This is a genomic window from Microbacterium sp. bgisy189 (assembly GCF_057707225.1).
Window position 1 is genome coordinate 1 of sequence record NZ_JBYIPT010000014.1, and the last position, 43,754, is coordinate 43,754.

Here is a 43,754-nt window from a genome sequence, read left to right on the forward strand (position 1 = left end):
CTTCGATTACAGCCCGATCACGGAGCGACCGACGATTTCGTGGCCGAATGGGGCCCGAGTGGCGTTCTATGTCGGGCTGAACATCGAGCACTATCAGATCGACAAGCCCTCCACGAGCATCTTCGGCGGTACCGCGATGCTGCAGCCGGATCCACTCAATTACGGCTGGCGCGATTACGGTCCGCGGGTAGGCCTGTGGCGGATGATCGAGAGCCTCGACCGACATGGAGTGCCCGCAAGTGTGCTTCTCAACTCCGACGTTTGTCGGCACTACCCCCAGATTCTCGAGGCAGGCCGGCAACGCGGCTGGGCGTGGCTCGCGCATGGCCGCGACAATTCCACCTTCCAAGCTGGAATGGGTGCTGACACGGAGCGCGCCTACCTTCAAGACGTGACGGATACAATCGCCTCCGCCACCGGAGTACGGCCGCGGGGCTGGCTTGGCCCGGCGCTCACAGAGACGTTCGAGACGCCGCGGATCCTTCGGGAGCTGGGGTATGACTACGTCCTGGACTGGACGAACGACGATCAGCCGTATCCGCTGAACGTCGACGGGATGTTCAGCGTTCCCTACACGATAGAACTCAACGATGTGACGATGTTCGTGAGTAAGAGCTATACCGGCCCGCAGTTCCTGGAAGCGGTGATCGACCAGTTCGATCAGCTCTATTCAGACTCCGAGCACTCGGGTCGCGTCATGTCGCTGCCGTTGCACCCGTTCATCGTCGGCCAGCCGTTCCGCCACCGCTACCTTGATCGGGCCCTCGAGCACATCACGTCTCACGATGGTGTCTGGGTGACGACGAGCGATGCCATCGCGGCGCACTATCAGTCGACGGGGAACAGGAGAGCCGATTCGTGACGAATACGGAGCTGATCGATGAGTACGCACGGCTGCGCGACGAGTTCAAGGCCAAGGGATTGGGCGGCCGGATCGGCTACGGCGAGAAGCCGGCGCTGCTGATCGTCGACTTGATCACCGGATTCACGGACAGCCGTTCGCCCCTGTCAGGCGAACTGGAGTCACAGCTGGCCGCCACCAATGCCTTACTCGTCCCCGCCCGTGAACTCGAGATCCCCATCTTCTTCTCGACGGTCGCGTACGACACCGAATTGCAGGAGGCGGGGCTCTGGATCAAGAAGATCCCGTCCAACCACCTGTTGGTGGAGGGCAGCGAATGGGTGGAGGTCGACAGCAGGCTGGGCCAGCTGCCCCACGAGATGACCCTGGTGAAGAAGTACGCATCCTGCTTCTTCGGAACTGATCTCGCCGCACGCTTGATCTCACGGGGTGTCGACACCATCATCATCGTCGGCTGCACCACCAGTGGGTGCGTGCGCGCCTCGGCGGTTGACGCCTGCTCCTACGGCTTCCACACCATCGTCGTCGAAGAGGCAGTCGGCGACCGGGCAGCCCTTCCGCACCTGGCCAGCCTCTTTGACATCGACGCGAAGTACGGCGATGTCGTCAGCCTCGACGACGCACGTGCTTACCTGCGGGGGCTTGCGCAACAGAACGATTGACTGCAGTAACGCCGTGGGGCCAACTTCCTCTGTGCGGAATATTGAACCGGCGTGCAGGCCGAGATCCCGCAGATGCTGGCGCAGGGCGGCGGATCCATCATCAACACCGCCTCGTCCCTCGGGCAGGTCGCCATCGCCCACCAGTCCGCCTACGTCACGTCGAAGCACGGCGTCATCGGCCTCACCCGAGCCGCCGCGGTGGAGTACTCCGACAAAGGCATCCGCGTGAACGCAGTGCTGCCCGGGGTGATCCAGACGCCAATGATAGACGCGCTGGAGGAGACCTACCCCGGCTTCAAGGACGCGCTGCTGACGAAGCACCCGATCGGCCGACTCGGCACGCCGCACGACATCGCCGAGATGGTCGCGTGGCTCGGTTCCGACGCGGCCGCCTTCGCGACCGGCGCGCAGTTCGCCGTCGACGGCGGGTACCTCGCGATTTAGACGAGGTGGCCACGACGGACGGGAGGCACGGTGTCAGCTGACACCGTGCCTCACGTCCGTCACCGGTCGCGCCGCGACCCGCGTGTCAGCCGTTCTTCGCGGCCAGTCGGTCCGTCTCGCTGTCGTTCCGCCACCCGGCGGTCGCGCCGCCGTCGACGCTGTAGTTCTGTCCGGTCACCCAAGAGGACTCGTCGGAGGCCAGGTAGAGCGGCATGTACGCGATGTCCTCGCCCGTGCCGGGGCGTTGAATGAGCGCGTTGCCGACCTGCCAGGCCTTGCCCTCCGCATCCACCGCCTTGTCCGTCGCCGGGGTGCTGACGAAGCCAGGCGAGATCGAGTTCGCGCGGACGCCGTAGCGGGCGCCCTCCGCAGCGAGCGACTTCGTCATCGCGATGACGCCGCCCTTCGCGGTGGTGTGCGCGACCTGGCGAGCGGCTCGATCCCGCGACCTTCGCGATCGACGGAAAGCAACTCGAGATCGATCTCGAGTTCGAGGCCTGGGCCAAGAGCGCGCGCCGCATCGGCGCAGCCACCCGGCGTCCGGCGAGGACGTCGCGGGGCGGACGGGCCGATCTCAACACGGTGCGTGAATGGGCCAGTCAGAACGGACACCAGGTCAGCGATCGCGGCAGGGTTCCCGCGTCCATCCTCGAGGCGTACGACGCGGCGCACTGACGCGGTCACTCCTGGGCTGAGCCGCGCGCTGCGCGCCAGTGCTCCGTGACGGGATAACCGGAGCGCACGTGCGCGCGCACGTGGACCTCCCCCGAAGGGGATCCGCTGCCGCCCGGCTCCGGCGGCGGAGGGTTCTGTGTCCAGCCTGAGCCAGGGACCCAGACCGTCCCCGGTTGCACGGGCGCGTCGGCGAGCGCGGGATCGATCAGCTGACGCGCGAGAGCCACGGCCTCACCCAGATCGGTGATCCCGCCGGCTGAGGGCGTGCCGGCCGCGAGCACCCGGTAGGGACCGTCCCAACCGTCCGGGACCGTGAACGTAGTGAACGAGTCGAGCTTTGACAGTGCACGCTTCGCGTCGATGGCCATCTGCAGCTCGCGCAGGTCGACGCGCTGCGTGCGTGCAATGGTGACGATGTCCACCAGGTCTTTCGCGCGGCTGCTGGGGCGGCCGTTGTAGGTGCTCATCGTCGCAGTGACCTTCTCCGCGACCTGATCGGAGATCGGGAACAGCCGGTAGGGGTGCGACGGGACCGGCCGCCCCAGCTGCAGCCGCGTCGACGGCTCGATCGTCTCGACGCGGCCGACCGGGGGAGGGCCGACGACCACGTCGATGGGGATGTCGGAGATCCTCCGGCCGGTGTTCGCGTCCAGACATGTGAACACCAGGCGCCGGGTCGCGACACCCGGCTGGTTCTCTCCTCGCCCGGTCGCACGGGCACGGGTGAGCTGGAACCGCACATGGTCGCCGAGATCACGCGCGGCTGCCTGCTCGAGCGCCTGCTGCGCGGCATCCAGATCGGCGGCGCCGGTCGAGGCCAGATCCAGGTCTTTCGTCGACCGTGACTTCGGCACCCGGGCGAGCATCGCCGTGCCGCCCTTGAGCAGCCACTCGGACTCTTCCCCCTCCGCAAAGACCCGGCTGAGGAAACGATCGTGCTGTGCCTGCACGATCTGCGCATTCACATCCAGCGCGCTCGCGCCGTCACCGGCTGCCTTCGTCGCGGCCGCCTTGATCGCCTGCGCAAGCCCCGTCCAGTCTTTGTAGCCGTCGGGCTCAGGCATCGGCCGGCACCACCGCGTCGACGCCCGCAAGAGCGAGCAGATCAGCCGCGAGCGCGGCACCCGAGGGGTACTTGTTGGGCTTGGCCAGCGGCTCCAGATACTCGGTCAGGCGGGCGGGGGAGAGCAGCTTTCCCGCGTCCGCGGCGTCGGCGAGCGCATCGGCGACGAGGGAGCGGTCGACCCACTGCTCGATCAGGTCGGCGATCGTGCGCTCGACGCTCATGGTCGGCATCCCGTCGACGGAGACCACCTCGGTGGGCGCGAGCTCGCGGGTGCGGAGCCGCACCCCGTCCAGGCGGGTACCGCGGCGGGTGGGAACGACGAACTCGAGTGGCCCGGGGAACCAGTCGCCGATGCCATGCAGCTGCGCGGCCGTCTGGCCTGCGGCGACGACGGGCGGGACGCCGGTGTCTGTGCGGGGACGGTCGGCGCCGCCGAGGGCGAGCCAGGTCGCGAGGATCGCCTCCTGCTCGTGCTCTGGCGCGCCGGCGAGGCGGTAGACGCCGCGCGCGACGCGGATGAGCGCGCCGCTGTTGGCGAGGCGCGTCAGGGTCGGGCGCGCCACGCCAGCCTCGAGCGCCTGGGCGGTGGTCACCAGGCCCCAACGCTGTGACGCGAGCTCGCCCAGACGAGCGAAAGTTGATCCTGCCATGCGCACAGTGTAGCGAGAAACCGCAACAAACGTTGTAGCTCGTTCAGATTGTCGACTTCGAGCCTCTGGGGCCACCCCTTAGCAGTGAGGGGGTTCCAAACCCTCGGGAACGGGTTATATTCGGGAATATAACCATCTGTGAGGAGGAGAAGATGCGGACCCACACCTGCCCGCCGGACCACAAGCACGGGCTGACCTCCACCTGCTACGTCGTCCACCTCTGCGGGTGCCGCGCCTGCATGGACGGCAACGCGCGCCGCCGCCGCGACCGCTACCGTCTCCTGGCCTACGGGCGATACCAGGACGCGCACCAACCCATCGAGCCGATCCGGCAGCACCTGCAGGCACTGGTCGACACCGGGATGATCCCCGAACGGATCGCCATCAGCGCCGGCGTCGGCGGCGCCACGGTCCGTCGCCTGCTCAACAGCGAGACGGCACGGTTCGTCACCGGCGCCACCGCCCGCAAACTCCTCGCAGTCACCCCCGACAGCAGCACTCTCGCCGCGCAGGGCCGAGTCAACGGCCGCGGCACCCGCCGGCGCCTCCAGGCTCTGGCCGCGATCGGATGGAACCACCACGAGATCGCACGCCGACTCGGCTACCCGCGCTGGAAGGTCAACAAGGCACTCGAAGGCGCCTACGTGGACATCCGTGTCCACGACGACATCGCCGCGCTCTACGACGAGCTCTGGGACCAGCAGCCCCCCACCCACACCCGAGCGCAGCGGGTCGGCCGCTCCTACGCACTCACGGTCGCACGCCGGCACGGCTGGCTGCCGCCGCTGGCCTGGGACGACATCGACACCGACCCGGCACCGCCCACAGCCGGGCAGGAACCCCTGCTCGACGAGATCGCGATCGAGCTCGCTCTCGCCGGCCAGAACGTCCGCCTCACCCGAGACGAGCGCCTCGAAGCCACCCGACGCGGGACCGAACGCGGACTCAGCCTCACCCAGCTCAGCGACCTGCTCGGCGTCGACGTCCGCACCATCGACCGCGACCGTGACGACCTCGGACTCCGGCAGGCCGCCTGATGAGCAAGACGCTCGACATCCTCGAAGCCGCCCTGCACGGCACCACCGCCGGCTACCTGGCCGGATGCCGCAGCAAGGGAGGATGCCCGAACCACGGCAACCGCCAGCTGCTCACCTGCACCGAAGCGGCCCGCGCCCGCCGCCACTACTTCTCGCTCGCCTCGCTCGAGGAGACCGAGCCGATCACCCGGCAGATGCTCCGCGACGCCAAGAACAGCCCCTTCGCACCGAAAGAAGCCGCAGATGTCTGACCAGCCGAACACCTTCACCATCGACTCCACCAAAGAGGGAGAGTGGCTGCGGGTCGTCCGCGCGCTCGGCGGCCATCGCTGGGCCCTGTCGCTGCGCTTCAACCCCCTCCCGCTGACTCAGCGAGGCGCCCGGCACACCCGGCCAACGCGGCAGCCCACACCCCACGCGGCAGCAGGCCACGGGCCGAACGCGAGACTGCACCTGCCCAGCTGCGCGATCTCCCCCCAGCTCGGCAACGGCCGCGGCGCCCACCTCAAGCAGATCCCCCACCTGGGCCGAACCGAGGAGCACTGATGACCGACATCGCCGTGCGCCTCCAGGAAGCCATGACCATCCAGACCGGCACACCCGTCACCGTCCGATGGAGCTTCCGCGAGTTCGCGCTCAACTGCACCCGCCGCGACGGCCGCCCCCTCACCCAACGGATGCACAGGCTCTTCCAGACGCTGCTCAACCGTGAAGCGCTCCGCGAGCTCACTCCAGGAGAAGACCCAACGATGGGATCCCGCGCAACCCTCATCGAGATCATCGACGACCTCGCCGTCAGCGCCGACCACCAAGGCGCCCGCGCGGCCGCGCTCGCCGAGGTCCTCCTCAGTGCCGGCATGTTCCACCTCGGCGACCAGCTCCGCCGCCAGAGCCACGCACTCTCAGAGCTCGACGCCGACGACGAAACCCTCGAGGTCATCGACGAGGCACGCACCCAGATCGCCCGAACCATACTGCTGCTCGACCAAGCCGACACCGCACAGGCAAAGGAGCGCAGATGAACCGACGCACCCGCCGCGCCAGCACAGCCCTCGCCGCGGTCGCAGCTCTCGCGCTCGGCTTCGGCGCCCACCAGCTGGGCATCACCTCCTGGATCGACACATGGACGCGCCCGCAGGCACCCGCCCCGGACCCGACCTACGACTACACCGCGCTCGCCGCAGTCGCGCAGGAGCTGCCGCTGATCGATCCCACCGAGGAGATTCCCGAGTATCGCCGCGCCACGTTCGGCGAGCGCTGGATCGACATCGAGGGAAACGGCTGCGATCAGCGAGACGATCTCCTCGCCGTCCAGCTGCAGGACGTCGTCCGTGACGGTTGCACGGTGCTCTCCGGCGTGCTCGACCCCGATCCGTACACGGGCACACGCATTGAGTTCGAGCACGACCGGATCGCCGCCCCTGGAGCCCCGGGAAGCTCCGGCGTCCAGATCGACCACATCGTCAGCCTTTCGGCGGCGCACGCCGGGGGCGCGTGGGCGTGGACCGAGCAGCAGCGCATTCAGTTCGCCAACTCGTTCGACAACATCGTCGCCGTCGATGGCAACACGAATGCGGCCAAGAACGACCACGGGCCAGCCCTGTGGCTGCCATCGAACGCCGACTACGTGTGCACCTACGTCGCCCGCTACACGGAGATCGTCGACACCTGGCACCTCGCGGTCGACGAAGCCGACCGCGGTGCGCTCGTGGACACGCTCTCAACCTGCGCTGCCCAGCAAGCCAGCGACGAGAGCGGGAGCATGTCGTGAAGCCGCTACGAACCCGCGTGGGATCTCGCCGCGCGCGCCTGACGCTTGGCCGCGCGAGCGCGGTCTACGACCTCGTTCGCATCCGTCGTGTCGACACCGAGGGTGCGCCTGATCACCTCGAGCTCGGCGTCGGTCCAGCGGGTGCGCCCTCGCATCCGCTCACCGAACGTGACGACGTTCAAGCCGAGCAGGTCGATCAGAGCCGCCTGCGTGGGAACCTCGGGCGCCCCCGCCCCGTCCGCGATCGCCGCCCGCAACCGCTCCGCGAAAGCCGCATCGCGCGCCAGTCCCGGCATCAGTCGCGGCCGGCGGCCGCGCTGCGAGGGCGCCCTGCGCGCGCGCTCCTGCGCGAATGCGTCGATCGCGGCCTCGTCGTAGAGCGGGGAGTTGCCTTCTATGGCAACCGGCTCGGGGAGCAGAGGACCCTCCTGGCCGGCTCTGCGCAGCTTGTTGCTGATGGAGCGCATCTTGTAGACCGCGACGACGGACACGCCGAGCTTCTCGGCGACGTCCGCCGTGGTGAGGTGCCGTCCGGTCATCAGCGCTCCTCTCAGCTGGATGAATATAACCACTTTCGCGGTTACGGCGCGCCGCGGCAACCAGACCCAACTTGGTTGGGGATGCTGGGGCGCATGGCTAACAAGGACGCGGACGCCATCCGTGAGGAGCTCCGTCGCATCGGCCAGCAGCTCGCGCAAGCGGACGAGCTGCGCGAACGCCGCGGCAAAGTCGTCGACGAGGCGCGCGCGGCCGAGCTGACCCAGCGAGAGATCGCCCTCCTGCTGGGGATGACCGAGGAAGGGCTGCGGAAGGCGCAGAAGTCCTACCACGGACGCGGGCGCTCTTACGGCGGCCGCCTCGCGTCCTAGCGACCCCGCCAGACCTTCATGGAGCGCCCGTCGACTGCGAAATCTGATTGCAATTTTCAAGCACTCTTGACTAATATAACCTGACGAATGAGGGGGTGAGATGGACGAGCTGAACTACCGACCCAAGCCGTGGACGCCGAAGGACGTGCCCACGATCTGGGTCGACCAGACCACCGGGCAAGGCGTCACCGACGCCGGCACGCCCGTTCGCCCCGTCATCGGCGAGCGCCGCAAGAACCCCAACCTGACGGACCTGCTCGACACGGCTGCCTCGTACGGCGCTAACCGCATCATGCTGACCGGGAAGCGCCCCGAGCCTGCGCCTGGCGTGCGGCACTGGCTGTACGTCCAGACCCCGAACTGGAAGCCCGGAGCCCACTGGGTCAACAACGGCCCGCCCACCGGTCGGTTCGAGCACGCGGTCACCGGCTTCAAGATCGAAGTCCGCACCGCGGAGGAGTGGTTCGGCGACGGGCCGCTGACCCCTGCCCAGGCTCGTCTGGCCTGGAACGTCACCGCGTCGATCATTCGCCACGCCGACGAGAACGCGCGCCTGTTCAACAGCCCTGCCGCCACCGGAACGAACCTGTGGGCGCTGTCGCTGCCGAAGAACATCAACCCCGTGCCGGTCGAAGACGACATCGCCCAGGAGATCCACTTCACCTCGGGCCTGCACCACTACGACCACCTGGTCGCGGGGGAGTCGTTCGCCAAGCACGAGGACTGCGTCCCGCTGATCGACCCGGCCAAGACGAAGAAGATCAGCGAGTTCGCCTACGTCGACGGCCGGTTCATGTTCGCCGGCGTCGGGCGCGAGCTCGGTATCGGCCCCGCGATCCGGCTGAACCAGGCCGCCGCGTACGAGCTGCTCGAGCAAGACCCCTACGCGCGCGCCCGCTTCCACGTGCGGTTCCGCGTCCCTCAGGGCTGGAACCACGTTGGCCTGCTCGGTGTGAAGCACCTGGACGTTCGCGAAGGCTGGTTCTATCCGAACCGGCCCGGAGCGGTGCACGACACCTGGGCCGACGGCAGCGAGATCCACGTCGCCCTCAAGCACGGGTGGGAGATCCGCCCTCACGAGGCCGTGGTGTTCCGCAAGGCCAAGCCTCTAGACACCTTCACCGAGCGCATGACGCGCGCCCGCGAGCGAGTCCAGCTGCAGGACGAGATGCACCCGGACCTGCGCCGCGCTGTGCTCGCCGCGCTGCGGAACATCATGCTGCACTCGATCGGTGCATTCGCCGCCGCGGGCCGCGACGAGACCCGCGTCGCCGCGTCGCCCGATGACGTCCCGCCCGAGTACAGGGCCAAGATGCTGCGACAGGGCAACCTCTGGATCTATCGCATCCCGTCGCGCCCGAACGACCGCACCCGAAGCTTCTACCACCCGGAGCTCGCCGCCCAGGTCTGGGGTCGCGCACGCGCTCGCGTCCTCCACGGCCCCAGCTCCCTCGGCGGCTACACCTCCGGTGCTCTCACGGTCGACCCCTCGACGCTCATCGGCATCCAGGGTGATGCGATCTACACGACCAAGCTGCCGGCGTGGTCCCTGCCGGACCGGTTCATCGGCGGCGGCGACGACGGCAAGACCGGGCGCCTGCGCCTGCAGGGCTACCTCAACGGATCCTTCATCACGCCGGAGACGCTGCGGCAGCGTGACGCGCTGAAAGCACGTGCCGAGCGGGCCGGCATCGCCAAGGCGCTCGAGCAGGCAGAGGAGAAGGGCTGATGGCTGACCAGCAGCGCACCGCCCAAGACCTCATCCGCGATCTGCGGCGCAAGGGCATCAGCACGGCCGAGATCGCCGAGGAGCTGCACCGCTCGCCTCGAATGGTCCGCAAGATCCTCAACGGCGAAACCAGCGGCGCCCTCTACCGCCAGGCGCTCCAGGAGCTCGCTGACACCGGACGCCTCACCCACGTCCCGCCGCGGCGCCGGCGCAAGGACGGCTCGATCGCCCCCGTGCGAGGCAAGGCCGGCGCCAAGCCCGTCATCCCCGAAGACCTCAGCGGCACCTACGTTGAGGGTCGCCAGGGTGGTCGGCTGCGCGTCGACGTGGCATACGCCACCGGGGGCGACCGGTACATCGAGATGCGCATCCCCAAGGGCCGCACCGCGAAGGGCCGCGAGCAGGCGAACGCCGAACTGATCAAGCAGGTCCGCAACGCCGCCAAGGGCCAGTCCCACGACAAGCAGAAGCAGATCACCGCCCACCTGACCTTCTCCAACGGCCGCGTGATGGAGGTCAACTCGTACAACGCCTCGACGATGCTCAAGCGCATCCACGAGAACGGCGGCGACGCCCTCGGCTGGTTCCGCGAAGAGTCGAAGAACCGATACGTGAACCTCGACACCAGCCGCGACACCATCACCGGCGTCACCCTCAACGTCGTCAGCACGGCCAAGACGACCGAGTACCAGAGGCAGGCCGAGCGCGGCCGCACTCACCGCCCCCGCTCGCTGTCGCCGGCGGAGCTCATCAGCATGGAAGAGAAGCGGCGCATCGAGGAGCGCCGCGCTCGCCGCCGTGGAAACCGAGGAGGTGGTCAGTGACCATGGCCGCCCCGAAGAAGCCCACAGCTGCAGCGAAGCCCCGCGCACGCAAGGCCGCGCCCCCCGCTGAGGAAGTCACCAGCGACGTCGACCAGGCAGCGACGTCCGAAGCACCCGCACGCGCACCTCGCGCAAGCCAGAAGCCGGCAGCGGCGAGCGCGACGCCTCCTGAGTCGGCCGAGGCGGAGACGCCACCGCCGGCGAAGAAGAAGCGGGGGCCCTACAACGTCGTCTACGTCCAGAAGAAGCCCGTCTCGATCCGTCTCCCCGACGACGCGCTTGAACTGATGGACTGGGCCAAGCAGGATGCAGCCAGCCGCGGCGACCGCCTCACCAAGGACGAGATCGTCACCGTTGCGCTTCGCGCCTACTGGGGCCGCAAACGGCGCCGCGGGTAATGACCGTCTCCTGAGCTGCTGGCAGGGAAGTCGAGATGAGTGAAACTAACGGGCCGGCCGAGTTGCCGGTCTACTCGATCGCCGAGGCATTCGTGAAGCGATCCGGAATGTATATCGGGCAGCCCGTCACGTTCGAGCGAGTGCACACGTTCCTGCTCGGTTTCGAAACGGCGATGTTGTACGTTCGCGACGAGCTCGCGCGCGATCGCAATGCGTTTCAGCCCGTGGGCGTGCTCGGTCAGTTCCGGGAGCAGCTGCGATCCGAGGGGCGGCTCAGGTGGGACTCCTGGTCCCTGACGATCGTGGCGGAAGCGATCGGCTGGACTGGCGACGAGCCTCCGGCGATCGACGATCTGACCGAAGAGCAGCACCTCGAGGCAGTCCGGGACCTTCTCCCGTTGCTCGAGAAGGTCTTTGCCCTCCCCGCGGAGCTTGTCACCTCGCTCCGTGACTCCGCCTGAGAAGGGTAGGCACCCCACCGCTGTCGGTGTGTCGTCCCGCCCATCGAGTTCGAGAACGCGTTCTATGCTGTGCGGCGATGATCAACCTGACCGCCACCGTCCCGCTTGGACCGCTGACAGAACTTGTCGGACGATCCCTCTCGGCGACTGGGAGATGGGTCAACTCATCCGGTAGCGCCTACCTGTCATATCCATCACTCAGAGGATCCTGACCCGGACGAACGATCGCAGTCGCTCGAGGGCAAAGGACCCGTGCGGATGTCGCGCGTCACACCTCGACCTCGAACGGCAACTTTCGCAGTGTCGTCGCGGAAATCCCGGTGCTCTTGTACATCCGGGCGTGGGCGTACTGGATCTCCGGCAGCAGATCGATGCGGCCGATCGCCTCCAGCATGATCTCGTCGGCCTGACCGGTGAGATGACGCAGTTCGGGGATCGCGTACCCGCCCACGTACTTCCCGGAGTTGAGATCCCAGGAGCGCACGGCCGGCAGCGCCTCCTCGATCCTCTCGCCGAGCTCCACCAGAGCATCGAACGTGTCCTGCCCGTAAGCGTGCGGGGAGAATGGGATCTGCGACATCGTGCCCTTGGTGACGTTGAAGCAGTCGCCCGTGAACGTCCACCACAGGAACGCCAGCCGCGACGCCGCGATCGCGCTGGCCGCGAGCTGGTCCTTCCGGTTCTGAACGAACAGCTTCCCCTCGTTGAGGGGCACCGTGGCGTGCGTGGTCTTGTCGTAGGTGACCGGCGGCACCGTGTACGTGCTCAGGAAGTACGTGGCGGTCTTCTTGAAACCGACGGAGTAGTCGCTCACACGGACAAGCGGCGTCGAGGAGATCGTGCCCTTCGCAAGCAGCGTGTCGATCAGCTCGAACATCGCGTCGCTGCTGGCGCGCATCCAGTTCGGGGTCCGCGAGCCGGCGGGCCGAAGCGAATACCGCAGTGTCGCCATCAGATGCGGACGGAACGCCTCGATCCAGCTGTGGGTGAGCGTCGTGTGCAGCTCGGAGACGCTGCCATACCCGGCGGCGGTGATGATCGTGCTGCGCACCTTCACCTGGAACAGGGCAGCCGGGCGTTCCTGGAAGGTGCTCACCCAGATCGCATCGAACCGCCGCTCGTAGAACTTCCGCAGTGACTCGTCGCGATCGGCGAACTGGCTGCGGATGGGAACGATCAGGCTGAGCCGGCCATCCGGGCGCGTGATCTGCGCCGAGCGCTCGCAGCAGGAGGCGTAGATGTCGTCGACGTTGTCTGTCTCGAAGCCGGTGATGCGGTAGCTGAGCTCGCGCCGGTTGACGTAGGGTGGGTTGCCGATGACGACGTCGAAGCCGCCCTGATTGGGGTGTGACACGTCGCCCCGCACCGGCAAGAAGCGCGGCCCGTACAATGTCCAGCGCATCGAAAAACACCCCGCGACCTTCCGACTACCTCCGGACGTCTTCGAGTACATCAACCAGGCACGCGACGAAGCCGCGGCCCGTGGTGATCGCCTCACCAAAGACGAAGCGATCACCATGGCAGTCCGCGCGTTCTGGGGCGGCAAGCGCCAGCGCCGCCGCTGATCACCACACCGACATAACCGACGAAAAGAACTCTGGAGGCATCTGATGAGCCGTCGATCTATGCTCGAGCAGGAAACCGATCCGCTACACCCCGCGCGGATGCTACCGCGCACCTGAGACGAACGCGCGGTCCTTCACCGAGGATGGCTACATCTCGACATGATCAACCGAGGCAGCGAGAAGATTTCGTGCGAAGAGGTGGAGGACCTCGTCTACCGCTATGACAGCTTCGATCTAGCGGCCGCCGTCGCGATGCTCGACCCCGTGTTCAGCGAGCGGGTATGCGTCTACGTGAGTCTCAAGGAGGGCGGCCCGCTCGGGCTCGAACGGATCCGCGCCGCCATGGAGTCCGCCGGGGTGGCTAAGCATAAGCACCCCGAGCGGCTGATCGCCGTCGACGACATGCCCCTCACCAAGGTAGGCAAGATTGACAAGAGGGAGCGGAGAGGGCTTTGCCCGCCGCGACAGCGCCTAATGGGGCAGACGCTCAGCGCCCGCGCCGCCACGCGAGCCAGTGGCGGATGCTCTCCTCGAGCGCGTGCAATAGAGGCAACATCACCCAGATGACGCACGCGACGGTCAGTGGCGTCGTACATAGGATCTGGAGGTACGGCGGCAGGCCGGTCAGGAGCGGAGCGATGAAGTAGGCGTTGAACATGGCAGGCGGTACCAGCGCGATCCACACTAAAATCGCCGTCCACCACCGCGGGCGCGCGGGACCGGCCGTCGGGATTGCACCGGTGAGGGCGTCCGGAGTCAGTGGACGGGCCTGCCCGATCGTGAGCGGCACGGCCTGTTGCAGGTGCGCCTGCCGCTCCTTACTGTCCTCCCACCGGATGAGGTCATGGGGGGAAGCGAACGTGATCTCGACGACAACCTGGCGCCGGTGCCGTTCCGAGACTCGGACCTTCGACTCCCGGTAGCCGGGGAACGACTGGGCCCGGCCGGTGAAACCATGCGCCCACTCGGTGAGATCGTCCAGCCGCCCGGGGACGGCTGTGCGCGCCACCCGAGCCGTGACCGTGAGGTTATCTGGTTGCATGGTGTCCTCCCGGGGCAGAGGAAGCCCCGTCTCCCAGCGTATTGCGCCGATGACGCGGCACTGAACAGCTTCCGACCATCGGGGTCCGGATCAATAGCGCGAAATAGTGCTCTTCCGAGCAGTGGAGTGTCACCGCCACTGCCGCCTCACGCAGGATGGAAAGTTGAAAGACCTGGATCGACGGGGAGGTCATTTGCACGAGGCGTTTCGCTTGCTGCGGGAAGAAAGGCTCAAACGAGGCCGATACCATCGCCGAGCGACGGTGTATCACCCGGACGTAGAAGAGGTCGACCAGCTCTACGGTGTCCGGCTTCAGCTGGAGTCCTTAGGCGCGCGCCGGACGGTGGACGGATGCTGCGCTCCGAGATCGGCGCTTCGCGCGAGTACGGGACGCTAATGGATGCGGCGCTGGCAGTCGGTGACATGGACGCCTGGCTGGTGGCGCACCACGCGTTCCTCCGCTGCTGCGTCGCGCGTGCAGACATCCCGTTGGGGCGGGTAGTGGACTCCTACCCGGAACGCTGCTTACACATCTATCAGTTGTGGCACCCGCAGTCGTTCGCCATCGCTCATCGCGAGTACGAGGCCGTCCTCGAGTCGATCGTCAGGCGTCCGACGCCCAGGGGATCGATCTGTCGCCGCTGGCGACCCACGAGTTCGCCTTCGACGATGCCGCCGCCGCCTTCGAGCAGTCCCGCGACGCGTCCAGCAGCCTGAAGGTCCTGCTCCGACCGTAGAGCGCCTGGGCCGTCGGGGCCGTCACAGGGAGCCACGCGGGCGGCGTGGGGTGGCACGGGCTGCAGTGGCACCGCGGAGACGATCCTCCCGCCTGTCGGGTCGGCATCGGAGCGCGCGGTGCAGGAGGAGCGCGCCCACGTTGCAAGTAAGCTTTCTGCCGTGCAGAATCGACAGCTCGGGTCGCCGGGCGATCCACCCCAGTATCCGATCGAGTCGGTCGACAACGCGCTGAAGCTGATCCTGCTGCTGGGTGAGGAGCACGAGCTGCGGCTCACGGACGCCGGTGCCCTCCTCGGGGTGGCGACCTCGACCGCGCACCGACTTCTCGCGATGCTGGCATGGCGCGGCTTCGTGCGGCAGAACCCGGTGACCAAGGCTTACGGCCCTGGCCCGGCGCTGACGACGGTGGCCTTCTCGGTGCTGCGCAGGATGGATGTCCCGAGACTGGCGCAGCCGATCCTCGAGGACCTCAGCGCCGCCCTCGGTGAGACCTGCCACCTGGGCACGCTCGAGGGCAACCATGTCCGATTCCTCGCCGTTGCCGAGCCCGATGTGGCCGTGCGCGTGGTTTCGAGACTGGGCAAGACCCTGCCGGCGCATTGCACCTCGACCGGCAAGGCGCTGCTTGCCGAGCTGAGCGACGAGCAGCTCTTCCGGCTGTACCCGGACGAGCAGCTCGAGATCGTCACACCGAACTCCATACGTTCCCGAGACGAACTCGTCGCCGAACTGGTTCGGACACGACTGGACGGTTATGCCGTGAATCGGCAGGAAAGCGAGGACGGCGTGGCGAGCGTCGCGGTCCCGGTCCACGTCTCGTCGGGACTGCGACTGGCGATCAACGCCTCCGCGCCCGTGCAGCGGTTACCGCCGGGCAAGGTCAAGTCCCTAGCGCGGTCACTGCGGGACGCCGCGATCCGCCTCGCCGAACTGTTGGGGTGAACCGGCCCGGGTCGTCGTAGCGCCCATGGATGCGCTGCGCACGCGAACACGCCGCTGATGAGCGTGGCTGCGGGAGCGACCGACCCGCCGCCGTGGGCCTCAGTGCCCGTTGGCCGGATCGTCCGGGTCGCGGGCGGCTTCTTCGCCTTGATCCAGCCCACTCAGCGTCGCCATATCCTCCGAGCTGAGCGTGAAATCGAAGACGTCGATGTTCTGCGCGAGATGCTTCTCATCGCCGGCGCGCGGGACGGGAACGATCCCTTCCTCGATGTGCCAGCGCAGTAGGACCTGTGCGGGCGACTTGTCATACTTCGACGCGATCGCGGTCACCGCGGGATCGGACAGCAGGGCTCCTCCGCGTCCGAGCGGGCTCCACGCCTCGGTCAGGATGCCGTGAGCGCGCTGGAAGCTGCGCTGTTCGACACGGGCGATGTCGACGCTGAGCTGGATCTGATCGACGTCGGGGACGACACCGGTCGCGTCGACGACGCGCTGAAGGTGGTGAGACTTGAAGTTGGAGACGCCGATCGCCTTCACTCGTCCCTCTTCGAGCAGTCTCACCAGACCCTTCCACGCTTCGACGTATCGGTCGAGGGCCGGAACCGGCCAATGGATCAGGAACAGATCGAGGTAGTCGACGCGAAGGGTCTTCAGCGATCGGTCGTACGCGCGCTGCACTCCCTCGACGCTGTGGTCCTCCTTGTTGAACTTGCTCGTGATGAAGACCTCGTCACGAGGGATGCCCGATGCACGCAGACCGGCACCGACGGCCTCCTCATTCGCGTACTTGTACGCCGTATCGAACAGGCGGTAACCGTAGCCGACCGCCTTCTCGACCATCGTTGCGCACTCGTCTCCCGTGAGTGGCCACGTGCCCACCCCGATTCGCGGGATGCGGTGACCGTGCAGGAGGGGGAGGGTGGTGTCGTCAGCTCTCATCGGGCGGCCGCCTTCGCCGGAGCCGTGCTCGAGGGCTCGAGGAGGGCGCGCAGCCGATGTATCAGCTCGTCCGCCTTCGCTCGCGAGGCGACCGAGCGGCGGGCGTCGACGAGGGCACGCGGCCAGTTCACGATGACGGCACCTTCGGCCTGCCCTTGGCTCTCGCCGTACACGACGGCGAAGCGGTCCTGCGCAGGGTCGCCCACCATCGTCCAGTGATCAGATCCGGTATGCCCGACGATCTGGATCTTCCAGTCGTACTGGTCGCTCCAGACATACTCGGTCGTGTCGTAGTCCTCGCAATCATCAGGGTGGACGATGTTGTGTGCGACGACGCGAGCCTGATCAACGGCATTGGTCCAATGTTCGAGGCGCAGCGAGACGTTGCGCGACGCACTCGCCCAACGTGCGATATCGCCGACGGCAAAGATCTCAGGATGCCCGATGGCCCGCAGCCCAGAGTCGCAGGTCACCCCGTTGTCGAGTTCGATGCCGGAACCCTCGAGCCACTCTGTGTTGACCACAGCTCCGATACCGACGAGAGCTGCATCGGCCTCGATGATCTCGCCGCCATCGAGCACCACGCGCACCCCGTCTGCCGTCTGTTCGACGCCTTCGACTGTCCTTCCGAAGTACTCCTCGACGCCCTCCTGGGCATACTTGCGGCTGAAGATCTGGCCGACTTCGGCATTGAGCACCCGCGACATCGGCGCCGGGAACGGGTCAACCATGCTGACCCGTACGCCCGCCGTGATCGCCGTTGCGGCAGCCTCCCCCCCGATGAAGCCTGCGCCGATGACCACAAGGTGCCGCGCTGTGGCCAGCTCATCCCGCAAGCGCTCGGCATCGCCGCTGGTACGCAGCAAGTGAATATGCTCACCTTCACCCCACGGAGAGCGACGGGCGCGTGACCCGGTGGCGATCACGAGTGTGTCGTATGAGACGGCTGTACCGTCCTCGAGCGTCACAACCTGGCCTTCGAGGTTGAGGGATGCCGCGGGCGTGCCGAAGATTGAGATGGCTCCGATCCCCCGCGTCTCGTGCTCGGAGAGAAGCTCGATCTCGTGTCGCGCCGTCTCACCGGTGAGGTACTTCTTCGAGAGCGGAGGTTTGTCGTAGGTGGGATGGCGTTCCTGGTCAATCAGGACGATCTCGCCCTCGAATCCCTCGCTTCGAAGGGCTTGGGCGGTCTTGAGCCCACCAACAGAGGCGCCGACGATGACGACCCGCGACACGTCAGTCCTCCACAACCAAGGCGGAGACGGGGCAGCTGCGCGCCGCCTCCTCTACTCGCTTGCGGTCACTGTCGGGCAGGTCCTCGCGCAGAACGATCACTAGGGCGTCGTCATCTAGGTCGAAGTAGTCGCCCGCGGCGACAACGCAATTGGCGTAGCCCTGGCAGGCGCTGCGGTCGGCGATGATCCGTGCCATCGGTCTCTCCTTTTCTACTGCGGTCGCATTTCGGGAAACATCGGCTGGTCAGGCCGCGCGATCATCTCGGAGAACGTCTGCGTGGTCTGCCAGGTCAGGGCCTCGAGTTCCATGGGGTCGATCGCGATCCACTGGCCAGTTTTCGGGGCGTCGATCAGTAGCCTCGTGCCGTTGTGAGTTTCCACGCGGCGCACTTCGATCTCCGAAAACTCGTTGGCGATGACGAGCGGCTCTCCGACGGTGCGGGCAATAAGACGCTCGCGCTCCGCCGCCGCAGCCGCCGCGGCATCACGATCGACGTCGGCACCCTCCCAGTCGAGGCCGCTCACAGGAAGATCGCCAGGTTCTGGGTGCGGAGCACCGACTCGTCCACCATGATCACCCGACGTGCCAACTGCAGGTCGTCACCGACGCGACGCAATACGTCCTCGCGGTGAGCGGAGATGATTGACGGCTCGTTGACGTCTCCCCGGCTGCGGAACAGCAGGACGGCGGAGTCGACGATGAGCTCGTCCTCGACCGAGGACAGGAACACGCGCACGTTCGTCACGTAGTGACGCAGGCGTGAGGGAGGGTCCTCCGTCCAAGCGTGTTCAGTCAGGAATCGCGCGACCCGGCGGCTGAGCGAGTACTTATTCTCGTCCCAGTGCGACATCCCCCTCGCCGTCGTGAAGGAAGACCCGAGAGCCGTCGTCTGACGCACCGGCATGATGTAGTGAATATCCTCTGTAAGCGTCTCAAGCCAGTGCTCGTACCGTTGCTCGTCGAGGGTGTAAGCCTCTTCAATCAACCAACGATGCGCCTCGAGATGCAGTTCGTCGGAGAACAGTAGGGACCGCCCGACTCGATCGGCGCGCGTGGCGTGGGCGCCGAGAGGCGATTGCTCGGATATCTGGACACCGGTCTCGGTGTTCATCATGCGGGTGCCTCCCCGTTGTTGGTGATGCCTGTACCGATGCTCGCGACCTGCACCTCGACTTCGTCATCGGTGTCGAGGTAGTCGGCCCAGCGATCGAGCAGATGACGCTGGTTGTACTCGCCGTAACCAACGTGCGCGACGCCTGGACCGGCGAACTGTTCAGGCGTCAGCGCAGCGACGACCGGAGTGTCGTCTTTGAGAGTCCCCATCCGACTGTTGAGCAGGAGCCGTCGAGCCATCGAACCCTTGGCAGTCGTGGTCAGCGAGACCCAGTTCTCGACATCGTCCTGCTCGAACATTCCCGTGCTACCGAAGCACATAAGGTAGGCCTTGTACGAGAGCTCCTTGAACTCCTCCGGCGCCTCGGCATCGACCGCGAACCAGGAGTAGACCTCCGTCTCGTTCTCGCTAATGGGCTGCCACGAACGGATCGAGATGAAGGGCAGCACGTCGTCCCCGTCCTCCACCTTCGGCCAGTTGTGCACGAAACTCATGTTCGGGAAGAGCGATGCCGCTGAGATCATAAACCCGTCACGGCCAATCACATCGAGCTGCTCAGGCGACCATTGCTCCTTCATCCGCTCGATCATCGCGTCGGGATATCCGACGTAGCGCAGCCGCTCCTCGAGGCTGCCCGGCGGGAGCTTGTAGGTCGTGCCGCCGCCGTTGCCGGCCCAGTACGTGTTGCCGTCCTTGCGCTTCTCCGCCTTCGGCTCACGGAACAACCCGATCTCGACGACCGAGGTGTGGGTCTGGGGCGTGTGATACATGTCGCCGGCGAAGTTCTCGGCGCCGATCTTCCAGTTCGCGTTGACGCGCCACCGCTGCGGGCCACGCAGCTCGATGCCCTTGGCGCTCTGCCCGGTGTAGTAGTCGAGGTAGAACGCGAAGTCGCCGATGTATTCCCGCAGGGTCGGCGCGTTCGGGTCCATGCTGATGAAGATCAGACCGTTGTATGTGTCCAGGTTCGGCGCCGGGAGCAGTCGTGCACCCTTCTTGTTGAACCCTGCCTCACCCCCGTAGGCCTCCTCGTGGAACGGGAGGCCCATAATCCGGCCGTCGTTGCGGTATGACCACCCGTGGTAGGGGCAACGGAAGTGGGAGGCGTTGCCGACCTCGGCGCGGCACACCTGCATCCCGCGGTGCAGGCACATGTTGAAGTGCGCCCGAATCTCACCACTCTCATCGCGCACGACGATAAACGAGTCGTCGAGCACATGCCGCACCACGTAGTCACCGGGCTGAGGGATCTCGGATTCATGTCCGACGAAAATCCACGCGCGGCTGAAGAGCTTGCTCTTCTCCTGCTCGAAGATCTCCTCGTCGTTATAGATGTGCGCCGGGATCATGCCGCGCCGCACGTCCTCGAAGATCGTCGTCTTGCTCGCCATTGGGTCGCTGCTTCCTGATGTCAGAGTCCTATTCCGCGCCTTGAAGATGATGTCGGTCGAGACCGGTTTTCTTTAAGACAGAATCTGATTCTGCTAGATTTTCCAGGAATTCGCAATCGGAGATCACGCCTCGAAGGAGAAGTGGATGATGAACGACTACGTCGACGAACGCATGCTCGTCGCCAATGCTTGCCGCGTGCTCGCGGTCCGGGGGCTCGTGGACGACATCCTCGGGCACGTCAGCCTGCGGGTCGACGACGACACCGTCCTCATCCGAGCCCGCGGACCGCAGGAGCGGGGGCTGCGGTTCACCACCGCCGACGACATCCTCGCCGTGCCCCTTGAGGGATCGTTCGAGCTCGCCGGCGGGTACCGGGCGCCGAACGAGCTGTCTCTGCATCTTGAGCTGCTGCGCCGCAATCCTGCGGCTCGATCCGTCGTCCACGCGCATCCGCCGGCTGTCGTCGCGTTCTCGCTGACCGGACGGACGTTGCTACCGATTGTCGGTGCCTTCAACATCCCCGCTATGCGGATGGCGCGCGGCGGCATCCCCGCGCACCCCTCGTCTGCGCTGATCCGCAACCACGCACGCGCGACGGCCATGGCGGACGATTTCGGCACGCGGCCGGTCGGCATCCTGCGCGGTCACGGCCTCACGGCCGTCGGCGAGAGCGTCCCGCAGGCCGTCATCCGCGCGATCAATGTCGACAGCCTGGCTCGCGTGCACCTCGCCGTTCTGCAGGCAGGGGCCGAGCCTATGCCGATCGATGACGACGATCTCGCCGACCTGCCCGACCTGGGTGACGCATTCAACGACGGGCATCTCTGGCGATTCCTGCTGCAGGAACTTGCTGAGCAACGGCTCCTGCTGTAGTCGGGCCATCACAGATGTCCGGAGCCCGGGTCGCGATCAACTGCACCATCCTCACCGCCGCAGGCGCACATTTGGACCGAGCCACTCCGTCACCAGGGTGAGTACCGCATCGCTGTTCGACTCCTGCATCAGCATGTGGCCGTTGCCAGCCACGTTCGCTGCCGTCAACGCGACGAACCTGACATCGCCGCCTCGCTCGGCGAGCCAGTCAGCAGTCGCGCGGTCCGACTCGATCGGATGATCGGTGTCGTGGGTACCGACCATCACGAGGGTCGGTAGGCCGTCCAACTCCCTGTCGCCGATATGGACCTGCGCACCGCGGACGTTCTGCCGCTCGAGGAGGAGCCCGGCTGGGATTGGCACCAGCTGCGAACGGAGCTCGTCCAGGTGACCGGGTGGGAACTGCTCGCTTGCACCGACCAGCTTCGCCTCGATGAACTCTGGTCCGGGATGCCACCAGCCGCGACGGGGAAGCCTCCAGGTGAGCGGGCGTCCCTGGACGACGATGTGATCGGCGTCCTCTTCCAGCACGGCGGGCTCGGGCTGGATGTCCCCGGGGGGAGCGGGTGCCAGCGCGACTAGGGCGATCAGTGAATCCCGATGGTGGAAAGCGACCCGATAGCCGAAAGCGGCGGACATGGAGTGGACCACGAGGACGACCGGGCCGCCGAGCGCAGCGATTAGCTCGACGATCGCGCCGGCGACCGCCGCCCCATCCAGCCGCGTGTCGGGGTCCCATGCGCCGCCAGCCGACAACCCAGGCCACGTCATCACGACCGCGCGGTATCCGGCTTCGGCGAGACGGGGTGCCCACCCGGGTCGCCCGCCGATCGCTCGACTCCAGCCACCGGGGCCCACCCCCCCGCCGTGAACGAGCAGCACCGTCGCACGGGCGGGGCCGCCGGGCAGCCATTCGGCGTAAGCGACGGTCCCAGCGGAAGTCGCGAAAGAGCGAAACGTCGTCACGACATAACGGAGACGATGGCTGCTGCCAGCTCCACCGGGCGCGTCAACATGGCCTGATGGCTCCCCGGCGAGCTCGCGGTCGTCGGGTTCGTGAGCCGGTCTGCTGATGCGCGGTACAACTCCTGCGGCACAGCCCGATCCTCTTGCAGGAAGATGTAGCCGCTCGGCACGTCACCGGTGCCGGCCGTCCGAAGACGGATCGGCTCGTCGAGCCAACCGCCAGGCGACGGCACCAGACGAGGCTCGACCTGCGCGTGAAGCTCCTCCGATCCGTCCTGCAAGAAAGCCGTCATGAATAGCTGCGGCGGGATCGGCACGCTCTGGTCGGGCGAGGACGCGGCTGTGCCACGGGCGAAATTCGCCAACTCGGCGGGGAGGATCGCATTGATCGACTCGCCGTCGGCGAGTACCCACGCGTCGATGAAGATCGCCTGCTCCACCTGCTCCGGCATCGCCTCAGCTACGAGTTGGATGAGCGGGCCGCCGCCACTGTGGCCGACTACGACGAACCGGTCCCACCCCTTGTCGGCGATCCGGCCGATGAGATTGTCCGCCATGGTCGAGAGCGTGACACCTGCACGGTCGTCGTTGTCACCGTGACCCTGCAAGGTTGGGGCCCATACCTCGTGGCCTGCCTTCGTGAGCTCAGCGACAACGCCGTCCCACGCCCAACCACCCTGCCAACCTCCATGAACCAAGACGATGCGCATTCTGGAACTCCTTTGTTCACCGACGGCGGGTTCCGTCGGATGGAATCCCACTCTACCTAGCAGAATCTGTGCAGAACAACAGTCCTGTTCAATCCCTTCAGAAAGGGTCATTCGTACTCGTCGAGCTTCCGGAGGACGGTCTATCTGAGCGGCGTCTCACGGAGGTCCTGCAGCATGATCGCCCGGTTCAGGGGCGAGATGCATTGCGGGACCTCTCTGGCCAGCGTGACCGCCACTGCGCCGAGCGGGGTGCCGGATCCATGTGAGTCGCGTCGACACGAATCCGGAGATTGTGCCGGCGCCCAGCACGATGAGGGAGTTGACGATCATCCTGACGATGATCTGAACTCCGCCGAGAACGAATCCCTGAGCGGTCGTGTTTCCCTGCCCGTGATCTATGAACTGCGGGATGATCGCGAGTTACATGACAGCGGCCTTGGGGTTGAGCAGGTTGGTGACGAGCCCCATCCGGAACAGCTTCGACCGGGAGTCGCGCGCGTGGGATTGTGTCTCGAATAGCCCGTTGCCGCCGGGGCGCAGGGTTGCGGACGCCAGCCACGCGAGATAGAGCACTCCAGCGGCTGTCCCGGTCCAGCTCACCTTGACAGGGCTCTCAGGGGTGAGTGCTCGACCGGACGATCCCCCGCGGACTCGCCATGGAGCCACGGCCAAGGAATGCGGAGATCGAGGACGCCGGTCGCGCTGAGCAACACCGGGATGAGGAGAAGAGTGAGCCGCCCCGTCGGCGATCGCCCTCGCCTCTGAACGGCGCGGCTGCTCACTCGTTAACACACTCTAGGTCGATCTGCCTGCCGCAAGCGGGCATCTGAGTTGAGTCGGACCAACTGTAGGAAAATGCCATTTCGCGTGGAATCCTGGCCCTGAAACCGTTGCCAACTACCGTGGAATCGCGAGGGGTTCATGCCATCTCGAGCGGGAACCTACAATGCCGCTTTCCTCGAGGAGGATGCGACCGTGAGGATCCTCGCGGTCGGTACAGACGACTATGAGGTGTTCCCCTCGGCGCTGGCGCACGAGATCGCCCGAGGTCTCTGACGCGCTAGAGGAGCGCGGTGTCCACGCGGCAGCACTTCTGCTGCGCGTAGGGACGGTCACTCAACGGGATCCAGCCCTCTTCTCCTCGGCGGAGGAGGCGCGGGTGTCCGGGCTCGGTCTCAGCAGTCATGTGTGGGCCAGCGTTGGTCCAGCAGTTCTGTGCGCGCGTCTCGCACCACAGCGCGAGTCGCGCTTCGCGGGGGAGACATGCCCGGTGCGTCCACCAGGCGCGCTTCTCCCCGTAGGGGCCGAATTGGTGCCCTTCACTGTGGGCGATTGCGTCGTGGACAGCGCGGAACACGTCGTTGGCGAGCATCGGCGCGCGCTCTCCCGAGGGGAGGGTGACGGTCACGGTGCGTGCCATCGGGTGGTCCGGCGGTAGAGCGCCTTCGGTGTGCTGCGAGACCTCGGTGCGGAAGTAGAACAGATGCTTGTTCTGTCGCAGATCGTCGAGCATCGCGGCGGAGTCGGCATAGGGCTGCTCGGCCTCTCCGTGCCAGGGCTCGAAGGTGTAGCCGGCTTCCGTGAGCATGTCCCACTGCGCGCCGATGTGCTGGCGCAGGCTTCGGTAAGACCGGGCGACCTGTGGGTGGGTGGGTTCGTGCGCTGCGGCCGCGTAGGCTCGCGCTGCAGCGATGTCGTCGAGCTCGGTCAGCCGGGGGATGGGTTTGCGTTGCGGGAACCCGTGCGCGTCGGCGTATCGCTCTCTGAGCGATTGGATCTCCTTGATGGGCTGGTGGCGCTGGTAGCTGTCGGTGCCTGGCACGAACGCGACGTGCGCTCGAGCGAAGGTGGGCGACGTGCCGAGACGTGCGGCGATCGCGTTCACGGCGGATGCCGGCAGCGGGTACTCGGCGGGTTCGGCGATCTCGAGCTTGCCGTCGTAGAGCCTGCCACCTGGTGCGCCGGCGGCGCGGAGGATGTCGAGAGTCTCCTGGACTTGCAGCTGCGAGCCGGTGTCGGCGGCGAAGCTGTAAACCCGGTCAGGTCCGTCCGGGTCGAAGTACCCGGCCATGATGCTGTCCTGCTCATACCGTCCTGCGAGCTCTCCCGCCCAGTCGGTGACCTGCTCGAAGCTGTCCGCACGGACGATGTAGGCGCCGGCTGGTTCAGATGCGCCTTCCCAGAGCCCGTCTGCGTGCTGCAGTTCCGAGATCTCGATGCCGTGGCGTTCCGCGGCGGCGCGGAGGGTGTCTTCGTACTCGATCCACTCGTCGGTGTCGTAGTAGCTGGGGCGGGAGCTCATTCGCATCAGCTCGCCAGAGACCGGCCGGAACGGGGTTGCCCCGATGAAGGCCTCGAGCTGCTTCTCGGCGTTCTGCTCACGCTTCTCTGCACGCCGACGCCGCTGCCCTGCGGCTGTCGACGACGGGCACCGTCGCCCTCCGTGGTCGATGTCGTCGCACATGGCCTCTCCCGTTCGTCTGCTGGGTATAGGCCGGTGTTGGGGGTGTTCGCGGACAGAAATCGGGCCCCGCCGGTGAGCGGGGCCCCGAGGAGTGCGGTCGAGGTCTGGGTCAGCCGTTGAGCTCCTCCCAGACCTGGTACGCGCGGTGGAACTCGGGGCTGTCATCGTTCCCCTCATTGATGAGCTGGTCGAGGTACTCGTCGAGCTCGGCCTGCGAGAGCTGGCGTGGATCCTTCATGACACGGACCCATCCGCTACCGGCGGGCAGCTGCATCGGGCGCGTGGCTGCTGGCCTTTCCAATTGCCGGTGTAGAACAGCGCGCACGGCCACTCATGCTCGCCGCGGCGCCGCGGCCTCGGGACGGCGACCGTGAGCTCACTGCCCAGGTTCAGCGCGTCCATGATGTCGTCGGCGATGAAACCTGCCTCTTCGTCAGGCTCGTCGGTGTGCTGCTGGATTATTCGCACGATCGTCGCGCGCACATCCAGAGTGACGGACGACGGCGCAGCCCCGGTCATCGGGTGTACTCGCTCGGTGAGGGGATCGGCAGGTCGGGGTCGCGCAGCTCGTACTGCCGGTCCTCCACGTAGGCGGCGTACTCGTCGGCGAACTCACGCGCCTCGGCCTCGTTGTGTCCGTCCTGGCGGGCGTGATCGAACGCCGCCCGCCACTGCTCCCCCACTGCGCGATCGCGCAGCGCCGCGCTGACACCATCCATCAGCTGACCGGCCCGCACGGACGCGAACCGCAGATCCCCTTCGGCGAGGGCGAACAGGATCTTCTCGATGCCTTCGATGGCGGGTGCGGGGATGGTCAGGGTGATGTCGTCGCCGGCGTCGTGCTGGCCGGTGCGGAGGCGCCAGAGTGCGTCGGAGAGGGTGAGTGCGCGTTGGCGCTGGATGGGGGTAAGGAGGGAGCTGTCGGTGCCGGTCGTGGTGGGGGCGGGGTTAGGCATGCTCGGCCTCCTCTGTGGGCGGATTCATGATGATGAACCCTGTGCCGGTGGGCGGCTGGTCCTGGCGCAGTCCGATGATCTCGGTGTCGTTCGCGTCGGTGTCGTTGAGGGTCTGCGTGAGCAGGTCGGCGTACTCGTCCGGGGTGAGTGCCTGGACGGCCGCGGCGTCGGTGACGTCGACGGGCTTGCCGTTGACGTGGAAGATGCGGGTCATGGTGCTCCCTGGTAGTGCGTCGGTGGTGTCCATCTTCGTCGCGGGTCAGTGGAGGTCGAGTTCGACGCTGTCGGCTTCGAGGTCGGGGATGGTCTGGTCAGGGTGGCTGAACGTGGCGGCGGGGGCGTGGACGGTGACGCGGTCCCCGCGGTGCGTTGTCAGTCGGAGCAGCTCGGCGAGGGCGCCGTTGGCGTGGACGTTGTAGGGGCCGGCGTCGGTGTCGACGCGGAACCCTACTCGTGCTCGGCGGTCGGGGAGGCGGCGGACGAGGGTGAGCGGGGTGCGGATGGTTCCTGTGATGGTGACCGCGGTGCCCGTGGGGGCGGCGGTCTGGGTGATGGTCATGGCGTTTCTCCTCAATCGAACAGTGAATGTGACATTCACTGACTATACGCCTGCATGCCCGGTGGGGGAACCCCCGTGCATGGTGTTGCTGCAGGCCCTTCTTGCTGGGTATAGGCCGATGTTGGGGGTGTTCGCGGACATCCGGGTTGTGGAGGTCGGTGCGGTCAGTCGTCGGGGCCGCTGTCGGGTTCGTCGCACGCGCCGCTGTTGATGGCGTCGACGCCGACTTTCGTGAGCACCCAGCCGGGTTCGACCCACGAGTAGCGTTCGATCAGTCCTCGCCTGCGGAGGGACTGGATGGTGCCGCCGGGGATCCCCAGGCCTGTCGTGTCGAGGTAGCTGGCGCCGCCGGAGAGTGATCGGCCATCGGCGATCATCCGCATGGTGACTCGTTGGGACCAGTTCAGCGGCCGGGCGTTCTGGCGGCGCTTGAGCTCGGTGGTGGCGCATCGCGTGGCGTCGGCCTCGGTGGTGTGATGGTGGGCGCAGCGCCACACTCGTTCGCCGGACTGGTGGGTGTCTTTGTCGGCGACGTCGTCGATGACGCCGCGCAGCGCGCCTCCTGGGCGTCCGGGAGTCCATGATGACCAGCTGGCGGTCAGCATGCGATCGCCGCGGTCAGCTCGGGGGTGAGGATGCCGGCTTGCTGGTCTGCACGCACGGCTGCGCCGCAGTCTTTGCAGGTCACGTCGGCGATCGTGGTGGCTGCCGATGACGTCTTGCGTCCGCAGTAGCCGCGTTGCCCTGTGGCGGTGGCAAGGCAGGTTCGGGCGGTGCTTTCCTGTGTCATTGGTGGGGCCTGTCCTCGCAGCTCGAGCAGAGGTCGGGGGTGCCGTCGTCGTTGACCCACCAGCAGCCGCCGAAGCATGCTCGCTCGTCGGTGCAGCCGCAGACGTGACAGGTGCGCACGAGCTCGAGGAGCACCTGGTCGATTCCGCCTTGGGCGCCGAGCTCCGCGCCGAGCGCGGTGACTCGTGAGATCACGTCCTCGGGTGCGGTGCTGGGCACTTGGATCGTGATGGTGGTGGTAGGTGTGGTGCGGTCGTTCATGGTGGCCTTCCTGATGTTGGTGTCAGGCGGAGCGGGCGAACTTCGTGGCTGCGGTAGTCGGCTGCAGGGCGAGCAGTCGTCGTGCTTTCTCTGCTTCGATCTCGCGGGGCAGCTCTCCTTTGCGGGTGCCTGAGCGGCCGTAGAGGAGGATCTTCACGCCGGTCTTGGACACCTGTGCCTGGTCGGCGATCTCGAGGACGGTCATGCCGGATGCCATGAGCTGGCGGACGTGCTGTCGGATCGGCTCGGCGGGCACGCGCGGGGCCTGCGGGGCGATGCCGGCCTCCCGGCGTCGGCGCCGTTCCTCAGCCAGTGACGCATCGGCGCACGAGATCTCCGCGGGGCAGTGGTCGCGGTCCTTGCAGCCGAGCTGGTAGCCGTAGGCGGTCCCGTGGTGCTCGAGCGGGATGCTCTGCGCCTTCCGGTTCGCCATCCACTGCCGGTGATACTCGCGGCCGGCTTCGATGCACTCGGGGCGGTCGCAGCCGCGCGCTCGGCATGCGTTGGTGCCGTGCGGCTGCAGCTGCCTCGGCTGCGAGGTTCGGGCAGCACGCGCGGTCCGAAGTCGCGGTGTGCGTGGCCTGGCCGGTGGGGAAGGGCGATCGTGGTCTGCGAGGGCGTCGACGGCGGACTGGTGCCGCAGGGTTGCCTCCTGCAGCGCTCTCTCGATCACCCCTCCGACGGAGAGGCCGGTGCCGGCGGCGATGGTGGCCGTCTTGAGGGTCTCGGCCGCGGCGCGCAGCTGGCCGCGCAGCTCTCGGTGGTCTTTGCGCCACTGCTCGAGCTCGTCGACGTGACGATCGAGGTCCGCTTCGTAGCCGTCGAGTGCCTCTGAGAACGCGCTGGCGAGCTCTGCGGGGAGCTTCTCGGCGTCGCTGCGTGCCTTGTCGAGCCACTGGTAGCCGGGATGGGTGCGCGGCCGCGGCGTCGACGGGCGAGGCCGTGCGGTCGGCGCCGGCGCCGGCGCCTCCTTCGGCATGCGCGGGGGTTTGGGTGTGTTGGCGCGCGCCGGCTTCGGTTTGGGGGTCGGCTTGGGTCGACGGGGGCGTGTGGCTTCGACGGCGGCACGGCGCTCTTCTCGAGCGGCGATCTTGTCCCGTTGCCGCGACTCGGCACGCGCGGCCTCGTCGCGCTCGAGGATCTCGGCGAGCGGTGTGCCGGCGTCGATGAGCTTCGCGAAGGAGTAGTCGCCCACGTAGCGGGTGTGGACGGTGCGGCAGGGGATCAGCGCGGGGCACGCGGCAGTGCGGCATCCGTGGCGGTACCCGTCCGGGGTACCGTGCGGGAAGCGGTCGTCGAGGAGATCGAGGGTGGACATGACGGTCGACCTCAGTAGCGGAGGAGCTTCGCGGTGACCAGGGTCAACAGTGCTGCCCGCTGCGGGGCGTTGAGCCGTGAGAAGTGCGCACCAACGGTGTCTAGCGCCGTGGTGAACTCCTCGGGCAGACCGTCGAGATCCCGCTTGATGCGCCGCTCATTCGCATCCCGCTGCGCCTCCGCTTGATCGGCCACGCGCCACTCGTCGGTGGCGGCTGTGTCGGCGTATCTGCCGGTGATCCGTGGCGTGTACTGTCCGCCCGTGTAGAGCACGGTCGGCTCGCCGGCGGGGCGGGTGATCGTGATGATCGCGCCCACCGGAGCCGACGTGTACGGCTTGTACGAGCCGAGCTCCTTGCTGGTGAGCTCACCGTCGTCGAGCGTCCGATACCAGTGCGCGAGCTTTCCATTACTCGCGGCCTTGCGGCCGACGTAGACGACTTCCTCGGTGACGGTCGCTGCCTCTTCGCTCATTGGGGAGCACTCCTCGGATCAGTAAGAAAGTAGTGAATGTGACATTCACTGATACTAGAGAGGTTGCAGGGTCTTCGCAACCGTCGTCGTCGTCACGTCGACGGGCCGCTCTCGACGCTCGTTGACGGGAATCATCCGCACGGGCTCGTCGCGGGGAGCTTCGATCTCGAAGCCGCACGCGCCGCAGCTGTGCAGCCCGATCCCGTCGACGTCGTCGGAGGGGATGTACATGGTGGTCGGCTCTTCGCACATAAGGCAGCGCATGGTGATCTCCGTTCGCGTGGTCAGGCGCTTGTTGCCGGGGTGATCGGTTGGACGGTGGCGGAGTAGCCGCGGTGGGAACCCCAGGCGGCGGCGATGCGGTCGGCGACGTCGCGGTCCTCTCCGAGGTACGGGCGGTATCGCTTGCCGCGGGGGTCTGTGATGACGACCTGGACGACGCCGGATGGCTCGCGCACGGTGACTCTGGCTGCGGGGATCGGATACGCCTGGACGTGGCCGGCGATGATGAAGATCGGGTACAGGTCGCGTGCGAGCTCGGGGGTGCGGAACACGTCGTGAACCCATGCCGTGATGGCGAGCGCGCCGGCGGGGCTGAATCCGATGAGTCGTGCGGGGAGCTGCTCGAGCCCGGCGCGCACGAAGTAGTGCTCGTCGACGAGGATCGGCGTCGGTGGGAGCAGAGACTTCTCGTCGTGGGCGGGGTAGATGGTCAGGCTGGTGCGGCTGTTCATGAGGCGCTCGTTCATGCGGTGCGGCGGATGCCGGCGGCGATGATGTGTGCCTTGGTGGGCCGGGAGTAGAAGCCGAAGCTGTCGTCGTCGTCGGAAGCGGAGACGGTGGCGGTGAACGCGACGACGTCGCCGCGGGCGGCGGTGGAGATCTCGGAGGGCTTGGTGCCCCATACGCGCCAGCCCTCGCCCTGGACGAGGATCTTGACGGTGATTCCCCACTGAGTGTCGGTGGTCTTGGTCGCGAGGATCTCGCCCTGGATGAGGGTGCGCCCGGTGGGGACCGGGCGGCGCGCGGCCAGCTCGAGCTCGTACTGCTCGAGCAGCTCGTGGGCGGTGCGGACCTCGTCGTCGTCGAGGGTGCCGGTGTAGTCCTCGAGGGAGTCGAGGATGTAGCCGATCTTCTCGCGCAGCGGGTTTCCGTCTCGCATGCTCAGGTGTGCCTCGGTGAGCTGGTCGCGGAGGCCGGGGTGCTCGGCCTCGAAGGCGGCGCGGCGGGCGGTGATCGCCCGTGTTGTGTCGACGTGCTCGGCGTGTGCCTTCGCGTGGGCTCGTGCGGTGGCGCGGGCGCTGCTGACGAGGCGGCTGCGGGTGCCGGTGCCGCGGCAGTCGAAGCAGATCGGGCGCCCCTGGCCATCGGTGAAATGTGTCGGCGCGGTGTACAGGCCGGTGCCGATGCACTTGCCGCAGGTGTCGGTGATCCGCTCGGAGCCCTTGCGGCCGGGGAAGGGGTCGACGTAGAAGTCGTGCCAATCGGCCGGTGCGGTGGTGTCGATGCTGTCCATGGGATCCTCCGGTTCGTCTGTGGGTATAGGCCGCGGATCGTTCTCTTCGCGGACATGAAGGGGAAGGGGCGGGGGCGGCTGTGTCACGGAGCCGCCCCCGCGGCGGCGACCTGGTTGGGAGGACGGCGGGTCGCCGGGAGGGACATGGCGGCGAGCGCGGCGAGCGCTCGTCAGGCTGCGGTGTGGCGCCTGTCCCTGGGAGGGGAACGGCGTTGCGCGGTTCCCCTGGTTGTGGGTCTGTGGGTTCTCCCTCTACTCAGTTAGTAGTGAATGTGACATTTACTAGGGTAGGTGTTTCCTGCCCGGAGGTCAAGTGGCGATCTGGCCTGCATCTGCTGGATCAGCTCGCGGGTGCGCGGTCCTCGTCGGCGGGGCCGAGCCCTTCCCAAAGGTCGGGGCGGTTCTCGTGGATCCAGGCGCAGATGGTGGCCCAGTCCGCGACGCCGGACGGGTGCTGGTTGATGGTTGCCATGGTGTCCTCCCGGATCGTCGGCTAGTGAATGTGACATTCACAGCTTAGGGAGGGGGTCGGACATCGCTGGGGGACATCGCGAGTGCGTCACTGAGGGCGGCGGAGTTGCCGCCGCCCTCAGCTCGGTCTATTGCATCTGTCTGGCGATGCCGGCTGCGGCGCTGACGACTCGACGGGGGATGCCGAAGATTTCGGGAGGGCCGGACGCGACGCCGTTGCTCCACACCTTTCCGACGCGCCATCCGATGGGGAACCGGATGGTGGTCGTGGTGTAGGTGGCCCCGGATTCGAGGGGGCCGGCGATCACACCGAGGGGGCTGACCTCGACGTACCACCGGCCAACGGTCTTGGAGCCGCCTTCGTGGCCGGTCATGCGCCGGCGTTCTCGAGCGGCTGCGCGACGTGTGCCGGCAGGGCGCGTAGCGCGGCGCGGGTCACCCACTCGTCGGCGGTCTCGTCGAACTGGCCGAGCTCGATGATCGGCCCCTGGTCGTCGTGGTGGATGAACAGCGATCCGTACTCGCGGCCGTCGACGTACAGGTAGATGTTCCCGGCGTAGGCGCCGATCTCGCCGTTGTCGAAGAGTCCGTCGCGGGCGTCGGGTTCGCCCAGGTCGATCTCTTCCTGGCGGTGCCCGAAGTTGAGGGTGAGTTTCATGGTGTCCTCCGTAGTAGGTGGTGAATGTGACATTCATAGGCTACGGTGGGGGTCCGACATTGCGCCGGCGAGCGAGCGATGCACTCTGTGTCCGCGAAGCAGCCGGGATGCGGCCTATACCCCTCAGACGGGCACAAGCCCGCGACGAGAGGAGGAGCGATGCCGAGTCGCGAAGAGGTAGACGACGTCCTGCAGCGCGTGGGGCTGGCGGCGATCTCGTACTACCCAGAGATTCACATCGACGAGCCGGACTACACCGTCGACACCGACGTTGATTGGTGCCTCGAGCCGGTGACCGACCTGACCGATGAGCAACGCGCCCCGCTGCGAGAGGCGGTCGGCCTGGCGATCACCAACCCGACAGCTCACCGGTACGCCCTGTTCCAGACGTTGCTCGAGCTGGCGCCCGCGGAGTCGTAATGTCCGCCGGCGTCGACGACTCGTCGGCGCGACCGGTTGGCGGACCAACCGACCCTCATGCGGCATGGCTGCGAGCGGGTCGGGCACGCCAGCAGGCGAAGCGCGCCGAGCAGGAGCAGTCGGCTGCGGCGAGCGCTGCGGCCGATCCGAAGCGGGACTACGCGAAGCGGTATCGCGAGGAGCATCGCGAGGAGATCCGCGCGTACCGGGCGAAGTATCACGCGGAGAACCGTGACGAAGTGAACCGGAAGAACCGGGAGTACATGCGGGAGCGGTCGCGGAAGATGCGAGCGCAGAAGGAGCGGCGCGAGAAGGACCGCGAGCGGGTGCGGCGGTGGACCGAGGCTAACCGTGAGCGCAAGCGCGAGACGATCAGGCGGTGGCATGCGGAGCACCCAGAGAAGACGGCGGAGTACTCGCGGCGCTACTACGAGCGCAACCGTGACGCGGTGCTGGCCAGGGCGAGACAGCGTCGAGATCAGAGCCCGGAGAAGGTGAAGGCGTCGGCGCGGGACTGGCAGCAGCGCAACCGGGAACACCTGACCGAGTGGCAGCGGCAGTATCGGGCTGAGAACCCGGATGTGTATGAGCGGGCGCTGCAGTCCAACCGTGAGTCGAAGCGGTTGGCTCGCCGCCTCAAGTCGTTGGGGTTGCCGGCAAAGCGCGTGCGTCGGTCCCCGGCAGCAGAGCGGCGAGCGCATGAGGCGGAGTCGCGGGAGTTCTTCGAGCGGGAACGGGCGGTGAGCGCGCGGAAGCGGGTCATGGCGGAGTACACACCGCTGGATCAGGCGGCGCTCGAGGCGTGGCGGGCGAGGTCGCCATTGGCGCGTCGACGGGATGCGCAGCTGTCGCGGTTCCGGCGGCAGCTGCGCACGGGCGCGGGCAGGATATCGGAGATCCGTGAAGAGGTTCGGATGGATGCCGTTGCACGGCGACTGCGGGGAGACAGCCTCGACGCGCCCGCGGAGCTGCGTCAGCGGGTCTTCGACGCCGCGGGAGGCCAGGAGTACCTCGCGGCGGGTGGCGATCGCCATACGGCGGCGCTGATGCTCGAGGAGTCCCTAGATGGGCTGGTCAAGCCTGTCGCGCTCCCGGATGGGCGGGGGATGGTGTGGGTGCCGGAGCACACGCGCGCAGGACGGGAGATCGCCGGTCACTGGCGCCGGCGCCCCGGCGCGTGAGCAGCTGCGCGGTGAGGACTGCGGGGCGTCCCTGTGTGGGGCGCCCCGCACTCGCTCAGCTGGCTGCGGCGAGCGCGTAGCTGCGTGCCCGCCAGCGGGGGATGCGCACGCGCACGCCGTGGTGGTCGATCACGCGGAGCACGTCGCGCCCTTCGACCTCGAAGACGGTCTCCGTGGTGGTCTGCAGCCCTCCTCCGAAGGTGAACGGCTCTGCGAAGCGGATGTGGTCGCCGCGGCGGACGCGGGGCTTGGCTTCCTCGAGCTCGAGGTTCGCCCAGCAGGCGGCGCGCCACTGGTTGGCGTACTCGTGGTCGGTCGGGGTGAGGGCCTCGAGCACCCGGCGGGGTGCGTGGACTGCGCCGGGGCCGACCGTCTCGTCCATGTCCTTGTACGTGAAGTTGTAGTAGCTGGACGGGGCGACGGAGTAGAGCACGACGAACGCGAAGACCTCCCCGGCGTGGGGGTGGCCGTCGTTGTAGCGCACCGCGGCGTAGAACTCGTAGGGCCAGTCGTAGCTCCCGCCGATGTAGTCGGGGTCGCGGCGGGTGCCGCTGGCGATGATCGTGGCGTTGGTGAAGTAGTCCGCGAAGTAGTCGCTGACGCTGACGCCGGCCGTCTTGTGAGTGGATGTGGCACCCATGGTGTCCTCCTCGGTTGCTAGTGAATGTGACATTCACAGGCTAAGGGAGGCCTCCGACATCGCCGACGTGACAGCAACAACGACGGCGGCGGGATGGCGAGCGCGAGCGCGGGGCCGAGCTCGGGGGAGAGCGAAGGGGCTACCAGGCCTCGGGGTCAAGAAGTTCGTCAGCGACATCGACGAAGTAGTCGTCGTCTTCACTCCATGCGTAGAGGCCCTCGAAGACCACGCCGATTGCAAACGTCATCACGACGAGTCCGCCCCAACGGCCGATGAACTCCGAGTAGGAGTCGAAAGCTCTGTGCTCTCTGGCTCGCTCGAAGATCTCGTACATGATCTTGCTTGACTCCTCGTCCCAGCGTTCGGTGAAGGATGGGCGCGCGATTGCCCCGGTGAGAACCTCGTCCTCGAACCAGGAATCCAGGAGGCTGAGCGTCGTCCCGATGATCTGCGCGGGGGTTGGTTCTTCGTCGGGGGTCATCCCGGTGAGGAAGTCGGAGAAGTCTTCGTAGTCGGCCTCCCACAAGTACTCTGCAGCGAGCCGTATCGCGCGGAACGCCTCTTTTCGAGCCTCACCTGTAGGCACCGCCATGATGAAGTTGTGACGTTGGATCGCCACCTGTAGGCCATCGTTGATCTCGTCGATTGTGTAGGCCTTGCCGCTGTCGAGGTCGATGTCACTTTCGAGAAGCAGCGGCTTGAGCTGCTTGAAGAGTTCAGCTGCCAGCCCTGTCTCTACACGCCGCCCGAAACTGTCGCGGCCGCTGCTGTCTACGTTGGGCATGAACGAGTCTCCTCATCAGGCGTCTGTAGCTCAGACCATAGCCGAGGGGTCTGTTGCCCGGAGCCGGGACATCGCCTGTGGTGCCGTGAGACGATGCGTCGATGAAGACGACCCATCGCGACGGCGAGGCGGGTGGGCTGCGGATGCCGGCCGTGTGGGATCGGGCCTCGCTCGAGGCGGTCGGGTTCGTGGGGTTCGTTCGATTCGCGGATCTTGCGGCCGCGAGGGTGCCGACTGAGGCGGGGATCTACGTGGTGCTGCGTCCGGCGGCGACGTCGCCGGAGCTGCTCGAGCTGACGCGAGCGCGGGCGGGATCCGCCTACCCTTTGGATGACCTCGCGGCTCGGTGGGTGTCGGGGACGCCGGTGCTGTACATCGGCAAGGCAGAGGCGAAAGTGGGCGGGCTGCGCAAGCGGCTGGGGCAGTTCGCGCGGAAGGGTGCCAGCCACCAGGGCGGGCGTTCGATCTGGCAGCTGGCCGATCAAGACGAGCTGCTCGTTGCGTGGGTGACGACGCCGGAGGAGTCCGCGGAGGACGTGGAGGTTCGCTACCGCGCCGCGTTCGCTGACGTGTTCGGTCGCTGGCCGTTCGCGAACCGGAAGCGATGAGGGCAGGCGGTTGATGAGAGGGGTTTCGCCGGGGATCTAGGTTGCTACCGCGGGCCTGTGTACGCTCTCGGCCATGAGGGCAGACAGGTTTGAGGACGTGGAACTTGGCGCGTTTGAGCGCTTCTATGACGAGCGACCCTTCGAGGGGCGCAGCTATCCCGGCCCATACTTCGAGACCGAGATCGCGTCGGGCATGAAGCGCGGGTTAGCGGTGTCCGTGGAGGGGCCTACGGTCGATGACGCGCGGGCGCTCATGGATCAGGTGAGGGCCATTATCGCCCGCCCGCTGCCCACCCACGAGATGTACTCTGCGCTGCTCGAGACATTCCCCAAGGCGTTCCCCTGGAATACCCCAAGACAGATGAGCTATGCCGTCACGCCGAGTGCCATTTGCGTCGGAAGGGAGGGAGACTACTCGGTCCACTTCGACGTCGACTCGGAAGACGACACTCAAGTCGACTATTGGCCTGTCGTGTGGCTTGACCGTGAAGGCAACATCCTGAGCGCTCACGCCGATGGCGGACGTGGCGAATATCCCGGAGGTCGGGACTACACCCTCCCGGAGGCGACCGAGGCGTTGGTTCGCTCATGGCCGTCGAAGAACATTTGGGCAGAGGACGTCGCGACCCGTCTGGACAAACTGGATGGGCTGGGCTGAGCCCCACGTTCGTCGACGGGGCCCAGCGTTGGGGTGTCAGCCTCGTGCGGCTGCCAGCTCGGCGTCGATCCGGCGCCGCTCGCCGCCGGGGTGGGTGCTGCCCAGCAGCACGACGCGGCGGTCCCATGCGACCTCACCCGTGAGCGAGTCGACCCAGTCGGTGACGTCGGCGCGCTGCGCCTCGGTCAGCTGGTCGACGGCGAGGCCGGGCAGGATCGCGTCGGGCAGGGTGAGGGTCTTGCGCAGGTACTCGAAGTCGACCTCGTTGCGCCAGGCGCGCTCCGACTCGATGAACCGGTCGATCTGCGCGGTGTCGGGGTGCCACTGGCACCCGCCGATGCAGGCCTCCTCGGGGTCGACGGACTGAAACCAGACAGCGTGTACGGTGCGGTTGGTGGTCATGGCATCCTCCCGGATTGCTAGTGAATGCGACATTCATAGGCTACGGGTGGCCTCCGACATTGGCTGCGGCGAGCGCCGCGAGGGGCGGGGCGGGCGGTGTGCCCACCCCGCCTGGTTGGGCTACTCGCGCTCCCAGTCGGTGACTTCCGCGTCGATCGAGTCGGCGACGTAGTTGTCGGATCGGAGCGACTCGATCACGTCTTCGACGGTGTACGCCTCGGTCGCGAGGTCTTCCGCTTCGTCCGACGTGCGGGCGGTGACCGAGACGGTGACGCGCTGGGTCAGCGTGACGGAGAGGGTCACGCGGAAGTCGCGCTCGCGCGGGGTGCCGCCGATCGCTTCCACGAGCCGGTCGTACTCGGAGCAGAAGCCCTCATCGTTGGCGATCTGCTCGCCCTTCTCCCAGATCGCCGCGAGCCGGTCGTCGGCGGCGTCGGTGATCGGCAGTCGCAGCCGGTCGATCTCGCGCTGCTGCCGTTCGACGGTCAGCGCGAGATCCGCGGCCTGCGCTTGGGCGGCGACGAGGTCGGCCTGCGTGCGGGCCATCTCTCCGACGTAGGCGCCGCGCCGCTCGGTGACCGGGGCGGGCATGTCGAGCTGGCCCTGAGCGAACTCGATGTTGGTGGTGGTTGCCATGGTGTCCTCCTTGGAACGTAGGCGGTGAATGTGACATTCACAGGCTACGGGAGGCCTCCGACATTGCTGCGGCGAGCGCGGCAGTGCCCCGCCGTGAGGGGCGGCGGGGCACTGGGGGAGGTTCAGCTGGCGGGTGGTGTGAGTGCCGCGAGGAGTGCTCTGAGGGCGTCCACAGCCCCGTCACGGGCATCGAAGACGGCATCCATGGTGTCGGCCTCGGTGGAGCGCTCGGCCTCCTCGATCGCCTCTTGCGCGGCGCCGGTCAGCTCGCGCAGTCGGTCGGTGTCTGCGGCGAGCGCGAGGGGTGCCCCGTGCTCGGTGATGTGCAGCGTCCAGCCGTCGCCGGTCGGGGTTGCCCACACGGTGGCGATCGCCTGTCCTTCGGGGTTGTCGAAGTCGACTTTGCCGAAGTCGTCGCCGTGGTGGGCGAGGATGCGGGCTCGGTCGTCGACGGGCATCGAGTACAGGTGGGAGTTGCTCGGCGTCCAGGTAGCCGGCTCGGCGCGCTGGCCGGTGTCGTAGGGGGTGAGTGCGGTGGTCATGGCTGGGCCTTTCGTCAGAGCGCCGGGGGCGGGCGCGGTGCCCGCCCCCGGTGTGTGTCAGTGGGTGAGCAGCCCGGCGATGATCTTGTCGACGGACTCGGCGGAGACCGTCACGGCGCAGGGGATGCAGACCTCTGTGCGGGTGTGGCGGATGTCCTCGTGGTCCAGGATCGTGACGACGTAGTTGTGGGCGTCCTGGACGCCGCACTCGGCGCAGGAGTACCCGACCGGCGGGGCGTCGGTCTCAGTGTCGTCGTCGATGCCCTGGCGGGCCAGTTCGACGGCCTGGCCGACCCAGTAGGCGACGGCCTGGTCGTCGACGACGAACGCGCCGTCGTCGATTGCCTCGATGAGCGAGCCGCCGTGGTTGCTGGTCATCCGCTCGAGGATCGTCCGCGAGATCTCGTCGACGGTGAGTGGTGTGGGTGCCATGGTGTCCTCCTTGGAACGTAGGCGGTGAATGTGACATTCACAGGCTACGGGAGGCCTCCGACATTGCTGCGGCGAGCGCGGCAGCGCCCCGCCGGTAGATCCCGGCGGGGCGCTGGTGGGGGTCAGTCTTCGCCGGGGAGGGCGATGATGATGCAGGCCTGGCCGGTGAGGTTGTACCCCTCGATGCTCACGCGGAGTCGCTGGCGGCTGGCGGTGGTGGCGGTGCTCGGGTTGCCGGAGCGGGTGGCGTTCGGCACGCGCAGCACGTAGGTCTCGCGCGGGACGAGATCGCCGGCGACCTGGCGGGCGGTGGGGCGGATGACGTTGAGCACGTCCCAGAATCGGGCGTCCTCGCTCTGCCAGTCGCCCTCGCGGGTCCACTGCACCGCGGCCTCGTAGGCGGCGCGGGTGAGCAGTACCGTGAGCCGGTATCCGGCCTCGAGGGCGGTGGCGGGGTTGAAGTGCAGCAGCAGCCCGTCTGCGACGGCCTCCTCTGCGGTGTAGACGGCGATGATTTCTGCGCCCTTGAACGGGTTCTCGCTCTGCTCGGTCATGGTGTCCTCCCGGATCGCTTGCTAGTGAATGTGACGCTTACACTCTAAGTGAGGGGTCAGACATTGGGGCCGGCGGGTGAGCGCAGGACGATGGGGAGACGGCGGCGTGCATGACTGAGACGTGGATCTACGAGCGCACGGCGGACAACTCTGCGCGCTTCGTGCTGGGGACGGTGGGCGTAAACCCTCTCGTGTGCGTCGGTGTGAACCCCAGCACCGCGGCGCCGGGAGACCCGGATCGCACCGTCAGCAAGGTCATGGGGTTCGCGGCCCGAAACGGGTTCGACAGCTGGGTGATGCTGAACCTCTACCCGCAGAGAGCCACCGACCCCAAGGGCATGCACCTGGTGCACGACCCCCAGCTGCAAGCCGATAACGAGCGACACATCGCCGATCTCATCGGCGGACGCCAGCTCACGATCGTCGCCGCGTGGGGCGAGCTGATCCGATCCCGCCCTTACCTCCCGCAGATGCTTGAGGGCATCGCCTCGGTGACGGATGCCTCCGGCTGTGACTGGGTGTCGATCGGCGATCTGCTCAAGAGCGGGCACCCCCGGCATCCGTCACGCGCCCGCTACGCCTGGCCGTTGCAGAGCTTCGACGTGGCGAGCTATCTGGCCTAGACGTGACGGTGCCCCGCCGATTGATCCCGGCGGGGCACCGTGCGGCTATTCCTCGTCCTCCGACCATTCCAGGCGGGGGTCGAAGTGGAACCGCTCGCGGGCCTCGTTGTGGGCGAGGTCGTCGCTGCGGGCCACGTACTCGTCCTCGCTGAGCCGGGAGCCGTGGCCGTTCGCCCAGGGGAGCGGGTCGCGGTCACCGTCGCTCTCGGCCAGCCAGGTCTCGCGGATGATGTGGTCGGCTGTGCCGGTGTGACCCAACTCGTCGAACAGGTCGGCGAGGATGCGAGCCTCGGTCATGTTGATCGCCGCGAAGACATCATCGTGCCACCCGCCGATCATGTCGGCCGCGGCCGCGACGACGGCGAGGTCGGGGATCGTGCCGCTGCTCATCGCTGCACCTTCCCCAGTCCCCAGTCGGCTCGTTCCTGGTCGACCATCCACACGGCCCGGTCGAGCGCGGTGTGGATGTCGACGCTACGGGCGTCGGCCAGGTGCACGAGATCGGTGAGCACGTCGCGGATCGCCTGATCCGGCTCGCTCGGCTCGTCGTCGTACCAGGCCGCGATGAGCGTGTGCATGCGGAACTGCGCTCGCCGCAGAGTGTCGGTCTCGGTGCGGTTGTCCAGCTCGCGGCTCATCTCGAGCTCGAGCTGCGTGGTGGGGTTTGCCATGGTGTCCTCCCGGATCGTTGGCTAGTGAATGTGACATTTACAGCCTAGGGGGAGGGTCAGACATTGGCTGCGGCGAGCGCGACGGTGCCCCGCCGGGATGATCTCGGCGGGGCACCATTCGGGGGTTCAGCTGCGGATGCCGCGCGCCCAGTACAGCGCCCGCGGTAGGTCGAAGCGTGCCGCGATGCCGTCGTGGGCGATGTGCAGCGCGCTCGCCGCGTACCGGCGCGTCGGCAGGGGAGCGACGGTCTGCGGGTGCAGGTCGCGAGGGGGAGCCTGATGCGGGGTGCTGCCGGTCAGGATGCGGCGTGCCGTGCCCTGGTAGGCGCGGTCGGCGTGGCGGGTGATGATCTGGAAGGCCACGAAGCCCGGCCCTCCCCACGGGGCGGCGTACTGCGTGTCGAACAGTCGCCACGTCTCGGTGATCGTCCGCGCTGCCGGGTCGAAGCTGCGCGTGTGGATGACCGCTTCCGGGTCGTCCGGCCGCTCGCCCTCGATCGCTTCCAGCGCTGTGCGCAGCCGGTCGAGCGCCCGGCGAGCGCGGGCGATCTGATCGCGGGTGCTGATCGCGTCATGGTCGCCGCGGTCGATCGAGTGCACCCACTCGTCGCAGGCCCACGCGGTGAGGGGGAACGTCTCAAGGCAGGCCCAGTCGCGGAACGCCTCGATGATCGGGTTGCGCCGGGTCGCGCTCGCCGCGGTCACGGGGTCACCACCCGCAGGGAGCGCAGCCAGTCGGCCTCTTGGGCATCGAGTACGTGCCCGGCGGTGATCCAGTCGGCGGCATCGTCGGTGCCGTCGAGATCGCGGAGTGTGTACACCTGGCCGGGTGCGTCGTCCTGCTCGGGGTTGCCGTCGTAGATCGTGCCGTCGTTGAGGAACACGCGGACGTGGCTGGTGCCCTCGGTGGTGTCGATCTGCGCGACGGCTGCGCCGTCGATGAGGGACACGTAGCCGTGGACGTCGATGCCCGCGGCCTCTCCGGCGTGGTCGGCGACGGCTCGCTCTGCGGCACCTTCGGCGAGCGCGCGGATCGCGTCGGCGTCCACGTCGCCCTGGCCGAGTGCTTGGGTGAGTCCGTCGATGTCCTCGTAGTTGAGCGCGATCGTCTCGGCGACGATCTCGCTGATCGGTTTGGTTGCCATGGTGTCCTCCCGGATCGTTGGCTAGTGAATGTGACATTTACAGCCTAGGGGGAGGGTCAGACATTGCGGCGAGCGCGCGACAGCGCCCCGCCGGATCGTTCTCGACGGGGCGCTGTCGGTGGGTGTTGCGCGCCTACTGGGGGGAGAGTGCGCTGGTGACCTGAGTCTTGATCTCTTCTGCTGCGAGGATCATCGCGCCGTCCCTGTGCGATTCGCCGTAGGCCGCGATCACTCCCGCGATAGCGCCCCATGCGTCGGCGGGCAGGCTCACTGGGATCGCTTTCGACCCTGTGCTCGATCCGCTCTGGTTGGTCATGGATATCTCCCGAGTTGCTAGGTAGTGAATGTGATATTCACAGTTTAGAGAGGGTGTCAGACGTTGGGGTGAGCGCGCGACAGCGCCCCGCCGGATCGTTCTCGGCGGGGCGCTGTCGGTGGGTCAGTAGCCCTCGTCGGTGCGGGCGAGGGTGTCGACGATGCGCAGACCGTCGTGGGTGGGGATGGTGACGGTGGACAGGAGCGCGTAGCCCTGTGTGCCGTAGGCGTTCAGGTCTTCCTCGCGCTGCTGGCGAGCGCGGTTGCTGGCGATCTCTCCCGCTGCCTCGGTGTACTGGCGGGTGTCGATCGTGATGAATCGAGTGCGGTTTGCCATGGTGTCCTCCCGGATCGTTAGCTAGTGAATGTGACATTCACAGCCTACGAGTGGCCTCCGACATTGGAGTTGCCCACGGGTATAGGCCTCGGTTTCGGTGGTTCGCGGACATGGCAGGGCGGTGCCCCGCGACCGTCGCCGCGTGGCACCGCCCCAGGGGCCGGCTATCCGCCGGGGCACTCCGTGTCGATGTCGTCTTGGTCGAGCGGCAACAGGCCGCACGCCTGGCAGGTCGTCGTGCCGGTGAAGCGGCCGCTCTGCCACTGATGGGCGAGGGGCGCGGCGGGTTCGTCGTCGGTGTCCATGGTGGCGGTCGCCCCGCAGTCCAGGCATCGGGCGGCGGTGTCTCCGTTGAGGGTGACGACGACGCCGGGGGTGCCGGAGAGCCATTCGACGTTGGTGTGGGTGCACTCGCTGGTGGTCATGGTGTCCTCCGTGATCTGGTGAATGTGACATTCACAGGCTACGGATGGCCTCCGACATCGCTCGCGGCGAGCGCGACGGTGCCCCGCCGGTCGTCCGGCAGGGCACCGCTGGCGGTCAGGCCGCGTCGATCGGCGTCCAGTCCCGTTCGTGGGCGGGGATGTAGTCGATGAGCGCGGCGAGCCGGTCACGCGCGGCCTGTAGTACCTCGATCTCGTCGTCGTTGCTGTCGCCCTCGGCGGCGGCGAAGGTGGCTTCGATCAGACCGGCGATCTCCTTCTGCGCGGCCTCGTCGATGAGGGTGAGGCGGGCGATCTCCCCGTCCGGGTATCGGGCATCCAGCGCGGCGGCGTCCTGGTAGTCGAAGGCCCATTGCTCACCGAGGATCGCGAACGCCGCGGCGAGGTCGCGCTCGCGGTTGCCGGTGCTGACGGCGACGTAGCCGCGGTTCAGCTGCGTGCCGACGTGCGGGTGCAGGTTGGCGTGGTCGGGGCCGAAGGTGATGTAGGTGGTCATGGTGTCCTCCCGGACGGTTGCTAGTGAATGTGACATTCACAGCCTAGCGAGAGGGTGAGACATTGCCGACGATGGCGGCTGTAGGGATTTTTTTGAAATGTCTCTTTCGCAGATGAAATGTCCACGCGATGTCCAAATGGACATTTCGGGCGTCGACGGACGGCTTGGGCGGCCGTCCAAGCGGGTCTCGTCGCCAGCGCATCGTGATGCGTTTGACGCACCCAGCTGCGAATTCAAACCGGGCAGGTGCTACGGGTGTCGACGGCGCTCGAAAACTGGACAGTTGCGGCGCGGTGGTTTCCAGTGACCATCGCAACGAGGACCATCCGGAAGGGGTTCTCGTATGTCGTCTCGTCGTTTTCGGAAGGGGCCGGGTCGTAGGCCGAAGTCGTTGGCTCGGAAGCGGTTCATGGAGCTTCTCGCTGAGGGCTGGTCCA

Annotated in this window: 69 protein-coding genes; 22 read left to right on the forward strand and 47 right to left on the reverse strand. The window is 67.1% G+C overall.

Annotated features, from left to right (window positions below; genetic code table 11):
* The 3 genes from AC3ENX_RS13730 to AC3ENX_RS13740 form a co-directional block, all read left to right on the forward strand.
* On the forward strand, window positions 1–862 hold an 862-nt coding region (locus tag AC3ENX_RS13730), incomplete at its 5' end, for a polysaccharide deacetylase family protein (RefSeq protein WP_236969048.1).
* The gene (locus tag AC3ENX_RS13735) at window positions 859–1,524 is read left to right on the forward strand and encodes an N-carbamoylsarcosine amidohydrolase (RefSeq protein ID WP_005050795.1); all 666 of its coding nucleotides are present in this window, start codon (window positions 859–861) and stop codon (window positions 1,522–1,524) included. The genes AC3ENX_RS13730 and AC3ENX_RS13735, both read left to right, overlap by 4 nt.
* A 51-nt stretch (window positions 1,525–1,575) precedes the next feature.
* Window positions 1,576–1,968: an SDR family oxidoreductase gene (locus AC3ENX_RS13740; protein WP_005050794.1), complete on the forward strand. Its 393-nt coding sequence runs from the start codon at window positions 1,576–1,578 to the stop codon at window positions 1,966–1,968.
* A gap of 85 nt (window positions 1,969–2,053) precedes the next feature.
* Here AC3ENX_RS13740 and AC3ENX_RS13745 read toward each other — a convergent pair whose 3' ends face one another.
* Window positions 2,054–2,497, reverse strand: coding sequence for an SDR family NAD(P)-dependent oxidoreductase (locus tag AC3ENX_RS13745; RefSeq protein WP_082157159.1), 444 nt, complete (start codon window positions 2,495–2,497; stop codon window positions 2,054–2,056).
* On the opposite strand from AC3ENX_RS13745, the gene AC3ENX_RS13750 reads away from it, so the two are divergent.
* Window positions 2,488–2,643, forward strand: a complete 156-nt coding sequence (locus AC3ENX_RS13750) for an Lsr2 family DNA-binding protein (protein ID WP_425488716.1) — start codon at window positions 2,488–2,490, stop codon at window positions 2,641–2,643. The genes AC3ENX_RS13745 and AC3ENX_RS13750 overlap by 10 nt on opposite strands.
* 5 nt (window positions 2,644–2,648) lie before the next feature.
* Here the strand turns inward: AC3ENX_RS13750 and AC3ENX_RS13755 are convergent, their stop codons facing one another.
* Together AC3ENX_RS13755 and AC3ENX_RS13760 are read right to left on the reverse strand one after the other, a co-directional pair.
* Window positions 2,649–3,707, reverse strand: a complete 1,059-nt coding sequence (locus AC3ENX_RS13755) for a nucleotidyl transferase AbiEii/AbiGii toxin family protein (RefSeq protein ID WP_005050776.1) — start codon at window positions 3,705–3,707, stop codon at window positions 2,649–2,651.
* Complete coding sequence (locus tag AC3ENX_RS13760) at window positions 3,700–4,359, reverse strand: type IV toxin-antitoxin system AbiEi family antitoxin domain-containing protein (protein WP_005050774.1); 660 nt, start codon at window positions 4,357–4,359, stop codon at window positions 3,700–3,702. Before AC3ENX_RS13760 ends, AC3ENX_RS13755 begins: the two co-directional genes overlap by 8 nt.
* Before the next feature lie 152 nt (window positions 4,360–4,511).
* Here AC3ENX_RS13760 and AC3ENX_RS13765 point away from each other — a divergent pair, with 152 nt between their 5' ends.
* The 5 genes from AC3ENX_RS13765 to AC3ENX_RS13785 are packed head-to-tail and all read left to right on the forward strand — an operon-like array spanning window position 4,512 to window position 7,167.
* Window positions 4,512–5,396 (forward strand): hypothetical protein, encoded by an 885-nt coding sequence (locus AC3ENX_RS13765; RefSeq protein WP_005050771.1) that lies wholly within the window; start codon window positions 4,512–4,514, stop codon window positions 5,394–5,396.
* Complete coding sequence (locus AC3ENX_RS13770) at window positions 5,396–5,647, forward strand: hypothetical protein (RefSeq protein WP_005050769.1); 252 nt, start codon at window positions 5,396–5,398, stop codon at window positions 5,645–5,647. Before AC3ENX_RS13765 ends, AC3ENX_RS13770 begins: the two co-directional genes overlap by 1 nt.
* Window positions 5,640–5,942, forward strand: coding sequence for a hypothetical protein (locus tag AC3ENX_RS13775; protein WP_005050767.1), 303 nt, complete (start codon window positions 5,640–5,642; stop codon window positions 5,940–5,942). Before AC3ENX_RS13770 ends, AC3ENX_RS13775 begins: the two co-directional genes overlap by 8 nt.
* A complete protein-coding gene (locus AC3ENX_RS13780) occupies window positions 5,942–6,418 on the forward strand; it encodes a hypothetical protein (protein ID WP_005050765.1) in 477 nt (158 codons plus the stop codon). Before AC3ENX_RS13775 ends, AC3ENX_RS13780 begins: the two co-directional genes overlap by 1 nt.
* A complete protein-coding gene (locus tag AC3ENX_RS13785) occupies window positions 6,415–7,167 on the forward strand; it encodes an HNH endonuclease family protein (RefSeq protein ID WP_005050763.1) in 753 nt (250 codons plus the stop codon). Before AC3ENX_RS13780 ends, AC3ENX_RS13785 begins: the two co-directional genes overlap by 4 nt.
* A 5-nt stretch (window positions 7,168–7,172) precedes the next feature.
* Here the strand turns inward: AC3ENX_RS13785 and AC3ENX_RS13790 are convergent, their stop codons facing one another.
* Window positions 7,173–7,706, reverse strand: coding sequence for a helix-turn-helix transcriptional regulator (locus AC3ENX_RS13790; protein WP_005050761.1), 534 nt, complete (start codon window positions 7,704–7,706; stop codon window positions 7,173–7,175).
* A 93-nt stretch (window positions 7,707–7,799) separates the two neighbouring features.
* Between AC3ENX_RS13790 and AC3ENX_RS13795 the strand changes: the two genes are divergently transcribed.
* The 5 genes from AC3ENX_RS13795 to AC3ENX_RS13815 all read left to right on the forward strand — a co-directional run bounded on the left by AC3ENX_RS13795 (window position 7,800) and on the right by AC3ENX_RS13815 (window position 11,448).
* Window positions 7,800–8,036, forward strand: coding sequence for a hypothetical protein (locus AC3ENX_RS13795; protein ID WP_043340519.1), 237 nt, complete (start codon window positions 7,800–7,802; stop codon window positions 8,034–8,036).
* Window positions 8,037–8,136: 100 nt separating this feature from the next.
* Window positions 8,137–9,765 carry a hypothetical protein gene (locus tag AC3ENX_RS13800; RefSeq protein WP_005050756.1) on the forward strand — a complete coding sequence of 543 codons (1,629 nt, stop codon included), beginning with the start codon at window positions 8,137–8,139 and terminating at the stop codon, window positions 9,763–9,765.
* Complete coding sequence (locus tag AC3ENX_RS13805; RefSeq protein ID WP_005050753.1) at window positions 9,765–10,589, forward strand: hypothetical protein; 825 nt, start codon at window positions 9,765–9,767, stop codon at window positions 10,587–10,589. Before AC3ENX_RS13800 ends, AC3ENX_RS13805 begins: the two co-directional genes overlap by 1 nt.
* The gene (locus AC3ENX_RS13810; RefSeq protein ID WP_005050751.1) at window positions 10,586–10,987 is read left to right on the forward strand and encodes a hypothetical protein; all 402 of its coding nucleotides are present in this window, start codon (window positions 10,586–10,588) and stop codon (window positions 10,985–10,987) included. The genes AC3ENX_RS13805 and AC3ENX_RS13810 overlap by 4 nt, the downstream gene beginning before the upstream one ends.
* Before the next feature lie 62 nt (window positions 10,988–11,049).
* A complete protein-coding gene (locus AC3ENX_RS13815; RefSeq protein WP_043340515.1) occupies window positions 11,050–11,448 on the forward strand; it encodes a hypothetical protein in 399 nt (132 codons plus the stop codon).
* Between the two features lie 268 nt (window positions 11,449–11,716).
* Here AC3ENX_RS13815 and AC3ENX_RS13820 read toward each other — a convergent pair whose 3' ends face one another.
* Window positions 11,717–12,967, reverse strand: coding sequence for an Eco57I restriction-modification methylase domain-containing protein (locus AC3ENX_RS13820; RefSeq protein WP_082157161.1), 1,251 nt, complete (start codon window positions 12,965–12,967; stop codon window positions 11,717–11,719).
* A 205-nt stretch (window positions 12,968–13,172) separates the two neighbouring features.
* Here AC3ENX_RS13820 and AC3ENX_RS13825 point away from each other — a divergent pair, with 205 nt between their 5' ends.
* On the forward strand, window positions 13,173–13,580 hold the full coding sequence (locus AC3ENX_RS13825) for an AMP-binding enzyme (protein ID WP_005050745.1): 408 nt from the start codon (window positions 13,173–13,175) through the stop codon (window positions 13,578–13,580).
* On the opposite strand, the gene AC3ENX_RS13830 is transcribed toward AC3ENX_RS13825, so the two are convergent.
* Window positions 13,501–14,055: a putative antibiotic biosynthesis monooxygenase gene (locus AC3ENX_RS13830; RefSeq protein ID WP_005050743.1), complete on the reverse strand. Its 555-nt coding sequence runs from the start codon at window positions 14,053–14,055 to the stop codon at window positions 13,501–13,503. The genes AC3ENX_RS13825 and AC3ENX_RS13830 overlap by 80 nt on opposite strands.
* A gap of 855 nt (window positions 14,056–14,910) precedes the next feature.
* On the opposite strand from AC3ENX_RS13830, the gene AC3ENX_RS13835 reads away from it, so the two are divergent.
* Window positions 14,911–15,735, forward strand: a complete 825-nt coding sequence (locus AC3ENX_RS13835; protein WP_434812367.1) for an IclR family transcriptional regulator — start codon at window positions 14,911–14,913, stop codon at window positions 15,733–15,735.
* Window positions 15,736–15,834: 99 nt separating this feature from the next.
* Here AC3ENX_RS13835 and AC3ENX_RS13840 read toward each other — a convergent pair whose 3' ends face one another.
* From AC3ENX_RS13840 to AC3ENX_RS13865, 6 genes are read right to left on the reverse strand one after another with little or no spacing between them, the layout of a single operon-like run.
* Window positions 15,835–16,674 carry an aldo/keto reductase gene (locus AC3ENX_RS13840; RefSeq protein ID WP_005050739.1) on the reverse strand — a complete coding sequence of 280 codons (840 nt, stop codon included), beginning with the start codon at window positions 16,672–16,674 and terminating at the stop codon, window positions 15,835–15,837.
* Window positions 16,671–17,909, reverse strand: coding sequence for an NAD(P)/FAD-dependent oxidoreductase (locus AC3ENX_RS13845; RefSeq protein ID WP_005050737.1), 1,239 nt, complete (start codon window positions 17,907–17,909; stop codon window positions 16,671–16,673). The genes AC3ENX_RS13840 and AC3ENX_RS13845 overlap by 4 nt, the downstream gene beginning before the upstream one ends.
* Before the next feature lies 1 nt (window position 17,910).
* Window positions 17,911–18,105 (reverse strand): ferredoxin, encoded by a 195-nt coding sequence (locus AC3ENX_RS13850; protein WP_005050734.1) that lies wholly within the window; start codon window positions 18,103–18,105, stop codon window positions 17,911–17,913.
* A 14-nt stretch (window positions 18,106–18,119) separates the two neighbouring features.
* Window positions 18,120–18,434 (reverse strand): hypothetical protein, encoded by a 315-nt coding sequence (locus AC3ENX_RS13855; RefSeq protein WP_005050731.1) that lies wholly within the window; start codon window positions 18,432–18,434, stop codon window positions 18,120–18,122.
* A complete protein-coding gene (locus AC3ENX_RS13860; RefSeq protein WP_005050730.1) occupies window positions 18,431–19,024 on the reverse strand; it encodes a 3-phenylpropionate/cinnamic acid dioxygenase subunit beta in 594 nt (197 codons plus the stop codon). Before AC3ENX_RS13860 ends, AC3ENX_RS13855 begins: the two co-directional genes overlap by 4 nt.
* Window positions 19,021–20,415, reverse strand: a complete 1,395-nt coding sequence (locus tag AC3ENX_RS13865) for an aromatic-ring-hydroxylating dioxygenase subunit alpha (RefSeq protein WP_005050729.1) — start codon at window positions 20,413–20,415, stop codon at window positions 19,021–19,023. The genes AC3ENX_RS13860 and AC3ENX_RS13865 overlap by 4 nt, the downstream gene beginning before the upstream one ends.
* 145 nt (window positions 20,416–20,560) lie before the next feature.
* Here AC3ENX_RS13865 and phtC point away from each other — a divergent pair, with 145 nt between their 5' ends.
* Window positions 20,561–21,289, forward strand: coding sequence for a 3,4-dihydroxyphthalate decarboxylase (gene phtC / locus AC3ENX_RS13870; RefSeq protein WP_005050727.1), 729 nt, complete (start codon window positions 20,561–20,563; stop codon window positions 21,287–21,289).
* Between the two features lie 51 nt (window positions 21,290–21,340).
* Here the strand turns inward: phtC and AC3ENX_RS13875 are convergent, their stop codons facing one another.
* The 20 genes from AC3ENX_RS13875 to AC3ENX_RS13970 form a co-directional block, all read right to left on the reverse strand.
* Window positions 21,341–22,255, reverse strand: a complete 915-nt coding sequence (locus AC3ENX_RS13875; protein ID WP_005050725.1) for an alpha/beta hydrolase — start codon at window positions 22,253–22,255, stop codon at window positions 21,341–21,343.
* Window positions 22,252–22,965: an alpha/beta fold hydrolase gene (locus AC3ENX_RS13880; RefSeq protein ID WP_005050723.1), complete on the reverse strand. Its 714-nt coding sequence runs from the start codon at window positions 22,963–22,965 to the stop codon at window positions 22,252–22,254. Before AC3ENX_RS13880 ends, AC3ENX_RS13875 begins: the two co-directional genes overlap by 4 nt.
* Window positions 22,966–23,385: 420 nt before the next feature.
* Window positions 23,386–23,565 (reverse strand): LysE family transporter, encoded by a 180-nt coding sequence (locus AC3ENX_RS13885; RefSeq protein ID WP_005050722.1) that lies wholly within the window; start codon window positions 23,563–23,565, stop codon window positions 23,386–23,388.
* Window positions 23,566–24,025: 460 nt separating this feature from the next.
* Window positions 24,026–25,429, reverse strand: coding sequence for a hypothetical protein (locus AC3ENX_RS13890; protein ID WP_005050720.1), 1,404 nt, complete (start codon window positions 25,427–25,429; stop codon window positions 24,026–24,028).
* Between the two features lie 109 nt (window positions 25,430–25,538).
* Window positions 25,539–25,667, reverse strand: coding sequence for a hypothetical protein (locus tag AC3ENX_RS13895; RefSeq protein WP_264674921.1), 129 nt, complete (start codon window positions 25,665–25,667; stop codon window positions 25,539–25,541).
* Window positions 25,664–25,948, reverse strand: coding sequence for a hypothetical protein (locus AC3ENX_RS13900; RefSeq protein ID WP_005050718.1), 285 nt, complete (start codon window positions 25,946–25,948; stop codon window positions 25,664–25,666). The genes AC3ENX_RS13895 and AC3ENX_RS13900 overlap by 4 nt, the downstream gene beginning before the upstream one ends.
* Complete coding sequence (locus AC3ENX_RS13905; protein ID WP_005050717.1) at window positions 25,945–26,385, reverse strand: hypothetical protein; 441 nt, start codon at window positions 26,383–26,385, stop codon at window positions 25,945–25,947. The genes AC3ENX_RS13900 and AC3ENX_RS13905 overlap by 4 nt, the downstream gene beginning before the upstream one ends.
* A complete protein-coding gene (locus AC3ENX_RS13910; protein WP_005050716.1) occupies window positions 26,378–26,599 on the reverse strand; it encodes a hypothetical protein in 222 nt (73 codons plus the stop codon). Before AC3ENX_RS13910 ends, AC3ENX_RS13905 begins: the two co-directional genes overlap by 8 nt.
* A 45-nt stretch (window positions 26,600–26,644) precedes the next feature.
* Window positions 26,645–26,944 carry a hypothetical protein gene (locus AC3ENX_RS13915; RefSeq protein ID WP_005050714.1) on the reverse strand — a complete coding sequence of 100 codons (300 nt, stop codon included), beginning with the start codon at window positions 26,942–26,944 and terminating at the stop codon, window positions 26,645–26,647.
* Window positions 26,945–27,108: 164 nt separating this feature from the next.
* Entirely contained in the window at window positions 27,109–27,549 is a 441-nt protein-coding gene (locus AC3ENX_RS13920; protein WP_005050713.1) for a hypothetical protein, read from the reverse strand.
* A complete protein-coding gene (locus tag AC3ENX_RS13925; protein WP_005050712.1) occupies window positions 27,543–27,734 on the reverse strand; it encodes a hypothetical protein in 192 nt (63 codons plus the stop codon). The genes AC3ENX_RS13920 and AC3ENX_RS13925 overlap by 7 nt, the downstream gene beginning before the upstream one ends.
* On the reverse strand, window positions 27,731–27,994 hold the full coding sequence (locus AC3ENX_RS13930) for a hypothetical protein (protein WP_005050711.1): 264 nt from the start codon (window positions 27,992–27,994) through the stop codon (window positions 27,731–27,733). The genes AC3ENX_RS13925 and AC3ENX_RS13930 overlap by 4 nt, the downstream gene beginning before the upstream one ends.
* Before the next feature lie 22 nt (window positions 27,995–28,016).
* Window positions 28,017–29,312 carry a hypothetical protein gene (locus AC3ENX_RS13935; RefSeq protein ID WP_193599313.1) on the reverse strand — a complete coding sequence of 432 codons (1,296 nt, stop codon included), beginning with the start codon at window positions 29,310–29,312 and terminating at the stop codon, window positions 28,017–28,019.
* An 11-nt stretch (window positions 29,313–29,323) separates the two neighbouring features.
* The gene (locus tag AC3ENX_RS13940) at window positions 29,324–29,785 is read right to left on the reverse strand and encodes a hypothetical protein (RefSeq protein WP_005051910.1); all 462 of its coding nucleotides are present in this window, start codon (window positions 29,783–29,785) and stop codon (window positions 29,324–29,326) included.
* Between the two features lie 54 nt (window positions 29,786–29,839).
* Entirely contained in the window at window positions 29,840–30,016 is a 177-nt protein-coding gene (locus AC3ENX_RS13945; protein WP_193599314.1) for a hypothetical protein, read from the reverse strand.
* A 53-nt stretch (window positions 30,017–30,069) separates the two neighbouring features.
* Window positions 30,070–30,519 carry a hypothetical protein gene (locus AC3ENX_RS13950; RefSeq protein ID WP_193599315.1) on the reverse strand — a complete coding sequence of 150 codons (450 nt, stop codon included), beginning with the start codon at window positions 30,517–30,519 and terminating at the stop codon, window positions 30,070–30,072.
* 11 nt (window positions 30,520–30,530) lie between these two features.
* Window positions 30,531–31,301: a hypothetical protein gene (locus AC3ENX_RS13955; protein WP_193599316.1), complete on the reverse strand. Its 771-nt coding sequence runs from the start codon at window positions 31,299–31,301 to the stop codon at window positions 30,531–30,533.
* Between the two features lie 340 nt (window positions 31,302–31,641).
* Window positions 31,642–31,773, reverse strand: coding sequence for a hypothetical protein (locus AC3ENX_RS13960; RefSeq protein ID WP_005050812.1), 132 nt, complete (start codon window positions 31,771–31,773; stop codon window positions 31,642–31,644).
* Between the two features lie 127 nt (window positions 31,774–31,900).
* Window positions 31,901–32,146 (reverse strand): hypothetical protein, encoded by a 246-nt coding sequence (locus AC3ENX_RS13965; RefSeq protein WP_434812368.1) that lies wholly within the window; start codon window positions 32,144–32,146, stop codon window positions 31,901–31,903.
* On the reverse strand, window positions 32,143–32,430 hold the full coding sequence (locus tag AC3ENX_RS13970) for a hypothetical protein (protein ID WP_005050816.1): 288 nt from the start codon (window positions 32,428–32,430) through the stop codon (window positions 32,143–32,145). Before AC3ENX_RS13970 ends, AC3ENX_RS13965 begins: the two co-directional genes overlap by 4 nt.
* Before the next feature lie 159 nt (window positions 32,431–32,589).
* Between AC3ENX_RS13970 and AC3ENX_RS13975 the strand changes: the two genes are divergently transcribed.
* Window positions 32,590–32,850: a hypothetical protein gene (locus AC3ENX_RS13975; protein ID WP_005050818.1), complete on the forward strand. Its 261-nt coding sequence runs from the start codon at window positions 32,590–32,592 to the stop codon at window positions 32,848–32,850.
* The gene (locus AC3ENX_RS13980) at window positions 32,850–34,031 is read left to right on the forward strand and encodes a splicing factor U2AF large subunit (protein ID WP_434812369.1); all 1,182 of its coding nucleotides are present in this window, start codon (window positions 32,850–32,852) and stop codon (window positions 34,029–34,031) included. The genes AC3ENX_RS13975 and AC3ENX_RS13980 overlap by 1 nt, the downstream gene beginning before the upstream one ends.
* Window positions 34,032–34,086: 55 nt before the next feature.
* On the opposite strand, the gene AC3ENX_RS13985 is transcribed toward AC3ENX_RS13980, so the two are convergent.
* Together AC3ENX_RS13985 and AC3ENX_RS13990 are read right to left on the reverse strand one after the other, a co-directional pair.
* Window positions 34,087–34,671, reverse strand: coding sequence for a DUF6927 domain-containing protein (locus AC3ENX_RS13985; RefSeq protein WP_005050822.1), 585 nt, complete (start codon window positions 34,669–34,671; stop codon window positions 34,087–34,089).
* 139 nt (window positions 34,672–34,810) lie between these two features.
* On the reverse strand, window positions 34,811–35,455 hold the full coding sequence (locus AC3ENX_RS13990) for a hypothetical protein (RefSeq protein ID WP_005050824.1): 645 nt from the start codon (window positions 35,453–35,455) through the stop codon (window positions 34,811–34,813).
* A 101-nt stretch (window positions 35,456–35,556) separates the two neighbouring features.
* Between AC3ENX_RS13990 and AC3ENX_RS13995 the strand changes: the two genes are divergently transcribed.
* Both AC3ENX_RS13995 and AC3ENX_RS14000 read left to right on the forward strand, forming a co-directional pair.
* Window positions 35,557–36,063: a hypothetical protein gene (locus AC3ENX_RS13995; protein ID WP_005050828.1), complete on the forward strand. Its 507-nt coding sequence runs from the start codon at window positions 35,557–35,559 to the stop codon at window positions 36,061–36,063.
* 73 nt (window positions 36,064–36,136) lie between these two features.
* Window positions 36,137–36,721, forward strand: a complete 585-nt coding sequence (locus AC3ENX_RS14000; RefSeq protein ID WP_434812370.1) for a hypothetical protein — start codon at window positions 36,137–36,139, stop codon at window positions 36,719–36,721.
* A gap of 36 nt (window positions 36,722–36,757) precedes the next feature.
* Here the strand turns inward: AC3ENX_RS14000 and AC3ENX_RS14005 are convergent, their stop codons facing one another.
* The 5 genes from AC3ENX_RS14005 to AC3ENX_RS14025 all read right to left on the reverse strand — a co-directional run bounded on the left by AC3ENX_RS14005 (window position 36,758) and on the right by AC3ENX_RS14025 (window position 39,287).
* Window positions 36,758–37,123 carry a hypothetical protein gene (locus tag AC3ENX_RS14005; RefSeq protein WP_434812371.1) on the reverse strand — a complete coding sequence of 122 codons (366 nt, stop codon included), beginning with the start codon at window positions 37,121–37,123 and terminating at the stop codon, window positions 36,758–36,760.
* 120 nt (window positions 37,124–37,243) lie between these two features.
* The gene (locus AC3ENX_RS14010) at window positions 37,244–37,759 is read right to left on the reverse strand and encodes a hypothetical protein (protein ID WP_434812372.1); all 516 of its coding nucleotides are present in this window, start codon (window positions 37,757–37,759) and stop codon (window positions 37,244–37,246) included.
* 122 nt (window positions 37,760–37,881) lie between these two features.
* Window positions 37,882–38,301 carry a hypothetical protein gene (locus AC3ENX_RS14015; RefSeq protein ID WP_434812373.1) on the reverse strand — a complete coding sequence of 140 codons (420 nt, stop codon included), beginning with the start codon at window positions 38,299–38,301 and terminating at the stop codon, window positions 37,882–37,884.
* Window positions 38,302–38,358: 57 nt separating this feature from the next.
* A complete protein-coding gene (locus AC3ENX_RS14020) occupies window positions 38,359–38,733 on the reverse strand; it encodes a hypothetical protein (RefSeq protein WP_434812374.1) in 375 nt (124 codons plus the stop codon).
* A gap of 122 nt (window positions 38,734–38,855) precedes the next feature.
* Window positions 38,856–39,287 (reverse strand): DUF6573 family protein, encoded by a 432-nt coding sequence (locus AC3ENX_RS14025; RefSeq protein WP_005050841.1) that lies wholly within the window; start codon window positions 39,285–39,287, stop codon window positions 38,856–38,858.
* A gap of 110 nt (window positions 39,288–39,397) precedes the next feature.
* On the opposite strand from AC3ENX_RS14025, the gene AC3ENX_RS14030 reads away from it, so the two are divergent.
* On the forward strand, window positions 39,398–39,910 hold the full coding sequence (locus AC3ENX_RS14030) for a DUF1643 domain-containing protein (protein WP_434812375.1): 513 nt from the start codon (window positions 39,398–39,400) through the stop codon (window positions 39,908–39,910).
* Between the two features lie 45 nt (window positions 39,911–39,955).
* Here AC3ENX_RS14030 and AC3ENX_RS14035 read toward each other — a convergent pair whose 3' ends face one another.
* The 8 genes from AC3ENX_RS14035 to AC3ENX_RS14070 all read right to left on the reverse strand — a co-directional run bounded on the left by AC3ENX_RS14035 (window position 39,956) and on the right by AC3ENX_RS14070 (window position 43,317).
* Window positions 39,956–40,300: a hypothetical protein gene (locus AC3ENX_RS14035; protein WP_434812376.1), complete on the reverse strand. Its 345-nt coding sequence runs from the start codon at window positions 40,298–40,300 to the stop codon at window positions 39,956–39,958.
* On the reverse strand, window positions 40,297–40,581 hold the full coding sequence (locus AC3ENX_RS14040) for a hypothetical protein (RefSeq protein ID WP_434812377.1): 285 nt from the start codon (window positions 40,579–40,581) through the stop codon (window positions 40,297–40,299). The genes AC3ENX_RS14035 and AC3ENX_RS14040 overlap by 4 nt, the downstream gene beginning before the upstream one ends.
* Before the next feature lie 126 nt (window positions 40,582–40,707).
* Entirely contained in the window at window positions 40,708–41,286 is a 579-nt protein-coding gene (locus tag AC3ENX_RS14045) for a hypothetical protein (protein WP_434812378.1), read from the reverse strand.
* Window positions 41,283–41,726, reverse strand: coding sequence for a hypothetical protein (locus AC3ENX_RS14050; RefSeq protein WP_434812379.1), 444 nt, complete (start codon window positions 41,724–41,726; stop codon window positions 41,283–41,285). Before AC3ENX_RS14050 ends, AC3ENX_RS14045 begins: the two co-directional genes overlap by 4 nt.
* Window positions 41,727–41,859: 133 nt before the next feature.
* Window positions 41,860–42,042, reverse strand: coding sequence for a hypothetical protein (locus AC3ENX_RS14055; protein WP_299091658.1), 183 nt, complete (start codon window positions 42,040–42,042; stop codon window positions 41,860–41,862).
* 123 nt (window positions 42,043–42,165) lie between these two features.
* On the reverse strand, window positions 42,166–42,378 hold the full coding sequence (locus tag AC3ENX_RS14060; protein WP_434812380.1) for a hypothetical protein: 213 nt from the start codon (window positions 42,376–42,378) through the stop codon (window positions 42,166–42,168).
* A gap of 164 nt (window positions 42,379–42,542) precedes the next feature.
* Entirely contained in the window at window positions 42,543–42,803 is a 261-nt protein-coding gene (locus AC3ENX_RS14065; protein ID WP_434812381.1) for a hypothetical protein, read from the reverse strand.
* A gap of 115 nt (window positions 42,804–42,918) precedes the next feature.
* Window positions 42,919–43,317, reverse strand: coding sequence for a hypothetical protein (locus tag AC3ENX_RS14070; protein ID WP_434812382.1), 399 nt, complete (start codon window positions 43,315–43,317; stop codon window positions 42,919–42,921).
* Window positions 43,318–43,754 lie beyond the last annotated feature (437 nt).

Excerpts from the sequence above, each read along its gene's own strand:
- AC3ENX_RS13755 (WP_005050776.1), bottom strand. The coding sequence starts at position 3,707 with ATGCCTGAGCCCGACGGCTACAAAGACTGGACGGGGCTTGCGCAGGCG.
- AC3ENX_RS13760 (WP_005050774.1), bottom strand. The coding sequence starts at position 4,359 with ATGGCAGGATCAACTTTCGCTCGTCTGGGCGAGCTCGCGTCACAGCGT.
- AC3ENX_RS13765 (WP_005050771.1), top strand. The coding sequence starts at position 4,512 with ATGCGGACCCACACCTGCCCGCCGGACCACAAGCACGGGCTGACCTCC.
- AC3ENX_RS13770 (WP_005050769.1), top strand. The coding sequence starts at position 5,396 with ATGAGCAAGACGCTCGACATCCTCGAAGCCGCCCTGCACGGCACCACC.
- AC3ENX_RS13775 (WP_005050767.1), top strand. The coding sequence starts at position 5,640 with ATGTCTGACCAGCCGAACACCTTCACCATCGACTCCACCAAAGAGGGA.
- AC3ENX_RS13780 (WP_005050765.1), top strand. The coding sequence starts at position 5,942 with ATGACCGACATCGCCGTGCGCCTCCAGGAAGCCATGACCATCCAGACC.
- AC3ENX_RS13785 (WP_005050763.1), top strand. The coding sequence starts at position 6,415 with ATGAACCGACGCACCCGCCGCGCCAGCACAGCCCTCGCCGCGGTCGCA.
- AC3ENX_RS13790 (WP_005050761.1), bottom strand. The coding sequence starts at position 7,706 with ATGACCGGACGGCACCTCACCACGGCGGACGTCGCCGAGAAGCTCGGC.
- AC3ENX_RS13795 (WP_043340519.1), top strand. The coding sequence starts at position 7,800 with ATGGCTAACAAGGACGCGGACGCCATCCGTGAGGAGCTCCGTCGCATC.
- AC3ENX_RS13800 (WP_005050756.1), top strand. The coding sequence starts at position 8,137 with ATGGACGAGCTGAACTACCGACCCAAGCCGTGGACGCCGAAGGACGTG.
- AC3ENX_RS13805 (WP_005050753.1), top strand. The coding sequence starts at position 9,765 with ATGGCTGACCAGCAGCGCACCGCCCAAGACCTCATCCGCGATCTGCGG.
- AC3ENX_RS13820 (WP_082157161.1), bottom strand. The coding sequence starts at position 12,967 with ATGGTGATCGCTTCGTCTTTGGTGAGGCGATCACCACGGGCCGCGGCT.
- AC3ENX_RS13825 (WP_005050745.1), top strand. The coding sequence starts at position 13,173 with ATGATCAACCGAGGCAGCGAGAAGATTTCGTGCGAAGAGGTGGAGGAC.
- AC3ENX_RS13830 (WP_005050743.1), bottom strand. The coding sequence starts at position 14,055 with ATGCAACCAGATAACCTCACGGTCACGGCTCGGGTGGCGCGCACAGCC.
- AC3ENX_RS13840 (WP_005050739.1), bottom strand. The coding sequence starts at position 16,674 with ATGAGAGCTGACGACACCACCCTCCCCCTCCTGCACGGTCACCGCATC.
- AC3ENX_RS13850 (WP_005050734.1), bottom strand. The coding sequence starts at position 18,105 with ATGGCACGGATCATCGCCGACCGCAGCGCCTGCCAGGGCTACGCCAAT.
- AC3ENX_RS13860 (WP_005050730.1), bottom strand. The coding sequence starts at position 19,024 with ATGATGAACACCGAGACCGGTGTCCAGATATCCGAGCAATCGCCTCTC.
- AC3ENX_RS13865 (WP_005050729.1), bottom strand. The coding sequence starts at position 20,415 with ATGGCGAGCAAGACGACGATCTTCGAGGACGTGCGGCGCGGCATGATC.
- phtC (WP_005050727.1), top strand. The coding sequence starts at position 20,561 with ATGATGAACGACTACGTCGACGAACGCATGCTCGTCGCCAATGCTTGC.
- AC3ENX_RS13880 (WP_005050723.1), bottom strand. The coding sequence starts at position 22,965 with ATGCGCATCGTCTTGGTTCATGGAGGTTGGCAGGGTGGTTGGGCGTGG.
- AC3ENX_RS13890 (WP_005050720.1), bottom strand. The coding sequence starts at position 25,429 with ATGTGCGACGACATCGACCACGGAGGGCGACGGTGCCCGTCGTCGACA.
- AC3ENX_RS13895 (WP_264674921.1), bottom strand. The coding sequence starts at position 25,667 with ATGAAGGATCCACGCCAGCTCTCGCAGGCCGAGCTCGACGAGTACCTC.
- AC3ENX_RS13900 (WP_005050718.1), bottom strand. The coding sequence starts at position 25,948 with ATGACCGGGGCTGCGCCGTCGTCCGTCACTCTGGATGTGCGCGCGACG.
- AC3ENX_RS13905 (WP_005050717.1), bottom strand. The coding sequence starts at position 26,385 with ATGCCTAACCCCGCCCCCACCACGACCGGCACCGACAGCTCCCTCCTT.
- AC3ENX_RS13910 (WP_005050716.1), bottom strand. The coding sequence starts at position 26,599 with ATGACCCGCATCTTCCACGTCAACGGCAAGCCCGTCGACGTCACCGAC.
- AC3ENX_RS13915 (WP_005050714.1), bottom strand. The coding sequence starts at position 26,944 with ATGACCATCACCCAGACCGCCGCCCCCACGGGCACCGCGGTCACCATC.
- AC3ENX_RS13920 (WP_005050713.1), bottom strand. The coding sequence starts at position 27,549 with ATGCTGACCGCCAGCTGGTCATCATGGACTCCCGGACGCCCAGGAGGC.
- AC3ENX_RS13925 (WP_005050712.1), bottom strand. The coding sequence starts at position 27,734 with ATGACACAGGAAAGCACCGCCCGAACCTGCCTTGCCACCGCCACAGGG.
- AC3ENX_RS13930 (WP_005050711.1), bottom strand. The coding sequence starts at position 27,994 with ATGAACGACCGCACCACACCTACCACCACCATCACGATCCAAGTGCCC.
- AC3ENX_RS13935 (WP_193599313.1), bottom strand. The coding sequence starts at position 29,312 with ATGTCCACCCTCGATCTCCTCGACGACCGCTTCCCGCACGGTACCCCG.
- AC3ENX_RS13940 (WP_005051910.1), bottom strand. The coding sequence starts at position 29,785 with ATGAGCGAAGAGGCAGCGACCGTCACCGAGGAAGTCGTCTACGTCGGC.
- AC3ENX_RS13945 (WP_193599314.1), bottom strand. The coding sequence starts at position 30,016 with ATGTACATCCCCTCCGACGACGTCGACGGGATCGGGCTGCACAGCTGC.
- AC3ENX_RS13950 (WP_193599315.1), bottom strand. The coding sequence starts at position 30,519 with ATGAACAGCCGCACCAGCCTGACCATCTACCCCGCCCACGACGAGAAG.
- AC3ENX_RS13955 (WP_193599316.1), bottom strand. The coding sequence starts at position 31,301 with ATGGACAGCATCGACACCACCGCACCGGCCGATTGGCACGACTTCTAC.
- AC3ENX_RS13960 (WP_005050812.1), bottom strand. The coding sequence starts at position 31,773 with ATGGCAACCATCAACCAGCACCCGTCCGGCGTCGCGGACTGGGCCACC.
- AC3ENX_RS13965 (WP_434812368.1), bottom strand. The coding sequence starts at position 32,146 with ATGACCGGCCACGAAGGCGGCTCCAAGACCGTTGGCCGGTGGTACGTC.
- AC3ENX_RS13970 (WP_005050816.1), bottom strand. The coding sequence starts at position 32,430 with ATGAAACTCACCCTCAACTTCGGGCACCGCCAGGAAGAGATCGACCTG.
- AC3ENX_RS13975 (WP_005050818.1), top strand. The coding sequence starts at position 32,590 with ATGCCGAGTCGCGAAGAGGTAGACGACGTCCTGCAGCGCGTGGGGCTG.
- AC3ENX_RS13980 (WP_434812369.1), top strand. The coding sequence starts at position 32,850 with ATGTCCGCCGGCGTCGACGACTCGTCGGCGCGACCGGTTGGCGGACCA.
- AC3ENX_RS13985 (WP_005050822.1), bottom strand. The coding sequence starts at position 34,671 with ATGGGTGCCACATCCACTCACAAGACGGCCGGCGTCAGCGTCAGCGAC.
- AC3ENX_RS13990 (WP_005050824.1), bottom strand. The coding sequence starts at position 35,455 with ATGCCCAACGTAGACAGCAGCGGCCGCGACAGTTTCGGGCGGCGTGTA.
- AC3ENX_RS13995 (WP_005050828.1), top strand. The coding sequence starts at position 35,557 with ATGAAGACGACCCATCGCGACGGCGAGGCGGGTGGGCTGCGGATGCCG.
- AC3ENX_RS14000 (WP_434812370.1), top strand. The coding sequence starts at position 36,137 with ATGAGGGCAGACAGGTTTGAGGACGTGGAACTTGGCGCGTTTGAGCGC.
- AC3ENX_RS14005 (WP_434812371.1), bottom strand. The coding sequence starts at position 37,123 with ATGACCACCAACCGCACCGTACACGCTGTCTGGTTTCAGTCCGTCGAC.
- AC3ENX_RS14010 (WP_434812372.1), bottom strand. The coding sequence starts at position 37,759 with ATGGCAACCACCACCAACATCGAGTTCGCTCAGGGCCAGCTCGACATG.
- AC3ENX_RS14015 (WP_434812373.1), bottom strand. The coding sequence starts at position 38,301 with ATGACCACCGCACTCACCCCCTACGACACCGGCCAGCGCGCCGAGCCG.
- AC3ENX_RS14020 (WP_434812374.1), bottom strand. The coding sequence starts at position 38,733 with ATGGCACCCACACCACTCACCGTCGACGAGATCTCGCGGACGATCCTC.
- AC3ENX_RS14025 (WP_005050841.1), bottom strand. The coding sequence starts at position 39,287 with ATGACCGAGCAGAGCGAGAACCCGTTCAAGGGCGCAGAAATCATCGCC.
- AC3ENX_RS14030 (WP_434812375.1), top strand. The coding sequence starts at position 39,398 with ATGACTGAGACGTGGATCTACGAGCGCACGGCGGACAACTCTGCGCGC.
- AC3ENX_RS14035 (WP_434812376.1), bottom strand. The coding sequence starts at position 40,300 with ATGAGCAGCGGCACGATCCCCGACCTCGCCGTCGTCGCGGCCGCGGCC.
- AC3ENX_RS14040 (WP_434812377.1), bottom strand. The coding sequence starts at position 40,581 with ATGGCAAACCCCACCACGCAGCTCGAGCTCGAGATGAGCCGCGAGCTG.
- AC3ENX_RS14050 (WP_434812379.1), bottom strand. The coding sequence starts at position 41,726 with ATGGCAACCAAACCGATCAGCGAGATCGTCGCCGAGACGATCGCGCTC.
- AC3ENX_RS14055 (WP_299091658.1), bottom strand. The coding sequence starts at position 42,042 with ATGACCAACCAGAGCGGATCGAGCACAGGGTCGAAAGCGATCCCAGTG.
- AC3ENX_RS14060 (WP_434812380.1), bottom strand. The coding sequence starts at position 42,378 with ATGGCAAACCGCACTCGATTCATCACGATCGACACCCGCCAGTACACC.
- AC3ENX_RS14065 (WP_434812381.1), bottom strand. The coding sequence starts at position 42,803 with ATGACCACCAGCGAGTGCACCCACACCAACGTCGAATGGCTCTCCGGC.
- AC3ENX_RS14070 (WP_434812382.1), bottom strand. The coding sequence starts at position 43,317 with ATGACCACCTACATCACCTTCGGCCCCGACCACGCCAACCTGCACCCG.